Here is a 53,197-nt window from a genome sequence, read left to right as displayed (position 1 = left end):
GGTGTGGGCATTGCGTTCGAGCAGCCGGTAGTCGATGAGTTCACGCCGCAGCAGGGCGAAGTCCGGATGGAAATCACTGAGGATGGCATTGAGCCGTTTCTCGTCGTAGACCCGATCCGGTTCAAGGGCGGCGAGGACTTCGAGGAGGACGAGCACGAGGGCGCGGCGTTTCGTCGGAACGGCAACGAGGCGGCCGTCGGGCATGAACGTTCTCAGTGTCTTCGCTCGAAACCGCGCGATCTCCGGGTCGATGACGGATTCGGTGCGGGAACCTCTGTCGGATCCTGGCCCCTGGTTCGCGGCGACCAGCGCGGTGCGGGCCGTGGTGTAATTCTCACCGGTTTCGGTCATCCGCGTGCGAACGAGCTTCTTGAAATCCTTGTCCTTGGTCATGGTGTCACTTCCTGTGGCGACCAAGTCTCCCCCAGCACGAAACCTGGTCAGGAAATCACCGTGCCGGTTTCGTCCGAGGATTCTCTCCCCTTCGCCATGCGGTCGGTGTGCTGGGAACACGACCTCGGCTGGGCGTTGGATGCGCCGAACACCAGTATAGACACAGTGGTCGGTGGTCGAAGCGGATGCCGGTTGTCAGCTCTCGAGCGCTTCGACGTACATCCACCGTCCGGCTCGGCGGACGAAGGAGGAGTTCTCTTCGAGGACATGATCGCCGAGGTGGTCCCGGAATCGCGCACGGAAGTGCACGGTGCCGGTGGCATCATCGATTCCCCCACCCGTCGTGGACATGATTTCGAGGCCGAGCCATGTGGTCGCGTCATCGACGCCGACATCGTCGGGTCGGTTTTTGGCGTGCCAGGTGCGGAAGAGGTGGTCTTCGTTGCCGCGGACGAAGGCGGTGTAGCGGGAGCGCATGAGCGCCTCGGCGGTGGTGGGCCACGTTTCGCCGTCGAGGGCTGGTCGGCAGCAGTCGTCGTAGTCGGTACCCGGAGGCATTCCGGAGCAGGGGCAGGTCATCTGTCGATGATATCGGGCGTGGACAGCAGGGGCAGGCGTGCGAAGATGGGGGCATGACTTCACTGTTCCTGTCTGGAGACCCGAAGGCCGATGCGCTGTTGGCCGAAGACCGCTTCGCCCTGCTCGTCGGAATGCTGCTTGATCAGCAGGTGACCATGGAGAGTGCCTTCGCGGGTCCGGCCAAGCTCGCTGAACGACTGGGCAAGCTCGACATCGACGAGATCGCCGAGATGAACCCGGATGACTTCCTCGACATCTTCGCCCAGACTCCCGCAGTCCACCGGTTCCCGAAGTCGATGGCCGGACGTGTGCAGAAGCTCGCGGCAGCCATCATCGACGACTACGACGGGAATCCCGAGGCGATCTGGACTGAGGGTGATCCCAGCGGCGCTGAGGTGCTCAAACGTCTGAAGAAGCTGCCCGGTTTCGGTGATCAGAAGGCCAAGATCTTCCTGGCCCTGCTCGGCAAGCAGTTCGAACTTCAGGCCGAAGGCTGGCAGAAAGCCGCTGGTGACTACGGCGACGCAGATGCCCGCCGTTCGATCGCCGATGTCCGCGATGACGTCACTCTGCAAGAGGTGCGCGCCTTCAAGAAGCAGCAGAAGACTGCGGCCAAGGCCGCAAAGGCTGCAAACAAATAGCGTTGGTCGCCCAGAGTCGCGTACTTCCACGCACTCGGACGTGAGTTATCCACAGATTCGACTTCGCCTGTTCTAAAAAGCGTGCCTGTCGAATAATGTAGGGAATCCGGGCGTCGACCGACCGGGTCGCGCCGCAGTTACAGACCACAGAGGCGTGGAATGAGAACTGGATCGTCCCAACCGTATCGTCGACCTGCCCAAGTATTCGTTGCCGTATTCTGCGCGCTGAGTTTGGTCTCGGTCGTCGGCTGCTCCGATAATTCCCCGGTAGCCGCACCGACGTCGACTCTGCCCGCTCAGCAGCCGGACGGAGCGTCGACTGATGACGCCGCCGAGGTGGCCATCCCCGACTACGAAACCGACCTCGACCTCAATAAAGATGAGAAGAAGGCCGTCGAGGGCGCGTTGGTGGCGTTCGATGATTTCATTCAAGCTATCAACGAAGCATATTCAGGGAAGTCCGGGGCAGCGGACAATTTTCCCCAGTTCGCGTCAGGTGAAGCCTTGAAATCAATTCAGTCTGAAGCCAAAACTGTAACGTCGGATGAGGCTACGTTTGAAGGCCAAATAGCGCCGTTGAAGGTCGAAATATTTGAAGTCGCCAGATCAGAGGATTCAGCGGAACCAGCAACGGTGAAAGTGAATTTTTGTGTTGACACGTCGAAATGGAGGATGACCCCTGCAGGGCAGTCACCGACTTCGAACCCCGACGGAAAAGTGACGATGCAACACACGATTCAGCAGAAGGATGGGAGCTGGAAAGTCAACCAGCAAAATCTCTGGGAACGACGTTGCTAGCCAAAGTAGCTTCCCACTCTGTTCTTATTTTTGCGTTCATCGCTATCTGCTTGCTCACGATTCCGAACGCGGCAGTGGCAGCACCGGCTTGCACCATTGGAGACACAAGTGGCTGCGAGGCAGTCAAGCCGCCTGCACCCCAACCTCCTCCCGGCGGGGGCGGCTCTGGCGGTGGCGGAGGCTCCGGGGGTGGAGGCTCTGGCGGAGGCGGCAATGGCGGCGGCGGCTCCGGAGGCGGAGCCGGCGGAGGTGGACTGCCTGACTGTCCGACGGAAGAGGTCGGCTATCTGTGCGTGAGCGAACCCGGCCCCGGCGGTGGAGGCGGTGGCGGAGGTGCTCCGGCTCGGCCCGATCCACCGACTCACATCCCGGAATCGCAGTTTCAGAACTTCGACATTCCGGCACCCACAATCTACGCCTGGCCAAAGGATTGGGCCGTCGTCGGCAAACCGGCCGCCTTCTGGACGGACACCGATGTCAGCTATATCGACATGACACTGCTGACCTATGCCGTCAAAGTCAAAGTCACCCCAGAGCGCTTCAACTGGGACTTCGGAGATGGATCGGGCACGACGACCACCGCGAAGGGTGCGAAGCCGTTGCCTGGCAACGCCCCACAGATCGGACACGAATACCAAGAATCGGGCAAAGTGTCGGCTTCGATGACTGCAACATTCAGCGGAGAATTCTCCGTCGACGGTGGCCCCTGGCTTCCTATCGACGGATTCGCTCACGTCGCCAGCAACGACATCGCCATCGAGGTCTACCGTTATCACCGCTACCTCGTCGACGAAGACTGCTATTCCAATCCTCGCGGGCCAGACTGCGCCAGATCTGCTCGATGATGCCCTGAGAACGTCGGCCGGAATTGATCAGAACATCGAATACGTGTGGGCAGTGAGACCTCGACGACAGTAACCTGGAACAATGGTCACATGGTGTGCCGAATCAACGAGCTCCTGATCGATTCTCATTGGCCGATCGTCATCATCGGCGCGGGTCAAGCCGGGCTGTCCGCAGCACATTATCTCTGGCGCGACGGCCTCGCACCGGGCAAAGACTTCATCATCCTCGATGCCGGAGACGGACCTGGTGGAGCCTGGCGCGAACGGTGGGACTCCCTGACCTTGGGCACCACCAACCACATCTCCGACCTGCCCGGATTCCCTCTCGGACGTCCCGACCCGAACGTCCCCGCCTCGGAGATCGTCTCCGACTACTACTCCCGCTTCGAACGCGAGCTCGAACTCTGTGTCATCCGCCCGGCTGAAGTTGAGACTGTGCTGTCCGAAGAACCCGGAGAGGGACGGTTCACCATCGTTGCCACCATCGACGGCGGACAGGTGACGCTCTCCACCGACTTTCTCATCAACGCGACCGGCACCTGGACCCAACCATACGTCCCCTTCGTCCCTGGCATCGCCGAGTTCGAGGGCCACCAGCTGCATACCGTGAACTTCCGAGACGTCGAAGACTTTCGGGGACTGCGCACACTCGTCGTCGGCGGCGGGATCTCCGCCACTCAGTTTCTTCTCGAACTCGCCGAGGTGACCGACACTCTCTGGGCCACACGCCGTCCCCCGAACTTCACGTCCAGAGAATTCGACGGCCAGTGGGGCCTCGAAGTCGAACGAGCCGTCCGGGAGCGAACACTGTCCGGTATGGCGCCTGCCAGCGTCGTCCGAACCACAGGTCTGCCGATCCGCCGCGAATTCCGAGACGGAATCGACTCGGGAATTCTGGTCTCTCGCGGCATGTTCGACCGCATCCTTCCGCACGGTGTCCACTTCCCCGGAATCGGCGACTCCGAACTTCCGACCTCGGCGGAGGGTCTCGGTCCTTCAGCCAGCGACCATCTGGCAGTGCCCGAGTCATGGGCTCCATTCGACGAACCACGAGACGAAGAGGTCGACGTGATCTTCTGGAGTACAGGGTTCCGGGCGGCGCTCAAACACCTTGCACCGCTGCGTCTTCGCACACCGGATGGCGGGATCTCCATGGACACCGAGGTCGCGGTCAAAGACGATCCGCGGCTGTTTCTCGTCGGCTACGGATCGGCCAGTTCCACGCTCGGAGCTACCAGAGCGGGAAGGATAGCGGCCCGGGAACTGCTCAAACGCATGTCCGACGGTCGGCAGCCTCAAGGCAGGTCTGGGGCTGCGAGCACCTGATCGTCGAGGCGAACTGTCGGCAGCACCTGTCGGAACTGGTCCTGCGCCTCGGTGTCATCGGCTTGCGCGAGCATGTCGACGCTGACCTTGAAAAGCCGACCCTCGACGGATATTCCGGCAACGGTACCGAAGATCACTGAATCTTCCTTGTCGACTGCTCGCATATCGTCGGGAGCCAGCGTGCCATGAAAGACCCAGTATTCTCCCCCGATGAGTGAACCGGTGGACTCGCTGCCCATGGATGATCCCGAAGTGCTGAACATCCGCTCTCGTGCCTTGTCCACCAATGCTTGTGGTGTCGACTCGTCATCATCGAGACAGTTGACCGTGATGATCGCTCCGGAATCGGTTTCATAGAGTCGATATCCGTCGTATCCGGACCCGTCAGCCCAGTCAGCGCTCAAGGCCAAGCTGACTTCGACGGGACACTGTCCACCCAGTTCGACAGTGGTCGCACTCATGCCATCGGGAATCGTCGGACCGGTTGCTGTCGGCGAAGGAGACTGACCGTCACCGATCCCCACGTTTGCCGGCTTGGATCCCGCATCGTCCGAGCTGCTGACCCGGAACGCCGAACACCCGCTGAGAACCAGCCCCAGGACCAGCGTCACCGCTACGAGTGGTCTGTTCATCTTCGTCTGCCTTCACTCGATCCGTGGGTCATCCATATCGTACCCAATCGCCGACCCGTCCCCGCTCTCTAGCGCAACTGCGAGCTGCCGCCTAGCCTGGAATCATGAATGAGATCCCGCTTTTCGATGACTCTGATATCAACCGAGTGCTCTGCGTGGTAGCGCACCCCGACGATATGGAATACGGCGGTTCCGCGGCAGTGGCAAAATGGACCGATGAGGGCAAGGAGGTCGCCTATCTCCTGCTCACCCGCGGGGAGGCGGGGATCCGGAACATGCCCCCTGAGGAGGTGGCACCGCTGCGCGCGGAGGAGCAGCGTCGGGCGTGCAATATCGTCGGCGTCGACGATCTGGAGATCCTCGACTTCCAGGATGGACTGCTGGAACCCACGCACGAACTGCGAAAGGCGATAGCGCGGAAAATTCGTGAGTTCCGACCGAACGCGGTCGTCGTGACAACCTTCGACCTCAAGGTTCAGTGGGGACTCAATCATGTCGACCATCGCCATGCCGGCGTCGCCACCGTCGATGCGATCCGCGATGCCGACAATCCCTGGGTCTTCACCGATCTCAAGGACGAGGGACTCGAAGCGTGGAAGGCGGATCGACTGCTCATCAACGGAGCACAGCCCACACACGCCGTGGCACTCAGGGCCGAGCACGTCAGTCATGGTGTGCGCTCCCTCGAGGCGCACAGGGTGTATTTGAACGCACTCAGCGACCATCCGGCACCGGACGACATGATTCCCGGAATCACCACGAGCGGTGGAGAACTCGCCGGCGTCGACTATGCCCTTCCGATCACCGTCATCGACATGTGAGCACGTCGGCATGTGCCAGCTATTGGCATGCGCTGCATGTTCGCAAACGAGGCAACGACTCGTATCGGCACACGTTGCTGACAGAAGACGAACCGGGCGGGGCACGAGTGAGTCCCGCCCGGTTCACTATTCGCAGGTCGAAGTTCCGACCCGCGAAGAGGAGATCAGGCTCCCAGAGCCGCGATTGCCGAATCGTAGTCGGGTTCGGTCGTGATCTCGTCGACGAGCTGCGTGTACGTTACGGTGCCCTTCTCATCGAGGACGACGACGGACCGTGCGAGCAGACCAGCGAGCGGACCATCGACCATGGTCACGCCGAAGTCCTTGCCGAACGAGCTGCGGAATCCCGATGCCGTGACGACGTTCTCAATGCCCTCGGCGCCGCAGAAGCGAGCCTGGGCGAATGGAAGGTCGTTGGACACGCAGAGAACGGTGGTGTTCTCCAGACCCGCGGCGAGTTCGTTGAATTTGCGCACCGAGGCGGCGCAGACGCCAGTATCGAGGCTGGGGAAGATGTTGAGCACGACGCGCTTGCCCGAGCGATCCTGGGAGTTCACATCGCCGAGGTCGTTGCCGACGAGGGTGAATGCCGGGGCCTGTTCGCCCTTGGCGGGCAGGTCGCCGACGGTCTTGACCGGAGATCCCTGAAATGCTGTGTTGGCCATGCTTGACTCTCTCCTTCTTCGAAGCTGACTGCTGTCACTCTCACTCTACGTGAGTTGCCGCCGAGGCGAACCCGATCAACATGGACCGGAGGCTCGACCTCCCTTCGACCAGCTGAGTGCCGGTTTACCGATGCTCACGCCACGGAGGAATCGGCGTCGCCGGCCTCATCCTTCGATGATGCAGATTTCGCCTCGACGACGATGAGGATGACGACAACAGCCGCGCCGAGGACGGCGAGCAGAATCGGGCCGAGAACCGGGTCGACGGGAGCCAGCAGTCCACCCGCCCCGTGCTCTTCGCCGTCGGCGCCCACCTCGGCAGATGACTGCCAGGGCCAGAGTGCGCGCAGGGACCCGAACATCAGTCCTGCCATGACGATGAGTGTCCACCACCGGTGATTGTGCAGGAAGTATTTGAGGAGATTGACGAAGACCGCCAGGCCGAGGACTGCGCCGAGCAGGAAGATTCCGAGGTATCCGAAATCACGTGAGTCCACGGCGCGCAGTGTGGTCGAGTACATGCCGACTGCCAGCAGCAAGAATGATCCGGACACTCCTGGCACCACGAGTGCGCAGATGGCGATCGAAGCGACGAAGAAGACAGCGATGAGCGGTGGGTTCTCCACGTCTGCCCCGCCGGCCAGACCCGTCATCAAGAATGCGAGAGCGGCAGCGACGATGAAGGCCAGAACGCCGAGGAGCGCCGGTTGCCGCGAGGAGCGTGCCGGCAGCATGCGCAACGGCACCGCAATGCTGGCGGCGACGAGGCCGAAGAACAGTCCGCGGGAGAGTTCGGGATTGCCGGTCACGAAGGATTCCAGGACACCGGCGATGGTGAATACGGCCACGGCCATCCCCAACAGAACCGGGACGACGAGGAACCAGTCGGTGCGCCGCAGTTCTGCCAGTGCTCCGCTGACACGCTTGGGGCCGGTCACCAAGGTCTTCGCCGCGGCAACGACGTGCGCTGCGGAATCGATCAGCTGGTCGTAGACTCCGGTGACCAAGGCAATGGTTCCGCCGGAGACCCCGGGGACGAGTTCGGCGCTGCCGATAAGGAATCCGCGGAGCAGGTCGAGCGGCAGGAGTGCTTTGGACCGTTTCGGCGCAGTGTCGGTTCCGGTCGATGGGATGTTCGTCATACCTCCCAGCCTATTTGATCCGCCCTCTGCTCAGTGCCCACGACTCAGTCGCCGATCTCACCATCGATGTCCTCGCGCAAGATGTCCGCATGGCCCGCGTGCCGGGCATACCCTTCGATCCCTCATCGTTCATTCGGGGCATTGCTCGGATCGGTCAACGGCAGGGACATGCTGAACCTCTCTGATCATGCAGACGGCCTGATGCTCGAACCAGGCGGGTGAGGCTCACTCTAGTTTTCGCCGGCCGATGTCGAAGAGGTTTCCTTCGGGATCTCTCAAGGTCGTCCATTCGATCCCATATTCGTCGAAAGACGCGAGCTTAAGTGCGCCCAAGGAGACCGCACGGTCGACGTCCGCCGGATAGTGAGGATCGTCGAGGTCGATGTGCAGCGGGTTCTTCCCCTCTGCCCGTTCGTCGACCTTGAGGAAGAGCATTCCCGGGGTCGGTGACTCGCTGGTGTGGACTCCCCCGATGCTCGCAACGAATTCGTTGGCACCGGGGTGGATGTCTGCGCCGAGGAGGTCCGCCCAGAAGATCGATTGAGCTTCCACATCGAGGCAGTCGAAGGTGATGCTCAAAGATGCCAGCGACGCCATGAGCGCGGTCCTTTCGCAGTCGGATCGGTGTTGACCCGACTCTAGAACACCCCACCGACATGGCACATCGAAGGCGTCATCATCGGTTGTCCGCCGTCATCGTCACGTCAACCGCGGGGCTGGCGCGCCAACTGCCGCGACTGAGCGACGAGGCGACCGGCCGAGTCCCACAGTTCGCAGTCCTCTTCGAACATGCCGCCGGCGATGTTCCGAGTGGACAGCCGTGCGCTGATCCAGCCAGGAGCGGGCAGGGCGCGGACGTGTGCGGTCAGTTCCATCGTCGGCGCCCAGTTGAAGCGACCGAGGTCGAACATCACCGGCGGAAACGAATCGAGGAACGTCAACAGGGACAGAGGATCCGGGTCGGTACCGTCGATGAACCGAATCCAGCCTTGCAGCACTCCGCGCCCGCTGGGTCTGCCGACCGCGAAGCCTGCGGTGGCCGGGTCGAGGCGCATATCGAACCGTTGGATGAGCGGCGCCGCCTTCTTGAAGTCCTCGCTGGCTTCGGCGACACCGACGCATTCTTCCGGTGGGGGCAGCTGGGGCGGCGCGGCTGTCGTGCCGACATCGTCGGGAAGCTCGCCGAGGTTGCCCATGGTGGCCATCGCAGAGATCGTCGGTGCCCCGTTCTGGGAGAGTTCGATGCCGTAACTCGCCGTCGATCGGCCTTCGCGCAGTGTGCGTGTGGTGATGTCGACCGGACCTTCTCTGCTCGGTCCGAGATAGAAGGTGGAGATGACGAGGGGGTCCGGGGTACTCGGGTGGACGGCCCGCAGTGCTTGTCCGGCGACTCCGAGGAGGTAGCCTCCGTTGACGGCTCCGGCGACTTTCCAGCCGGCGTCGAGCTCGGCGGTGAAGCTGTGGTCGCCTTGACGGGTGACTGCGGTGGCCTGTGAGAACTCACTGACGGTCGATTGACTCATATCACATACAGTACCAACAACTGAACGAACGTCCAGCCAGATTCAATTCCGACAATATTGTCGTTCATTGCCGTGGCGATAGTTACCTGTCGCCTGTGCCAACAGCTATTGGTCAGTATCGTCATCTCGGCCGAGTCTGGGGATGAGCGCGGCAGCGTTCCTTCCGCCGAGCTCCATGACGGTGCGGCCGCCTCGGCGAATGAGGAAGATGCCGGATTTGGCGACCTGGTAGTCGAATAAATCGTCTTCAAGGCTCATGTCTGGAGCCCTTCGTCAGTTGGTTCGGGACTAACCAACTTCGACTCTGATTCAAGTACAGCAATGGTGCCCCTGACCAGCTGGTCAGGGGCACCATTGCTCTTTCAGTCAACGAGTGACTGTCAGAGTGTGTTTCAGTTGTTCTTCTTGCGACGCATGGTCAGAACGACTGCGGCTCCACCGACGAGGAGCAGTCCGGCTCCGGCAGCGAGGCCGGTCAGCTCGGCACCGGTGCGAGGCAGATCAGATCCACCGCCGTCGCCGTTTCCATCATCGTTGCCGCCGCCGTTGCCGTCTTCATCGGCAACGACCTGGAAGGAGCCGGTGAGGACTTCTTCGTCTTCGGTGTCATTGGCGCCGGTGACCTCGAGGTCGTACTTACCGAGGTAGGCCTCAGGGTTCGAGGAGCTGGTGCCGTAGATCGAGAATCCGACGACTCCGTCAGCGTTAGCGGTTTCTTCCATCGAGAAGTCGTCGATACCCTCAGGCGCACCGGTAACCTTGAGAGTAACCTTTTCGCCCTCTTCGAAGCCTTCAGCGGTGATCTGAACGCCCTTGTCCTTCTTCACGAAGTCCGAAGCTGCGATCTCCTTCGGCTCGACGGTCAGCTTGCGCTCGGCCGGGGCTTCTTCAGCCTCGACGGTCACCATAAAGTTGGTGGCATCCGAGGTCTGCCCGTTAGCGGTGACCGTGGCGGAGTAGGCGTAGTCGCCAGCCTCAGCCGGAGCTTCGGCGGAGAAGTTTCCGTCAGCATCGGTCTTGACCGTAACGCTGCCCTCAGCCGGTGCGGCCTGAGCCTGAGCGGAACCTGCCTGGGCATCGCCGACAGGCTTCCAGGTCAGATTCACTTCGGCGTTCAGAGCAGCCTTGCCGGTGATCTTTCCACCTTCGACAACTGTCTGGTCTCCGACCTTCGGGGCCTCAGGCTTCTTGTCACCGTCTGCGTCGGAATCGGCTTCGTCATCCTTGCCGTCTGCGGCAGCGGAAGAGTCGGCGTCGTCACCGTCGGCGGCAGCGGAGGCGTCTGCATCCTTACCGTCGGCGTCTGCTTCAGCGTTCGAATCGTCACCGTCGGCGGCAGCACCGGCATCGGAATCATCCGATGCCTTGACAGTCACAGTGAAGGAAGCGGCCTCCGAGGTCTGACCGTCGACAGTAGCAACGGCCTTCGCATCGTAGTCACCTTCTGCTTCGGGACCTTCGAGAGTGAAGTTTCCGCTGTCATCGGCTTTCGCGGTGGCTTCGCCTTCCGCAGCACCAGTCCAAGTGACCTTCACGTCAGCACCGGCCGCAGCCTTGCCAGTGATCGCACCCTTGGGCTCGATGGTCTGGTCCTCGACCGTCGGGGCTGAGGGAGCCTCCGGCTCTTCACTCGGGCCGTCGAGCGTGAACGACTCACCGGATTTGGCCAACGAGTTCTCGAGGTCAGCCACCCACGACCACTGACCGTATTCGGGACTGTCATCACGGGGTCCGCCCGAGATCACTCCCACTGCGGTGCTTCCCTGGTAGACAGCGCCGCCGGAATCACCAGGAGCAGAGAAGGGCTCTTCCCCGGAGGTGACCTCGAACCCGTGGACTGCCCTACCACCGATGTTCTGATAATCAAATGCGTTGGGGTCGTCGAGAACGGTGCCTTCGGTATGGCCGGTAGTCCGCCCCGATTTCTCGATGGAATCGCCTGGAACAGCCGCTCCGACATTCGTGACGTCCACCGTGCTAGCAGAGAGGTCGTTCTCTCCCGCCGAAGTCCAATCGGTTACCTCAGCTTTGGTAGTGAAACCATCGGCAACCTTGATCACGGCGAAGTCGATTGCCTTGTCTTCATCTGCAACCGTGCCATTGTCGTTGATGTCGGATCCATACTGATTGAATCCCCAATGGCCAATCGACCCGACGCCCGCTGGCTTGAAGCCTTCGCCGTCTGCCGCATCTGCTGAAGACGGAAGCTCCATATCAAGAATTTCGTTCTGAGCACCGTTGGTGGAGTCAACTGCGCAATGTCCCGCAGTCAGGACCACTTGGTTGCCCTGAGCGTCCCAACCAGCAAATCCGGTTGAGCACCCGGAGATCATCTGTGAGTCGGAGGGAACCGATACCAGATAGCCGGCACCGCCGACCAGATCGGTATCGGCCTGTGGCTCAGCTTCAACGTATTTCGGGTTAACTACAACCTTGACGTTGTCGTAGCTGGATGAGAAAGCCTTGACCTTTTCAGTCTCCTTCGAGACCCCAACCACGAGTTGGTCACCATCGACCCCGAAACGTCCGAGCTCGGGAGCCAATTCACCGTTCTTGTCGGAGAGGTTCTTATAGACGGCAGTCTGCACAGCATTCTCGCTGGAGACTTTCACCTCTGGCTGATCAGCCGCCGCTGGCCCTGCGACGAATGCGCCGCCGAGTCCCAGTGCCGCAGCCGCCGCCATGGCCAGCGAACTCTGCACGAGTTTCTTCTGCATAAGTTGTTGTCTCTCTGTTCTGAGGGATCAATGTCACAAGTTGATGACCTAAGTCACGATAAGGTTACGGGCCACACTCAGGTACTACCAAAAAAGTACGTTCAAAACTGTGAACTTAATGTACGAAACTTCAGGAGATGTACACGGCCCCTGGCTGTTATCTCCACCGAGACTCCCCCATGAATCGACGATGCCCCCGGTCAGAAGACCGGGGGCACCGTCAGTGAGTGTTCAGCAGACCGTCAGACGTTCAGCGGCACTGCACTCAGTTGTTGTTCCTGCGACGCATCGTCAGAACGACTGCGGTTCCGCCCACAAGGAGCAGTCCGGCTCCGGCAGCGAGGCCGGTCAGCTCGGCACCGGTGCGAGGCAGGTCAGAACCGCCGTCACCGTTTCCGTCATCGTCATTTCCGTCGCCGGCTCCACCGTCGTCGTTGTTGCCGCCGTCGTCGCCGCCGGATCCGCCACCGGATCCGTCTTCGTCAGCGACAGCCTCGAAGGAACCGGTCAGCGCCGACTCATCCTCGGTGTCGTTGGCGCCGGTGACCTCGACGTCGTACTTACCGAGGTAAGCCTCGGCGTTCTCGGCGCTGGTGCCGTAGATCGAGAATGCGGCAGCACCGTTCTCGTTGGCAGTCTCTTTCAGCTCGATGCCTTCGACGCCTTCGGGTCCGCTGGCAACTTCGAGGTTGACCTTCTCGCCCTCATCGAAGCCCTTGACGGTGATGGTCACGCCTTCGTCTTCCTGCACAAAGTCAGAAGCGGCGATCTCCTTGGGATCGATGCTGATCTCACGCTCGACAGGAGCGGGAGTCTCGGACTCGTCCTTCTCAACGGTCACGTCGAATTCGGTCGTCTTGGACTCCTGTCCATCGAGGATCGCAGTCGCAGTGAAGTTGTAGTCGCCTTCAGCCTTGGGGCCTTCGACGGAGAAGTTTCCGTCCTTGTCGGCCTTGACGGTCTCGGAGCCGTTCTCGGCCGCCTGGGCGCCTTCAGCTGCTTCCCACTTGACCTCGACCTCAGCACCGGCCTCGGCCTTGCCCTTGGCCTCGCCGTTGGGCTCGATGGTCTGGTCTTCGGCCTTCGGCGCAGCAGGTGCTTCAGGGGTCTCCTCGCCGGGCTTCTCGAGATTGAAGTCCGTACCGGACTCCTCGAGCGAGTGATCAAGGTCGGCAACCCAGGTGAACGAAGTGTTCGCATCGAGGTCGCCGCCGCCGGAGATGACACCCACAGCGGTGTTTCCCTGGTAGACGCCACCGCCGGAATCGCCCGGCCGCGAGAAGGGCTTGTCGATCGGAGCGGTGACACCGAAACCGTGGACCCAACGACCGCCGACATTCTGGTAGTCGTAGTCGTACTCCGAGCGGGGCAGAACTTCACCATCGGTCTTACCCGTGGTACGACCGGACTTGCTGATGGCACCTTCCTTGTGCGCGCCCACCTCGGTGATCTCAGTGGTCGACTTGGCCAGGTCGTCCGAATCAGCAGTCGTCCAGTCGGTGATGCCGTTCTTGACGTTGTAGTTCGACTCGTCGACATTGATCACGGCGAAGTCGATGTCGGACTCGCTGGGGTCGGGCCACTGGTCCTCATCGGCGCCTTCGAGCAGGTCGCCGCCGAAGTTATGGAAGCCCCACTTGCCGATGACGCCGTCGCCGGAGGCCTGGAAGCCTTCTCCGCCGTTGGCCTGGGCGATCGAGGGCTTCTCGGTCTGGTCAACCGTCGTATCGCCATCGAACTCGTTGGTCTGCTCGTTGATGATCTTCGAGCAGTGTCCGGCGGTGAGGACGACGGGCTTGCCGTCTCCGTCCCAGCCGGAGAAGCCGGTCGAGCAAGCTCCGCCGCTCTCGCCGGCCTTGACGAGGTAACCGGCTCCGCCGACGAGGTCGTTCTTCGCGTAGGGCTTCAGTTCCTTGACGCCCTCGGTGACCTTGATGTTCTGGTACTTCTTTTCGAGCTTCTTGATCTCGTCGGTCTTCTCGGCAACGCCGATGCTGAGCTCGCCGCCGTCGGTGCCGTAGGCGTTGACGCCTTCGATACTGGACAGTGCCTTCTGAACGTGGGCTTCACTCTGGAGGTCCAGCTTCTGCGGTGCGTTGTCAGCCATCGCCGGCGAGGCGACGAGCGCGCCGCTCAGCCCCAGCGCCGCGGCGGCGCTGATGGCCAGCGAACTCTGCACGAGTTTCTTCTGCATAAGGTTGATTCCCTTGATCGTTGTCGATGCTTCGATTGCCCGACCCCGTCAACAGGCTTCGCCGCGACTCGACGGTTCAAGTTTCCGGTGTCAGATTTCCAACCGCGTGAAAGATTACGGTTTGGTCACGACGTCGTGCAAGAACCATCAATGTCGCAGGTGAACACAACTTACAGAAGTCGGACTACACAAGCTGTCCTGTGTTCTTCCAGGTCGCTCGAAAGCGGTGCCGTTATGATCAGGGACATGCCGAACCACACAAAGCTTCGTCCCCTGGCCGCCGTAAGACCCGCTTCGAGGCTCGCGCTCGGACTTACCGCACTTGCTCTCACTTTGCCCCTGGCAGCGTGCGACACCGGCAACGACCCACGAAATCCCGATTCCTCCTCCCCCACTGAAATCAGCGAAACTGCGTCGCCCGGCGAAGAGGCCTCTGACCTCGATCCCACCGGCAAGTGGACCTCACCGGAGAAGGGCGACCCCTTCCTCGAATTCGCCGAAGACGGCTCGCTCGAAGGATCAGACGGATGCAATGCGATCGCCACGAGCTGGAAGATCGAAGGCGACGAGATCACCATCGCATCCTTCATGTCGACCCAGAAAGCGTGCGCCGGCGTCGACACCTGGCTGAGCAAGGCCTCAACTGCGACCATCGAAGGCGACGTCATGAAGATCATGGACAGCAACGGCAAAGTCATCGGCGGACTGGAGAAAGAAAACAAATGACACAGGAACTCATCGGCCGCTGGGTGGCTGAGTCGAACGACCGGGCCTTCCTCGAGTTCTGCGAGGACGGTTCGCTGCGCGGCAGCGACGGCGCCAACGCTCTCGTCACTTCCTGGTCTACGGAAGCTGAAGGCTTCATCATCAAGCCCTCGATGATGACGCTCAAGGCCGCTCCCGGAATGCTCACCTGGGTGCCCAAAGCCAGGAGGGTCGAACCCGACGGCGACCGCCTGCGGCTCTTCGATGCAGCGGACAACCACCTCGGCGACCTTCACCGTCAGCCGCCCGGCCCAACTCACAAGCTCGGCGGTCGTTAGATGGCCGGGGGTCTGATCGCACTTCTCGACGACGTCGCCGCGCTCGTCAAACTCTCGGCCGCCAGCCTCGACGATGTCGCCGCGGGGGCATCACGCGCCGGTGCGAAGGCCGCGGGCGTCGTCGTCGATGATGCGGCGGTGACGCCGAAGTTCGTCGAAGGAGTCGACCCGAAACGCGAGCTTCCGATCATCCAGCGCATCGCTGTGGGATCGCTGTTCAACAAGCTCGTCATCATCCTCCCGATCATTCTGCTGCTCAGCCAGTTCCTGCCGTGGCTCCTCACCCCGCTGCTCATGGTCGGCGGCACCTATCTCTGCTATGAGGGCGCCGAGAAGATCTTCGAGAAACTCGGCTGGATCGCCCACCATGAGAAGGAGACCCCGGCCGCTGAACAGTCGACCGATGGCAAGGCGGCAGAGAAGAAGGTCGTGCGGTCGGCCATCACCACCGATTTCGTCCTCAGCTGCGAGATCATGGTCATCGCCCTCAACGAGGTGGCCGCCGAGTCCCTGACCAGCCGTGCGGTCATCCTCGCCGTCGTCGGCGTTGCGATCACCGTCGGCGTCTACGGTGCCGTCGCGCTCATTGTGAAGATGGATGACATCGGTCTGCATATGGCGAAGAAGGACTCCCCCGGGCAGCAGAAGTTCGGTCGGTTCCTCGTCGGGGCGATGCCGAAGCTGCTCGCTCTGCTCTCCGTCGTGGGCACCTTCGCCATGCTGTGGGTCGGCGGCCACATCATCCTCGTCGGCACCGATGAGCTCGGGTTCCACGTCCTCTACGGCTTCGTCCACCACCTCGAAGTGCCCGTCGCCGCGATCGCGGCCATCGGCGGCTTCCTTGGCTGGTTGGTCAACACGTTCTTCTCCCTCATCCTCGGTGCACTCTGGGGAGGCGTCGTCGTCGGCGTGATCTTCGGAGTCAAAGCGCTCTTCAAAGGCAAGAGCACTTCGGGTAGGGCCTCACAAGCCCGCCGAGGCGAGGCCGCACTCGGATCAGACCCGCACGTAGTCGTCCGGACGACTCCGGCTCAGCGCTGAGCGAAGGTCTTCTTCGGTGCTCCTGCCACGATCATCGGGGCACCGGTGACCGGATCGTCGATGACTGTGCAGTCGATGCCGAAGACCTCGTGGACGAGTTCGGAGGTGATGATCGTCTCCGGAGCCCCTTGAGCGACGATCGAACCGTTCTTCATGGCGATGATCTCGTCGGCGTAGCGACAGGCTTGGTTGAGGTCGTGGAGCACGGCGACCAGCGTGTGCCCGTATTCGTGATTGAGCTGCGAGAACAGGTCGAGCAGCTCGATCTGGTAGGCGACGTCGAGGAAGGTCGTCGGTTCGTCGAGCAGCAGGAGGGAAGTCTCCTGGGCGAGCACCATGGCCACCCAGACGCGCTGGCGCTGACCGCCGGAGAGCTCATCGACGAGCCGTGAGGACAGCTCTTCGGTGTTCGTTGCGCGCAGCGCCGACAGCACAGCTGCTTCATCGGCGTCGGTCCATTGGCGCAGGAACGACTGGTGTGGGTGGCGCCCACGGGAGACGAGCTCGGCGACCGTGATCCCGTCCGGGGCGATGGATGACTGCGGGAGAAGACCCAACCGCTGGGCGATCTTCTTCGTCTTCATCTTCTCGATGTTGTTCCCATCGAGAAGCACAGTGCCCTTCGCCGGCGGCAGCAGTCGCGCGAGAGCCCGCAGCAGAGTTGATTTGCCGCACGCGTTGGGGCCGACGATGATCGAGAACTTACCGTCGGCAATGCTCACGTCGAGATCGCTGACGATCTGGCGCTGGTCATAGGCCAGGTCGAGGTTCTCGGCGATCAGCGGGAAGGCTGCGCCTGCGGGGTTGGGATTGCTCATGATGCCTTCCGAGCTTCTTGGATGAGGAGCCAGATGAGGTAGATGCCGCCGATGCTCACGGTGATCACGCCGACGGGCAGTTGGATGTCGCCGAACGCATGTTGGGCGATGAGGTCGGCGGCGACGAGGAGCAGCGCTCCGACAGCCGCCGACGTCAGCAGGCTGGTGCCCTGCGCCCGCGCGATCCGCCGCCCGATCTGCGGTGCGGCCAACGCGACGAAGGCGATCGGACCGGCCGCGGCCGTGACCACGGCGACAAGGGCGACGGCGATGACGATGAGAACGGCACGGATGGGCTCATTGCGTACGCCCAGCGCCTTCGCCGTATCGTCGCCGAGTTCCAGGGTGCCGAGATCACGGGAGAAGAGTCCGCAGGCCAGACCGAGGACGATGGTGGCCACAGCCGCCGGTGTGATCGTCGACCAGCCCATTCCATTCAGGGTTCCGGCACCCCAGGTGGCAGCGGCCATGGCGAGCTCGAGATCGGCGCGCATGATCAGCCAGGTGTTGAAGGCGTTGAGCATCGCCGTGAGTGCGATACCCACGATGATGAGCCGGAAGCCCTGCACCCCGCCTTTCCAGGTGAGCAGGTAGACGACCACGGCGGTGAGGAGTCCGCCGATGATCGCACCGGCTGCAGTGGAGACGAAGCTCGTGCCGAAGACGATGATCGTGACGATGCCTCCGGTGTAGGCCCCTGTGGAGAAGCCGATGATGTCCGGAGAGCCGAGAGGGTTGCGCGTCAGCGATTGGAACACGGCTCCGGAGACTCCGAGTCCGGCGCCCAGGACGATTCCGGCGATGATGCGCGGCGCCCGCCATTCTCCGACGACGGTGTTGACGATGCGCTTGTCTGCTGCCCCGAACAGCCCTTGGAAGACTTCGGTCGGAGTCACCGAGAACTTGCCGAGCATGAGACCGGCGAAACCGCAGGCCAGAGCGAGAAGCGTGATGATTCCGGCGGTGATGACGACCCGCAGGTCGATGCGGAATCCGAAGACGCGCAGCATGGGCCGACCGAAGTCGACCCTCTCCCCCGGCAGTGCGTTCGGATGCGCGGTGAGGGTGCGTTCGGGAACCGCGAGGTTGGTAGTCTTCACAGGCCGCTCGCCTTCTTTCGACGGACAAGGGCGATGAGCACCGGAGCACCGACGAACGCGGTGACGACTCCCACTTGGAGTTCGCCGGGCTTCATCACGACTCTGCCGATGACGTCCGAGGCCAGGAGCAGAATGGGTGCCAGGACGAGTGAGTAGCCGAGGATCCAGCGCTGGTCGGGACCGACGATCCACCGCGCGATGTGCGGAATCATCAGACCGATGAATCCGATCGGCCCGGCCGCGGCCGTGGCCGCTCCGGCCAGGAGGGTCACGGCGATGATGGAGAGCACTCGGGTACGGTTGACCGAGGTGCCGAGGCTGGCGGCCAGATCATCGCCGAGGGCCACGGCGTTGAGTGAGTGGGACAGTGCCAGAGCCAGCACGGTGCCGATGCCGATGAACGGCAGAATGGCGGTGATCGTATCGAAATCACGGCCGGCGATCGCACCGACATCCCAGGATCGGAACGCATCGAAGGCGCGTTCGTTGGTCAGCAGGATCGCTTTGGTCATTCCGGTGAGGACCGCGGCGACGGCGACTCCGGCCAGAGTCAGGCGGATCGGATCGACCGTGCGGCTGCGGCCCGCGGACCCGATGACATAGACCCCGACGGTGGCGACGAGGGCACCGGCGAAGGCGAACCAGATGTATCCGGTGATCGAGGAGATCCCGAAGAACGCGACCCCGATCGTGATCGCCAGGGACGCTCCGGCATTGACGCCGAGGATGCCAGGATCGGCCAGCGGGTTGCGCGTGAGAGCTTGGATGAGTCCGCCGGCCAAGCCCAATCCCATTCCGACGAGGATGCCGAGCACGGTCCGCGGCAGGCGCAGTTCGAGGACGACGAGCTGATCGTCGCTGCCGGTGGGTGCGAAGAAGGCTCGGAGGACCTCCGAGATCGGCATGTCCCTGGCGCCGATGGCCAAGGAGGCTGCGATCACGACGATGAGCGCGATGATCGCTGCGACCAGGCCCAGCACTCGTCTGATCCGCAGGCTCCCACCGGTCGGATGACTGGTGTCGGTATGCGGTTTCGCCTCGGCGGAGGTGGCGGAACCGGTCATCGAGCTGGTCCTTTGAGTGAGGTGGCGGTCAGGTGACTAAGGGCAGGCTAACCACACTGTAACCCACTGGACCACCTCAGCCAAGCGAGAGAGGTCTCACTCGGCTGTGATCTTGCCGATCCTCTCGGACACCTGCCGCTGGATCCGCGAGAGCATTCCGCTCATTCCGCGCAGCCTCAGCGGGCTGACGATCTCCGACATCGACAGCCGCAGAGGCAGGTCGGCTGGAACCGACAGGATCGCCTCGGCGGTGGCTCCGTCGAGCCCTTCGTGCAGGATCCCGGCGAAGCCCCGCGTGGTCGGGGCCTCAGGAGGTGCGGAGAAGTGCAGGCGCACTTCCGCCCGCTCCCCCGCCTCGGGGTCGGCCACCTCAGTGACGAGGAAGATCGGTGACTGGCATTCGGGCACCGGCTCGAGCAGTTCAGGGTGGTCCGTGTACTTCTCCGGAAGGTCGGGAAGGTCCGTCGCAAACTCCAGCAGCACCTGGAGGCGGTCGTCGGCCGGGGTTTCGGCGAAGTCCGTGACGATCTCCGCCAGCGCCTCCGGCAGGTCGTCGGTCTTGGGTGTCGTCGTCTCGCTCATCAGCGTCCGGCCACCTCTCCGGGTTCGGCTCCGGTGACGATAGGCACGCCGACGACATTGCCCCATTCGGTCCAGGAGCCGTCGTAGTTGCGCACGTTCTCGTACCCGAGGAGGTGCTTGAGGACGAACCAGGTGTGGCTGGAGCGCTCGCCGATCCGGCAGTAAGCGATGACCTCGTCGCTGGCGCCCAGCCCTGCCTGTTCGGTGTAGAGCTCCTTAAGTTCGGCGGCGGACTTGAAGGTGCCGTCTTCGTTGGCCGCCTTGCCCCAGGGCATCGACTTCGCGCCGGGGATATGACCCCCGCGCAGTGCGCCCTCCTCCGGATAGGCAGGCATGTGGGTGCGTTCGCCGGTGTATTCTTCCGGGCTGCGCACATCGATGAGCGGCACATCGCCGAGGCTGTTGCGAACCTCGGGCAGGAAGGCCCGGATGACCGAGTCGTCGCGTTCGACGACAGGGTATTCGGTGGGTTCGGGGCGCGGCTTGTCCGTGGTCATCTCGCGGCCTTCGGCCTGCCATTTCGAGCGACCGCCGTCCATGAGGCGAACATCTTCGTGGCCGAACAGAGTGAAGACCCACAGCGCGTAGGCGGCCCACCAGTTGGACTTGTCGCCGTAGACGACGATGGTGTCATCGCGGGAGATGCCCTTGGAGGACATGAGTGCGGCGAATCCTTCGCCGTCGACGTAGTCACGGGTGACCGTGTCGTTGAGTTCCGTGTGCCAATCGACCTTGACCGCTCCGGGAATATGCCCCGTCTCGTAGAGCAGCACGTCTTCGTCGCTTTCGACGATGACGAGTCCGGGATCGCCTGCATGCTCAGCCACCCAATCGGTGCTGACCAGTCGGGTTCCGTCCGCGTATTCGGCGAACTTCTCTGCGGGATCGGCCGGGATCGAAGTGCTCACGCATTCCTCCTGAGAGATTGAGTCCAATTGTGCCCGCTGTGGCAACGTCGAGCGCGTTCAGCATATTCCTTTTCAGGGGCGGCTGAGGAATGCCGTCAGTGCTGAGACGAACTCCCGCGGCTTCTCCGAATGCACCCAATGCCCCGAACCCTTGACGGTGAGAAGGGTGGTGCGGGGAAACAGACGGCGCATCTGCGGAAGGTCGTCACGGTCGACGTAGTCCGATTTCTCACCGGCGACCCAGAGGACCGGATGGTCGAAGACGGCACCGCCCATGTCCGGGAAGTCCCCGATGACGTCGAGGCTCGAATGCAGCAACGCGAGGTTGGGCTGCCAGGAATACCCCGCTGAGGTGGGGCGCAGGTTCTGCAGCAGGAATCCCCTGATCGCCGCCTCGGGGATCGGGTCCCGCAGCGCCTCATCCGCGTCGGTTCGCGATTCGATCCGGTCGAGGTCGAGGGCGGCGAGGCTGGAGAGCAGACGGTCGAAGACTCCGGTGGACCCGCCGGCATTGGGACCGATGTCGACGACGACGAGGCGGTCGATGAGTTCCGGGTGGCGCAGGGCGAGCACCATGGCGACCTTGCCGCCCAGGGAATGCCCGACCAAGTGCACGGGCTGGTCGTCGGGGTCGACCGCCTCGGCGATATGGGCCGCCACGGCATCGGCGAGCTCGACATAGTCGAAGGTCTCGGTCCATTCGGACTCACCGTGGTTGGGCAGGTCGACGAGGAGACTGGAGAATTCGGGCTCGATGTCCTTCGCGATGCGGGTGAAGTTCTTGCCTCGGCCGAACAGGCCGTGGAGGAAGACGACCAGGCGCCCGGATTCGCCGATTCGAGTGCTGTTGATGGTGGTCACGATCCCAGCCTATCGCTCAGGTGAGTTTCCGCCAGTGCGACCCAACGACTCCGGTCTCGTCGGCATCGGCTGACAGCGCGGGTAGGGTGAGGTCATGCACTTCTCCGAATATGACACCCGACTTGCCGGTTATGCGGTCATCGTCAATGACGACGACGAAATCCTCCTCAGCTGGTTCAACGGCGGAAAGGACCGACTGCACGCGATCTGGACGCTGCCCGGCGGCGGAATCGAGTTCGACGAGAGCATCGAAGCCGGCACGGTCCGGGAGATCAAGGAGGAGACCGGGTTCGACGCTGAGATCGTCCGCCCTCTGACCACGCATTCCTTCACGGAAGCACGTCGCAATCCGATCTTCCGCGATTCGACGGATCGTCCCTTCAAAGGCGTACGGGTCGTCTACGAGGCGCGGATCACCGGCGGCACATTGGGCACGCTCGAGGTCGATGGGACGACGGATCGGGCGGAATGGCTGCCGATCGATTCGCTTCAGAAAGTGCGGCACGCCCGCATCATCGACATCGGGCTGGAAGCGTGGCGCGCCGCTGTGTGAGTTCCGCGCGACTGCGCAGAAAAGCACGACCTCCCGTTACTTCACCTTGTCGGCGATGAGTCGCGGGAGCTCCTCCGCGGTGTACTTGGCCGAGAGGATCGAGTTGAGTGAGAATGCCTTGCGGATGTCGTCATTATCGCTGGTCAGGACGAGGTCGTGCCCGTCCTTGACGGCAGGAATGCGTTTGTAGGCAGCATCCTCGGTGACGTCCTTGTCCTCGATGTAGATCGGGAACGTCAGGAGCAGGTCCGCGTCGAGCTGGTCGAGGTTCTCCTCGGAGATCGGTACGGAGAAGCCGTCCGCTTTCATTTCGGCGATCGTCTCGGACTGCTTGAAGCCGAGTTGCTTCATGACCTGCACGCGACCTGATTCCTCGACGTAGGCACCCCAGCCCTCGGAGGTCTTCGCTGCCACTGTCACGGACTTGTCCTTGAACTCCGGATGAGCTTCGCGCGCAACGGCGTAGGTCTTGTCGAGGTCGTCGAGCAGCTTCTTCCCGTCGTTGTCCTTGCCGAGCGCCTGGGAGACGAGTTCGACCTGCTGGTCCATCGTCGTCAGGTAGTTGTCGCCGCCTTCTGGCACTCCGACCGTGGGAGCGATCTCGGAGAGGCGGTCGTAGCGCTCTTTCTCTCCGGAGCTGTTCGTGTCGAGGATGACATCGGGCTCGAGCGCGGCGATGGCCTCATACTCGGGTTCCATCGTCGCGATGATCTCCGGCGCCTCATCATAGAGGTCCTCGGCCCACGGACCGACTCCCTTGCCGCCGAATTCGACCCAGTCGGAGGCACCGATGGGCTGGACTCCGAGCGCCAGGGTGGTCTCGGCGTCTCCCCACCCGAGAGCCACGACCTTCTGTGGGTCGGCGGGCACCTCGACGGCACCGAATTTCGTGTCAACGGTGGGCCCGGAGGCCTCCTCGGCTGAATCTGCTCCTCCGCCGCAGCCGGCGAGGACGAGAGCTGAGGCGATCACGGGGGCGAGAATACGGCGCATGGAATCCTTCTTGGGTAGTTAGGCGAGCCTAGCTTAACTCATTTTCCGGATGTCGTGATCGTCCCCGCGCGGCCGCCTCGGCGAGGGATCGATCAAGGGATCAGGAAGCCTTGATCTCGAGCCCCTCGACATCCATCTCATCGAGGGCGACCATGCGTGAGCACCGACCGGTGACGATGCGGTGGGTGAGCCACAGAAGCAGGAACGCCGGAAGCCCGGCATAGGCGCTGCCGACCTGGAGCAGCTGCCCATTGACGATCGCCTGCACGTTCTGGCCGATGATGACGACGAGGAGCATGATCAGCGCGATGATCGGGCCGATCGGGAACAGCGGCGCCCGGTACGGCAGGTCCGCGACGGCATGGCCCTGTCGCACATAGGCCCTGCGGAACCGGAAGTGGCACCAGGCGATGCCGACCCAGACGATGAAGCCGGAGAGCCCGGAGACGTTGATCAGCCAGGTGTAGGCCCCACCGTCGCCCATGATCTCGGTGAGGAATCCGAAGAGTCCGATCATGGCGGTGGCCAGAAGTGCCATGACGGGGACTCCGCGTTCGCTGAGGCGGGCGAACAGCCTCGGCGCGGTTCCCTCTTTCGCCATGGCGTAGAGCATGCGGGTGGAGGCGTAGAGGCCGGAGTTGCCAGCGGAGAGGATGGCGGTGAGGATGACGGCATTCATCATTCCGGCGGCCACGGCGATGCCGGCGCGTTCGAAGACGAGGGTGAACGGTGAGGCCGTGATGTCCTCATTGTTCGCCGAGGCCAGCAGGGAGGGGTCGGTATAGGGCAGGAGGAAGCCGATGACGGCGATGGCGCCGATGTAGAAGAGCATGATGCGCCAGAACACGGTGCGGATGGCGCGCGGCATGTCCTTGCGCGGGTTCTCCGACTCCCCCGCGGTGACGCCGACGAGTTCGGTGCCCTGGAAGGAGAACCCGGCGATCATGAAGACGCTGATGACCGACACCCATCCGCCGACGAACGGAGCCTCTCCCGTCGTCCAGTTGCTCACCCCGGGTGCGGTTCCGCCGAGGATGCCGGCGATCATGAGCACACCGAGGACGAGGAAGGCGAGCACGGCGGTGACCTTGATGGCCGCGAACCAGAATTCGCCTTCGCCGAAGGCCTTTGCGGACAGGAAGTTCAGTCCGGCCAGCAGGATGAGGAAGACCGCCGCCCAGATCCATGACGGCACGTCGGGGAACCAGAAGGACATGATGACGCCGGCGGCGACGAGTTCGGCGGCCAGGGTGATCGCCCAGTTGAACCAGTAGTTCCAGCCCATGGCGAAGCCGAATGAGGGACTGACGTATTTGGTGCCGTAGGTGTGGAACGATCCGGCCACCGGCAGATGGGTTGACATCTCACCGAGGGACTGCATGACGAAGAGGACCATGATGCCGATCGCGGCGTAGGCCAGCAGGGCGCCGCCGGGGCCGGCCTGTGAGATCGTGCCGCCGGAGCCGAGGAAGAGTCCGGTGCCGATTGCGCCGCCGATGGCGATCATCTGCAGGTGGCGAGACTTCAGTCCCCGTCGGAGTCGGCGTTCGTCGTTCGCCGAGGCGGCTGGCATTCCCATGGTCATCCTCGTTCGTGGTTCGGCAGGTCCGCGCACGAGGACCCTGGCCATTCCTACCACAATCGGGGTCGGCCCCGGCCGCCGCAGGCGCCGGGTGGGAGGAGGGTCACATCCGCCGAGGCGGGGATTCGAGCAGCTGCAGTATCGGCTTGAGCGCCGACCGGATGCTGATGACGCGAAACGCCTGGTCGCGGACGAACGCGAAGAGCCGGGACCGGCCGAACATCAGCCGGGCCAGGGACCGCGAGTTGTCGTGAGCAGCCTCGACACGTGGCCGCTGGCGGGCTTCGAAGCGTTCGAGTGCGGCGGCTGCGCTCGTCCCAACCGCTGAGGCGGAGAGTTCGTCGGCGAGCACCCCGGCCGATTCCATCGCCATACCGGCGCCGATTCCGGCAGTCGGAAGGAACCCTGCGGCCGCATCGCCGAGCAGAACGGTGCGACCATGGCTCCACTTCAATGCCCGGGAATCCCGCAGCGGCCAGAAGAACGGCGCTTCGGCCTCCTCGACCGCGGTGAGGCAGGCGTCGATCCGCGGAGTCAGCACCGACAGCCGCCTGCGAACCTCGGCTGCGAGTCGCCGGGGGCCGAGCGGCTGCCGGGTGTCGGGACAACCGAGGAAGACTCCGACGGCTCCCTTGACCGGGTACATGCCGAGGAAGAATCCATCGCCCCAGATCTCATCGACGGCGCTCTGATCACCATCGGCCTCGGCCCAGCAGACCCATCCGCCCCAGGTCGTGTCCACTGACGACTCCGGGGAGGTCTCGCCGGAGACGGCAGCGGCAGTGCTGCCTGATTCGCTCGTGGCGGTTGCGGCAGGCCCACCGGTCAGGAGTCTGCGGGTGCGGGAGTTCATGCCGTCGGCGATGACGACGGCATCGAATGCGAGTGCTGCCTCCTGACCCAGGTTCCGCTGCCGTCGCCCACGGTGCTGTTCGGATCGGCTGTCCTGGACCAGATTCACAGTGGCACCGTCGTCGGACAGTCCGGTCACTGTGGTGCCGAAGGCGATCGGGCAGTCGTCGTCGGTGAGCACGTCGAGCAATGCGGAGCGGGAGATTCCGCGATAGTCGCCGAAGTCGGCCAGCAGATCACCGAGGTGGTCCTGTCGGAGGACTTTTCCGTTGTGCGCATGGGCGATATAGCGATCGATGCCGACGCTGGCCCCGAGGTAAGCCTCCCGGCACTCGAGTTCGTCGATGATGGGATCGACCATGGGCATGAGTGCGAGCATGTATCCGGCCCGGTTGTCACCGATCATCCGACGGGAATCCGGCGACCGGTCGATGAGGACCGGGTGCATCCCGCGGGCCCGCAGGAGCTGAGCCAGGGTGATGCCGGCGATTCCGGCTCCGACGATGAGAATACGCGGCTCTTCCGGGCTCACGTGCTTCAGCTGGTCGTCGACCATTGCCGCGATGATCATGCGTGGTCTCCTTCGTCGGGCCGTTCCAGTGTGCCGACCCAAGTGGACCGGCTGGTCCACACACGGTATCACCGAGTGGACCGCATGGTCCACAATCGTGTCGAGCATTGCTACACTGACGGCGTGTCCGAGACTGCGTTGGCGCGTATGCGCCCCGAGAAGCGCGCCGCGCTCATCGATGCCGCCGCGCGAGAATTCGCTTCGCGGACGTTCGAGGAGGCGTCGCTCAATCGCATCATCTCCACCTGCGGGATGAGCAAGAGCTCCTTCTACCATGTCGTCGACTCGAAGGACGACCTCTTCGCCCTCGTCGTCACCGATCTCGCTGCGGCTGCCCGCGGGTTCTGGACTCCGCCTGCTCCGGACAGCTTTTCGGACGGGTTCTGGGACCGTGCGCGCTCGGTCTGGGACGACATTGCGCGAACATGGCCCGGCAGCCCTGAGCTCACGCTCCTGTGGCACATCGTCTATGCGAATACGGACAGTCCGGCTGTGCGACGCCTTGCCGACCGCGTCGAAGAATGGGTGCGCGCCGTGCTCATCGCCGGACGTGAAGCCGCAACGATCGATGTCGAGTGTCCGCTCGAGCTCCAGACTCTGGCGGTGTTCTCACTGCTGCGGACGTTCGACGAATGGGCTCTGCACCTGACGGAAAGCGATAGCCCAACCGTCGGCCCTGAGGAGATCTCAGTCCATCAGTTCAGGCTGCTCACGCGTCTGCTGAGTGCCTGAGACGGGCTCACACAGAGTCGACGACCGGCAGCTCCCGGTCCGAGACCGGTGACTGAGGCAGGCCGCGGACGAGGTCGGGGCCCAGATCGGAGATGCTCCGGGCGCCCATGAGCCCCATGGCGGTGAGGATCTCCTGCTGGATGAGGGCGATCGCCCTCTCGACGCCTCGTTGGCCGCCGGCCATGAGCCCGTACAGGTACGCCCGGCCGATGAGTACGAAGTCGGCTCCGGCGCACAGCGCGGCGACGACATCGGTGCCGGACATGATGCCGGAGTCGAAGATGAGCTCCATCTCCGGTCCGACCTCCGCACGGACTTCGGCCAGGGAGGTCAGCGAATCGGGGGCCCGATCGAGCTGGCGGCCGCCGTGGTTGGAGACGACGAGTCCATCGGCTCCGACGGATCGGGCGCGCCGGGCATCCTCGGCGGTGAGGATCCCCTTGACGAACAGGCGTCCGTTCCATTGGTCGCGGATCCACCGCAGGTCATCGAGGTCGAGGGTCGGGTCGAACATCGTCTTCGTCATCTCCGCCAGGGACTGGGAGGTGTTCGACAGCGACGCGTATTTCGGCGGTTCGGTGGTGAGGAAGTTGAACCACCAGCCGGGACGATAGGAGGCGTCGAGGATCGTTCCCAGTGTCAGACGGGGCGGGATCGTCAGCCCGTTGCGGTGATCGCGCAGACGCTGACCGGTGATCGGGGTGTCGACGGTGACCAGCAGGGTCTCGTATCCGCTGGCGGCGGCCCGCTGGATCAGGTCGAGGCTGCGCTGCCGGTCCTTCCACAGGTAGAGCTGGAACCACCGGGTGGAATCCGGTGCCGCCTGCGCGACGTCTTCGACCGAGGTCGTGCCCATCGTCGACAGCGAGAACGGAATTCCGGCCTTCGCCGCCGCTCGGACTCCGGCGACCTCGCCTGCGGAGTGCATCATACGCGTGTAGCCGGTCGGGGCGATGCCGAAGGGCAGCCGGGCTCGGGCGCCGGCGATCGTCGTCGACGTATCCGGCGCATCGACGCCGTGGAGGATGCGGGGAAGGAGCTCGACGGTGCCGAGCGCCTCACGGTTCTTCGCCAGGGTCCGCTCATCCAGAGCCGCACCGTCGACATAGTCGAACGGTGCGGTCGGTGTCACGCGCTTGGCGATGCGGCGAAGGTCCCAGATGTCCGCGGCCGACTCCAATCTGGCTGCAACCCGGTCGAGTCGGGGCAGGTCGAACTGCAGCAAGGGGGCGAGTTCTCTCAGATCGGGCAGTCGGCGCTTCATTTCTCTCCTCGTTCTCGGTTGAGGTAGGCGAGCACTGCCGCGACACGTCGGCTCATGGTCTCCCCTGCCTGGAGGCCGAGTTTATCGAAGATGGAGCTGATCGCCTTTTCGACGGAGCTGACCGAGACGAAGAGCCGTTCGCCGCCTCAGTCGCAGCGGAGGCGAACGCAGCCGACGCGCCGGACGCGGCGGATGCCGATCCGACGAACTCCGAGCCCGAGATGTCATGATGGAGGGGATGTCTCAAACACATGTGTGGTACGTCAGCTACGGATCGAACATGGCTCGCGATCGGCTCGCCTGCTATCTGCAGGGCGGGCGACCGCCCGGCGCTAAGGTGACCTACCCGGGCGCCAGAGACGGCACACTTCCCCGCGCCGAAGCCGGGATCGAACTGCCCGGAACGATCTACTTCGCCGGCGAATCGACGGTGTGGGGCGGCGGCATGGCCTTCTATGATCATTCCGCCCCCGGACCGACCCCGGCCAAGGCCTACCTCATCACGGCCGAACAGTTCGCCGATGTGGCCGCCCAGGAGATGAACCGTCCGCCCGAGCCCGACAGTCCGCTCGAACGCCTCGTCTTCGACCTGCCGGCAGGCAGCTCCCATTCTCTGGGTCCGGGCGGCTACGAAACGCTGCTCGCCCTCGATGATGCCGACGACGTCCCCATGGTCACATTCACCGCCGCCCACAGTTCGACCGACATCGAACACACTCAGCCGCAGGAGCCGTATCTGGCGATGCTGCGCACGGGCACGGCCGAGGTCAGAGCCGCTTCTGGGCTTCCCCGGCCCGCAGCTGCACAAGCGTGAGGTCGAGCAGCGGAGTCGCGACTCCTAACTCCTCTGCCTTGGCCGACAGATCGCCGAGGATGTGCTCCGTTTCGCTCGGCAGCCCTGCCGTCACATCCCGGTAGAGGGATGAGGTGAAGGCCGAACCGTCCGCGGTGAGCATCTGCAGCGTCATGTCGTGGGAGGCCTCCGACACCGGGTGTCCGGCCGCGGTCGCCACGGCTTCGAGTTCGTCGATGATGGCATGCACGTGCGATCTGCCGCCGGCCGCCATGATCGCCCCGACGGGAGCGCGGAACAGGCATGTGACGACTCCCGCCGCGGCGATGAAGGTCCACTTCTCCCACAGCCCGTCGATAATTCCGTCGACGATCTGGAGCTTGAATCCGGGGACGTCGAGAGCCGCGGAGATTCGCGTGGGTACGGCCGCGGCGTGAAGGTCGCCGATGGTCATCACCGCAAGGTCGGTGAGCTGGACGACGGCTCCGTCCCTGATGGTGCCGACGATCTTGACGAACCCTCCGAGCACCTGCCCGGGGTACCTGTACTGCAGCTTCTCTATCTGGGCCATACCGTTGAGGAACGGGATGATCGTCGTCTGCTCGCCCACAGCCGGTCCGATATCGGCGATGACCGAGTCGAGGCCGCCTGCTTTGACCGCGACGATGACGAGGTCGAAGGTCTGTGGTGCGGCTGCGAGCTCCTCAGCGGTGATGACATCGACCTGATTCGTCCGATCATCACCGGGCGCAGTGAAGCGCAGTCCCTCCGTGCGGACCCTCGCGGCCCGTGCCTGCCGGAGCAGGAATGTGACATCGCGTCCGGCTTCCTGCAGATAGGTGCCGAACGCCCCACCGGTGGCCCCTGCCCCGGCGATGAGGATCGACAGGTCGGCACCTGCACCGGTTGTGTCGGATGCGCTGTCAGCTGCTGGGGTCATTCCAACTCCTCTTTGAGCTCCCGTGCGGCCGCAGCGGGGTCGTCTGCCGAGGTTATCGCACGGACGACGACGGCACGGTTCGCGCCCGCCTGCCGGATCGCGTCCAGCCTCTCCCCTGCCGCGATGCCGCCGATCGCGAACCACGGTTTGCTCGCCTCGGCGGCGGCGGCGGTCAGCAGTGCCGTCCCCACAGCGGCACGGCCGGGTTTCGTCGGGGTCTCCCAGACCGGTCCGACACAGAAATAGTCGGTCTCCGGGTCCGCCTCGGCGGCGAGCGCCTGCTCGAGGGAATGAGTGGAGCGTCCGAGGATGACGTCGGGCCCGAGCACGGCCCGGGCCTGACTGCTGGTGAGATCTCCCTGACCGACGTGGAAGACATCTGCGTCGGTCAGCAGCGCGACATCGGCGCGGTCGTTGACGGAGAAGAGTTTGCCGTGGCGTGCGGCGACATCCCTGAGGACTTCCAATGCTGCGATCTCGGCGCGGGCCTCGAGGCTCTTGTCCCTCAGCTGGATGATGTCGACTCCCCCACGGTAGGCGGCGTCGAGGAACTCGGCGAGGTCGCCTTGAGCGGTCCGGGCATCGGTGCACAGGTAGAGCGACGCTTCGGCCAAACGGGCCTGCCTCCAGGCTCTCTTCGTCTGCCGCGCTGCGGTGCGCGGTGGCATCTGTGTGGTCATGGTCATAGAGTAGAGGAGTTCGCGGGAGCCTCCCAACGAGGCTGAGAGGGCGTAAGGCCGACCGTCAGACCTGATGCGGATCATGCCGCCGGAGGGAGAAGCTGTGAGAGTCATCGTCGTCGGCGCCGGGATCATCGGCCTGTCCACGGCCTGGTATCTGCGCCGTCTCGGTGCCGAAGTCACCATCATCGATCCTGCCCCCGCCCAGGGGGCGAGCCATGCCGCCGCGGGGATGATCGCTCCCGCCGCCGAGGTGGTCTGGGGACAGACTCCCCTGTATCCGCTGATGCGGACCTCGGCTCAGATGTTTCCGGAATTCGCCGCCGAGGTGGCGAGCGCCGCCGGCACCGATCTCGGTTTCACAGATGCCGGGACCTTGGTGTGTGCGGGTGACCGGGCTGATCTGCAGGCTCTGCGGGAACTGCGCGAAGCACAATCGCGATCGGGTTTCGCCACCGAGCTCATCACCGGCAGTGCTGCCCGCCATATCGAACCGTCGCTGTCGCCTGCCGTGGCCGGGGCTGTGAACATTCCCGGTGATCACTCGATCGATCCGCGTCGTGTATCGGCGGGACTGCTGTCTGCGCTTGCGGCTGGTTCAGAGTCGCTGCTCATCCGGCAGCGAGTGGCCGAGCTGCTGGGGGATGGTGCGGCGACAACCGGCGTCACACTGGGAGACGGACGCCGGTTGGAAGCCGATCAGGTGGTCGTCTGCGCCGGCAGCGCCACCACCGAGATCGCCGGTGCCCCGCCGCTGCCGATCCGGGAAGTCTGGGGTGATGTGCTGCGCTTGCGTGCCCCCGCCGAGGCGACTCCCCTGCTGAATCGGACCATCCGCGGGTTGGTCAACGGTCGCCCCGTCTACCTGGTCCCACGCCCCGACGGTGAGATCGTGCTCGGTGCCAGTTCCCGTGAGGACGGGCTCTCCGGCACCCCTGCCGGGGCGATCCACCGGCTGCTCTCTGACGGGCAGCGATTGGTCCCGGGCATCCTCGACGCGGAGATCACCGACATCACCACCCGAGCCCGGCCCGGCTCGCCCGACGACCTGCCGATGATCGGGCGCATCGATCCCGGCTGCGTCGTGAGCACCGGCTACTTCCGCCATGGCATCCTCTTGGCCCCGTTCGGCGGCCGGCTCGGCGCCGAGCTCGCCCTGGGTGCTGCCTCCGACTGGCCTCCTGACGGGACGCTCGAGTCCGTGTCCCCACTCCGCTTCACCACAGACCACACCACCGCCTACCCGATGAGGAGCAACTCATGACCGATCGCGACCACCCACCGACCATCGTCCTCAACGGCGACAATCATGAGCTGCCGGGTGCCACCTCGGCGCTCGACCTCATCGCCGAGGTCACCGGACGGGAGCTGAATCCCGATGGGACACCGGCCGACGGCGGACGCTTAGGGCTGGCCCTGGCCGTCGACGGCGAGGTCATCCGTCGCGGTGCCTGGTCCGGGTTCGCCCTGGCCGACGGGCACACCGTCGACATCGTCACCGCAGTGCAGGGAGGCTGAGATGAGCTGGATGGTCGATGACGTGGAGATGTCGTCTCGCCTCGTGATGGGCACGGGTGGGGCGAGTTCCCTGAGCATCCTCGAAGACGCCCTCGTGGCCTCGGGAACCGAGCTGACCACGGTGGCGATGCGCCGCTTCGACGCCGAGTCCCGGGACTCGGTGTTCACCATGCTGCAGCGTCTGGGAATCCGGGTGCTGCCGAACACCGCCGGCTGCTATACGGCCCGTGATGCCGTGCTCACCGCCCGACTGGCCAGGGAGGCCCTGGAGACGAACTGGGTGAAGCTCGAGGTCATCGCCGATGAGGACACCCTGCTCCCGGACCCCGTCGAGCTCTTCACCGCCGCCGAGGAGCTCGTCCTCGACGGGTTCACGGTCTTCGCCTATACGAACGATGATCCGGCTCTGGCGAAACGTCTGGAGGATGCCGGGGTGGCCGTGGTGATGCCGGCAGGTGCTCCGATCGGCAGTGGGCTGGGCATCCTCAACCCTCACAACATCGAGACCATCGTCTCCCGCGCGCAGGTGCCCGTCATCCTCGACGCCGGTGTCGGAACCGCTTCGGACGCCGCCTTGGCGATGGAGCTCGGGTGCACCGCGGTTCTCCTGGCTTCTGCCGTCACTCGCGCTCACGACGCCCACGCCATGGCCCGGGCGATGGCTTTGGCCGTCGACGCCGGACATCTGGCGGCCGGAGCCGGGAGGATCCCCAAACGACCGTTGGCAGTGGCATCATCGCCGTTCGACGGAATGGTCGCAGCACAATGACCACCGCTGCCGCCACTCCTCCGTCGCTGCCGCCTCTCGTCGACCCCGTGGAATCTCTGTCCCGGACGGAGCTGGAACGCTACTCCAGGCACCTGAGCCTGCCGGGATTCGGACTTCAGGGACAACGGCGTCTGCGGGCCGCCTCGGTGCTGGTCATCGGCGCTGGCGGACTCGGTTCACCGGTGCTCAGCTATCTCGCGGCCGCCGGGGTCGGACAACTGACCATCATCGATGACGATGTGGTCGAGTCGTCGAACCTGCAGCGCCAGATCATCCACCGGGATGACGATGTGGGCCGACCGAAGGTCACCTCTGCCGCCGATGCCGTGCACCGGCTCGATCCGAACCTCGAGGTGCGCACGATCGAGGGACGGCTGAGCCCGGAGAATGCGCTCGGTCTCTTCGGTGAACACGATGTCGTCATCGACGGGGCGGACAACTTCGCCACCCGGTATCTGTCCAATGATGCCTCCGAACTCACCGGCACCCCGCTGGTGTGGGGCACGATCTTCCGCTTCGCCGGTCAGGTGAGCACGTTCGTTCCCGGTCACGGGCCGATGTTGCGCGACCTGTTCCCGGATATCCCGGCACCCGATTCGGTGCTCAACTGCGCCGAGGGCGGGGTCCTCGGCGTACTGTGCGGAACCGTGGGCTCGGCGATGGCGACCGAGGCGATCAAACTCATCTGCGGCATCGGTGCCCCTTTCATCGGTCGGCTGCTGCGTTATGAGGCGTTGTCCGGGGAGTACTCGACCCTGCGGTTCTCCCCCGATCCCGACCGTCCCCCGGTCACTGATCTCACCGAGGTGGCTGCCGCCTGTGCTGCGGACCTTGACGGCGGCGGCATGGCAGAGCCTGCGGCGGATGAGATCGACGTCGCCGAATTCCTGTCCGTCGAAGACGATGTGCTTGTCGTCGATGTGCGGGAGGACTGGGAACGTGAACTGGCGGTCATCCCCGGCTCGGTGCACCTGCCCCTCGGCGGCCTCCGAGACGGCGGGTGGCAGGCCCTGGAGTCGGCGCTCGGTGACTCCGGTCGAGCAGGGTCACCGGTCAATATCGTCATCCACTGCAAGTCCGGGGCCCGGTCGGCCGAAGCCGCCCAGATTCTGTCCGGTTCGGTGCCGGCCGGAGTCCGTCTGCGCTCCCTTGCCGGCGGCATCGATGCGTGGGAGGACGTCACTCGGGCCTCGGCAGAACAGAGGGACCAGCAACCGGCAGCTTCAGCGGCTCAGCGACCGCTTAGCTCAGGAGCCGGATTGGTCGGCCAGTCGTGATCGCAGTCCCCGTTCGCCGGCTCTCATCACTGCTCCGTGCATGAGTCCGGACAGCGGTCGCATCGCTCTGATGATCGTTGTGCCCGTCGTCACACACCACAGAGAATCGATTGTCGTCACGCCCGCCGAGGCGGTCAGAGTCCATCGGCCTTCGCCACGCAGATCACCATTCGCCCGGAAGCGGATGTGATGGGGCGCGTCGACCTCGTCGACTTCGATGGAGAAGCGCAGGGACCACCCGATCGGGGCGTGGACCAGAAGGCGGGCTCGGCTGCCTGGGGTCACCGGCAGATCGGCGGCGTCAACGTCAGCCTGTGCTGCTCCGACCTTTTCGGCTGCTGTCAGTCCCGGCCACCACCCCGGCCACTGGTCGACCCGTTCGAGAACAGCCCACACCGATTCGATTCCGGCGTCGACGATCCACCTGTCCTCGAAATGGAAGGGTGCGGACTCTCCGGGTCGTGGGGTCACATGATCGTGGCTCATGGTGCGACGGTAGTGTGAAAGGTGTGAGTGAGCACAACTTCGTCAGCAATCGTCGGCCATCGCCTCTGGGCGGTCGCAAACCGACCAAGAATGACCTTGCGGATTTCGCGACGGATGATCCGAACGCGATCGACGATATTCTGCCGAGCGATTCCTCAGGGCTGAAGCTGCTCATCGTCGGCATCAACCCGGGGCTGTGGACGGCTGCGGTGAATGCGCCGTTCGCGCGTCCCGGCAATCGGTTCTGGCCGTCTCTGCATCAGGCGGGCCTGACCGACCACCAGGTCGATGCCTCTCATGGGCTCGAGCCTGCGGATGAACAGCAGCTGCTTCGTCGCGGCATCGGCCTGACCAACCTCATCGGGCGAGCCACTGTCCGGGCCGACGAACTCTCTCGGCAGGAGCTGCGTGAGGGGGCGGCCCACCTCATCGGTCGTCTTTCCGATGTCCGCCCCCGTGCCGTGGCGATCGCCGGGATCACCGCGTTCAGGACTGGTTTCGCACAGCCGAAGGCTCAGCTCGGTCAGCAGGATACGACGCTGATCGAAGGGTGGCCCGATGAGGTGGCTCTGCATGTGGTGCCGCAGCCCAGCGGGCTCAACGCCCACTACCAGGTCGCCGACCTCGCCCGGATATGGCGCGAGGTGTGGGAGAGCATCGACGACTGACACGGAGACCCGTTGTCGAGGATGGGGGGCACGTTCATTCGTCTTTGGACTTCCGCCCAGCAGAATTGTGGAAAGAATAGCTGAATGCAGGTTGGCTGCCACCATGGCCTCCAGCCGCTGCCTCGGCTCGCCGGGTTCCGACATGCTCCCGGATGCCGGTGAGCAGCAGCTCCTCGACCGGGCTCAGCTGCTCGAAGTCCCCGTCGTAGACATCAACGCTGATGGTGGTGCTGCCGATTCTCAGCGGTGGCGGCTGCTCAGCCCGGCGAATGAACCGCCACGGCAGGAAGATCCGCCGCTGCTGGTCGTCGGGACCTTCGTCAGCACCCTTTGACCTCTCCTGATGCAGGCGCTTCGCCGGATGCAGACGACTCGCCCGACGCAGGCGCACCAGAACCGGGTGCGGTGTCTGCGGCTACAGGACCTGCAGCTGTGCTGTCTTCGACCGTGGCGGCCGGTGGTGTTGGTCCGCCCTCAACAGTTGGTGGGTCGGAATCGACTGCCGGGTTCGGCGGACCGGTTCCTGCGAGGATACCCGGCGGAGCAGTCGTCTCGGCGACGCTCTCGCCGCCGACCAGGCCCGGGTCGGGCTCGCTGATCGGTTTGGTGCGCGAGCGGTAGCGGTGGCCCGTGGGCGTGACCACTTCGAGCGCATCCGGCGTTGCCCTGTGCCGCCACCCCGCGAGTTCCTTCGCATAATTGCAGGCCGCGCACAGGCCGGAGGAGTTCTCCCATTCGGTGTCTCCGCCGGTGGCGAAGGAGACCGCGTGATCGGCCTGCTTGATCGGCGCGTCGCACCAGGGCGAGCGGCACACATCATCACGCATAACAATCATGCGCCGGAGCAGTCCGGCAAACTCCCTGCGGCGAGAATCCATCCGCACAAGCTGTCCGTCCTCCGGCCGCGTGTACAGGCGACGTAGGAACACCGCAGCATCGTTCTCGGCCACGAAATCCCTGGCAACCTCGGCCGGGATCGGTCCGACTCCGGGGAACCATGCCGATTCCTCCCCCGGTGCGAACAGACTGCTCGCCTGCATGATCAGGTGCACCTCCGTCGGCACGGCCTTGGCCGATTCCTGCCCGGTCAGGCGTTCGACCAGCAGGTCTGCCGCGATCTGACTCTGCGAGCGACCGTCGGCTTCACCCGTGGCGATGACAGACTGTGCCGATTTCGTCAGGTTCGCAAAAGCGGCAACCGCCTGCGGCATCGGCAGCAGCGCGGTCAGGTAGGCCATGTTCCCCGGAGCCGGACGCACACTCACCGAACGCTCTTCGATGCAGCGTTCCAAGTGGTCGACCGCGGCCTGCTGGTCGAGCTTCTGCGCAAGCGCTCGCACCTCGTTGCCGAGTCGCCTGACACCCACCTCGGAAAGGCGTTCGGCCATGCACTCATCAAGCTCATGCTTCTTCTCCCTCGGCAGCCAGTCGGACTCCTTGGCAACAATCCGCGCTTTCTCTTCCGAGATGTCTCCGCCCTTCATCGCCGCAAACGTCCTCGGCAGGTCCATGAGCAGAGTCCGGGAGAACTTCAACAGTGCGTCTCCGCGGGAGCGCGAGACCTTCCTCGCCAGGGCCACCTCGGCTCCGAGGCCACGTCCCTGCTTCTTGCTGGCGACACCGTCTTCGGCTTCGCGATTGCGGCGGAGCATGTCGAACGTCAGGGTCTCACGGGCCTGCGCGGCCGCACTCGCCGACGCGAGTTCCTCGAGTGCAGTGATGCGATCGATGGCTTCTTCCTCGGTCTTCGCCGGGGGAAGTTCGGACAGACTGACACGCCACCGACGGATCTCGGTGAGAACGTCTGGAACCTGCTCTGCTTCCATGACCAAAACACTATCGGTCGCCACTGACATGAGAATCCTGACCGACGTTCTCCCATGTCAGAAGCAACACCCCACCGGCAAAGGCGAGAGTCCTGTCACCGGCTATGTCTGAGAACTGCTGACGACTGACGTTGCGGCACGACCTCGATTGAAGTGTTCGCGGCAGCGGGCGACATAGGCGTCGAGGCCCCCGACGTGGCTGGCATCGATGGCGGTGGCGGCAGGACTCGGTGGGTCCTCATCCGAGGCCGCTTCCGATGCCTCCGCAGCACCCGATCCGCGCTGCGCGTCTTTGAGCCGTTGGTGGAAGGCGGCGTCGCGGCCGCAGATCGTGCAGACTGCGGTGAGCCTGAGCACTTCTTCGGCCTCGGCCATGAGACTCGGCAGCGGCTCGAATGGCTCTCCGTCGAACGTCACGCACAGCCCCTCGACGATGACGTCGATCCCGTCGCGAAGGAGCCCCTCGACAACTGGGATGAGCTCGGGTCCGAAGAACTGCGCCTCATCGATGGCGACGAGATCATAGTCAGCGGAGCGGGCCGCCTCGGCGAGGGAGTCCACGTCCGACAGCGGCACCGCGGGGATGTGAGCTCCGATATGTGAGGTGATCGTCGAGATCGGCGAGCGGCTGTCGAGCGAATGGGACACCACGAGGACGGCGACGCCGGCGATGGTCGCCCTCCTCACCCGGCGCATGAGCTCCTCGGACTTGCCGGAGAACATGGGCCCGGCGATGACGGTGAGGCGACCGGTGTCAGTCATCGTCGACGGTCATCGGGTCGTTGAGGTCGATGGGCTCTTCTCTATCGTCGGTAGAATCCTGCTCGTGTTCGACGATCTGTCCGGAGTCGGCGTCGATCTCGACGTCGTGGTCGGTGGCGCCGTCGAGAATCGAGACGTCGTACTGCCAGGCCCCGTCTTTCTCGTCCCAGTCGAGTTCGATGCCGTAGACGATTCCGTCTCCGACTTCCTTCTTCGCCGTCTCGATCGCGTCGTCGGCACTGACCGCTGGCGTATCCTTGCTCAGATCGGCATCGGCGGGGAGTCCTCGTCCGGACGAGTCGTGCGTCGAGTCCTGCTCGCCGTCGTCGCCGGCATTCTGATCCTTGTCGACCGTGGCCTCATCGGCGTTGCCTGACGACGAGTCGGCGGCGGGAGTGTCTTGAGTGTCATCACCGCCGTTCCCGGAGCCGCTTCCGGTACACCCGGCCAAACCGAGAGAAAGAGCCGCGAGTCCTGCCGCTGTGCTCAATGCCATGCGATTCGTCTTCATGGGGCTCACGCTAGCAGCGAACGTGTCGGGCCGCGGAGCTTCGGAGAAAAGTCTCATCTGCGCGAACGCCGGTTCTCCATCGAGCTCGGAGCACGCCGCGTCCAGGCGCCGGCGTTCGATGAGTTCGGGTCCTCAGTCAAGGCAGAACTCGTTGCCCTCGGGATCGGCCATGATGATGAAGCCCTGCTCCATCGGCGGATCGGGAGCGACACGTCTGAGCCGATGTCCTCCGAGCTCTGACAGGCGCACGCATTCGGCTTCCAGTGCCTCCATCCGTTCCTCGCCTTCGAGGCCCGGTGCCCAGAACCTTGCCGTCTTCACCGGGTCATGGCAGTCGAAAGTGACTTGGACTCTTCTGCGCATCTCAGTCTCTCCTCGCTGAGTACGGGTCGCGCGCCGACCAGCGGTGTCATCACCGACCAGTCACCGGTTTTCGGACCGTACAGGTCCCATCATCCTCCCTGTTCGTCAGAACGACCAGCACCGGATCAGACAGCCAACGGCTCGTCGAGGGAGAACAGACTCGGGATCTCGTGCCTGATCGTCTCCCCGAAGGTGGGCGCCCCGCCGAAGAGTCCTTCGACCGCATCGACGGTGCGCAGCACTCGATCACGTGAGATCGGGGGCATGAGATCGCCGTCCTTGAGATAGCGCTTGAGTGAGCCGGTCGCCGCTGCCCTCAGCCCGAGGCGACCGGCGATGGACCATGTGATGCATTCGGTTTCGAAACGCACCTGGGCCCTGACGATCCCGGGCTCCGTGCCGCTGACGCCGAGCTTCGGCCGGTCGCCACGGTGACCTGCGAAGACGAGGGCCAACTCCTCGATCAGGTGCACGAGCATAACTGTGGGGCTGCGGGTCGTCGGCAGCGTCTCGGGCAGCAGATCCTTTCCCCGCAGGGCGGCGATGACAATGTTGAGGCCGTCCCACGTCGGGGCGCGGTTCGCGGTGTCGGAGCCGGCCGCCTCGGCGGACGCCGTCGATCCCGCAGCGAGAGGGACTGACGGTTCCGCAGCGGAAGGGACTGACGCTTCCGGACAGGATCGGGAGACTACCGCCGCATCGAGTGCTGTGAGCTGGGGAGACCGGCGGACAGCACAGAGCAGCTCGTCCCACGACAGGAGTGAGCTGCGCTCGCGTGGCTCGCTGTAGAGGGCGTCGAATGAGTGCGGGTTTACGTCCATACGCTCAATCTAGGACTCGACACTGACGTGAGATTCGGCGAACCTCGGACCTGCACGACATGCCGGTCGGCCAGTAGGCTCGCACTGCATGGAAAGTGGCAGGGCTCCGCCGAGATCCCAGGAATAAGGGACTGAGGAACTGAGCAGGGCGGAGTGCCGGCGACGGAAGAGGAGAGTCACATGGCTGAGAACAACGGCGACATTCACCTGCATATCGGGCCCGAAGAGCTTGTCATCCGCCAGCGCTACCAGGTCATCAGCATCGCCAATGATGTGCTCATCGGCGTGTGGTTCCTCATCGGCAGCTTCATGTTCTTCTCCGACGCTCTGATGACCACCGGCACCTGGCTGTTCGTCATCGGCAGCATCGAGATGCTCATCCGCCCGGTCATCCGACTCGTCCGGCACCTGCATCTGCAGAGGTTCCGCGGATCCAGCGGCGTCACCGCTGACTCGGGATACGACTTCTGAGCAGGGACGACCAGTCGATCCTGACGAGGACGTGGGCGGCCAACGCCACCGCGCCCATCGTCGGTGCACCGCGGGCCCAGTCGCCGGCGGTCAGCGGTCTGCCGAGTGCGGCGAGTTCCCGCCGGGCATAAGCGGCGCCCGGCCACATGATCGGCAGAACCGTGATCACTCCTGCGGTGTATCGTCGAGCTGCAACTGCCGAGAGCAGGTGGGTGAACACGTGAGCTTCGAGGCCTGCGACCGACGCCCGATAGAAGCGTGAGGCTCCCCCTGTCCGAACCCCTCGGATACTGGCAGCGGCGAGCCCGGCCCCGACCACGACGATCGCGGCCACGCTCTGCTTCGTCGACATCCGCACAGCGTCGATTCCAGTGAGATCGGCGATGTAGTCGGCCGTCGCGGGGAAAGTCAGTGCCTCCTCCGCGTCGTGGAGAGCCCAAGCGGCGAACAGCATGATCGGTCCGCGCATTGCGTTCCCTTCAGACGACAGAACTCACAGACTCATTGCACCACACAATCGCTTCGGAGGTCCGTTGTCGCAGGGGCCGTGCCGCTTCAGGACAGGTTCACTCGTCCATCAGCGAGGTGAAATCGACGGTGAGAGGATTCCTGGGCCCACCGGTGGTCATGGGTTGTTGCGAGCACGGCGCCGCCTCGGGCCAGGAAGCCATCGATGATCACGCTCAACCGGTCCATTCCCGTCCGGTCGCGACCGATCGTGGGTTCGTCGAGAAGCAGGACTTCTGCGCCTGTGACAAGGGCCGAGGCGATGACGAGGTCGTTGCGCCGCGGCGTGTCGAGGTCAAATGGATGCTCCTCACACACGGCAGCCAGATCGGCCTCGTCCAACGCCGTGTCGACGATGCTGCGACGCTGTTCGATCATCTCCGGCCGATCGCGCCGCCGGTGGCGCGGCAGCGGAGCCGCACGCATGAGTTCGGATCGCACGGTCGCTGCCGAGAGCTGAACGCCGGGATCCTGTCCGACCCATCCCAGATGAGCGCTGCGGACGTGGGCGGGCAGGTCCAGCAGATTCGTCCTTTCGCCGAGGCGGCTCGCCGTGACCGTGCCCGCGCAGTCAGCCGACCGATCGAGGAGTCCGATGAGCCCGCGCAGCAGAGTCGACTTCCCCGCTCCGTTGGTGCCGGTGAGGGTGATCAGCTCACCGGGGTGAAGGTCGAAGTCGACGCCCTTGAGCACAACTGTGCCTGCGCGGTCCACGCCGAAGTCCCTCACCTTAAGCATGGGTTCCGTTCTCACGGGTGTGGTCGGAATGACCGGTCCGGGCGGGTCAACGGGACGGGTGTCCCAGACTCCCTGCCGCAGTGCGGAACGGCCCAGCTCGTCACCTGTACCTGCGTCAGCGTCAGCGTCGGTGTCGGTGTCGGTGTCGACCCCGGAATCCCCGGGCACGACGCGCGTCGGCCTCAGCCTGCCCGCGTCGAGGAAGCGCAGTTCGTGGCAGACGAGAGCGAGCTCGTCGATCTGGTGTCCGGTGATGAGCACCGACCGCCCACGATCACAGGTCTGCCGCAGGGCCGCCGCCAGACATCGACGCATATCGGGGTCGAGTGACTGCGAGGGCTGGTCCAGAATGAGCAGATCAGGGTCGAGTGCGGTGATCCTCGACAACGCCACCATTTGGCGCTGACCGCCGGAGAGCGTATCGAGACGGCGAGCCCACAGGTCGTCGATCCCCAACCGTGCCAGCGCCGCCCGCGCCCGCTGCGCTGACTCGACTCCCTCAATGCCGCGCAGTCTGCACGCCAACTGGACCTCATCCTCGACGTGGCTGGTCATTCCGCTCAGCTGGGCTTCCGGATCATCGCCGAGGAGGCCGACCGTCCCAGCGGCATCGACGTGCCCCGTCGATGTTCCTCTGGTCCCGAGCAGACCGGCCAACGCCCGAGCCAGGGTCGATGTGCCCGATCCGACGGGAGCGAGAACGGCGGTCATCGATCCTGCCGGCAGCGACAGATCGACATCGGCCACAGCCTGGGTGTCTTCACCGGCGTAGGTGAATCCGAAACCTGTCGTCGCCGTCACCTCAGCGGACACCGATCAGTTGAGAGGAGTTCGGCAGCGGCAGCACACCGGCCACCGAGGCGGCGACAAGACCGACCGCGAGGACAGCGATGGTGAGACGCAGCAGTCCCTGTCCGCGACCGGCGTGGTGGTCGTGCAGTTCGACACGGCGACTGTTCGCTCCAAGGCCGCTCTGTTCGAGCACCTCGTGGCGCTGTTCGACCTCGATGAGCACCGAGGTGAACAGGCCCGTGACGATGCCCGGCAGCAGCCACATCCGCACGCGCCAGCGCTGCGTCGCCCAGCCTCGGGCCTTGCGGGCTTCGATGACGTGGCGGGTTCGGGCGCCGATGAGAGGGATGAGTCCGATTGCGGAGGCGCACACATAGGCGATGCTGTCGGGCAGTCGGAGCATGCGCAGACCATCGAAGAGTCGAGCCGAATCGGTGCCGAGGCCGAAGAGGGCACACAGGCCGATGAGTGCGGTCACGCGCAGCCAGATCTGGATTGCGATGCTCAGTCCTTCGACGCTGAGATGCGCCGGTGCTGCCTGCCAGAGGACATGCACCTCGGCGCCCGGGTAGAAGAATCCCTGCACGATGACGAGCACGAGCAGCGTCGGCAGGCACAGCACGGCGACACCGATGGCCCACGACCGCAGACGCAGCGCCGGTGAGACGACGGCTGTGAGCACGGTGGCGACGATGACGGCCATGGGCACCACGGGTGAGGGCACCCCGAAGACGAGCAGGAGGCTGCTGAAGAGGATGACGATCTCGGTCGCCGGATGCAGCCGGCGACCGAGGTCAGTGCGACCGTCGTCTGGAGATACGGCGGCGCCTCCTGTGCCGCGGGTCTCAGGACCGGAGCCGATCATTCCGCCGCGGGCGCCGACTCGACTGTCGCTCCGGCAGGCGTTGTGCTGTTAGTCGACGCTGTCTTCGGGCGGCTGTGCCGGGCGAAGGGGTAGCGACCGATGATGCGTTTGGGCAGCGACCGGATGACGACATAGGCGAGGGTGAAGATGAGCGCCTTATCGACGATGTCGGAGACCATGCTCTGAGTGAAGGTGGCGTTGAACATCTCGAGGCCCGCGGCTTGAAAGATGGCCACGACTCCCCCGGTTCCGGCTCCGAGTCCGCCGCCGAAGACGTAGGCGGCTACGGGTGCTCCGATGGCACCGGCGGGAACACCGGCGACGGCGCCGACGATGACCGCCGTCCAGGGTGTGCGGAAGACCCCGAGTCGTGCTGCCCAGCCGGCGGCAGCTCCGATGAAGGCGGCCCCGGAGCTGAAGGCGATGACGCTGGGGCTCAGGGTCACGCCCCAGATGAGGTTCGAGATGATTCCCGTGAAGGCACCTGCGGCGGGCCCTGCCAGGACGCCGATGAGCACCGTTCCGATGGAGTCGAGGTAGAGGGGTACGGGGGTGTAGTTGCCGATGACCTGCCCGATGACGATGTTGAGGGCGATGGCGACCGGGATGAGGGCGAGAACGCTTCGGGGAATCAGCGGGAGAGTGCCGGCGGCGAGCAGAATGCCTCCGACCAGATAGCCGAGCATGACCCACAGAGTGGTATGGCCGAGGTCGACACCGAGGTTGGCCGGTTGGGTCAGCAGCACGTTGACGTAGGTGCCGATGACGATGAGGGTGCCGAGCAGAGTGAGGGCGAGAGGTAGGGTGCGGTTGCGGTTTTGTCCGGGACCGACCGTGGTGGTCGGCCCCTGCCCAGACTGTCTGGAGTGTGCGGTCATGCTGGTGGTCCTTTCATCAGGGTGGTGCTGAGGTGGTCGAGGAAGGCAGGAGCGTCGATGGTGCGGATGATCTCTGCATTCACGGGGCGGCTCCACCGTCCCAGCCAATCGGCGACGGTTTCGCCTCGTGTGAGTGTACCCGTGAGTTCGATATCGACCGGTGCCCACAGTGTCGACGCCCACGGCAGCTCCCCCGCAGATCCCCACACGGGCACCGATGCGGCCGCCTCAGAGGCATTGGTGTTCGGGCCTTTGGGCGCTGTCCCGAGCGACGCAACGGTGTTCTGGCGTGCCCAGGACAGGGCGCAGGCGAGGACGAAGGGGTCGTGGATGTGGGCGAGATATCCGAGTCCGTCGGATTCGTGGAACTCGAAGTAGAAGCGCAGAGCTTCGGAGAGCTGTTCGAGGACCGACTGCCAGCGGTCGTCGGCACCGTTGGCAGAGGCTCCGTCGAGGATCGTGGTGAGGCGCTCAGGTGTCATCTCAACGGCTTCGGTCGCTTCGATGGGGGCGATGACCGGCAGGTGTCCGAGGTGACCGTTCGCATGCGCTGTGCCGAATGCCTCGAACACTCGGGCCGTGGACTCGGGATCGAAGGTGACGTTCCATTCCGTCGTCGGGTGAGTGTTGCCGCGGTAGTTGAATGCTCCGCCCATGATGAAGAGGCGCTTGAACAGACGCGGCAGATCCGGGTCGATCTCGAGGGCCAAGGCGAGATTCGTGGCCGGACCGATGACGACGCCGAGGAGCTGTCCGGGATGGGCGTGGGCAGCATCGACCCACGCTTGAGCAGCCGATACCGAACTCACCGGGGCGCTCGGGTCCGGCAGCCGCGCATATCCGCGCCCGGTCTCGCCATGGGTGAGGTCGGCGTATTCCAGGACTTCGCCCGTTGCCGTCTCCGTTGCCTGCGGATCAAGCTGAAGGGCCTGCCGTGCCAGCGGAAGACTGTGGCCGGCGTGCACGGGAATGTCGCCGCGCCCGGCAAGCGTCAGCCAACCGCGGGTATTCTCGACGACTTGGGCGGTGGCGACGTTGCCTCCAGAGGCCGCGATACCGACGACGTCGACATCGTCGTGGCAGCACAGGTAAGCCAGCGCAATAGCATCGTCGATTCCGGGGTCGCAGTCGAGGAAGAGCGGCAGAGTGGAAGACATGGTCCCATTCTGCCGGACACGTGCACTCACCATCGTCGGATGCGCGCCCAGTTTCCGCAGGCTTGCGTGGACCCCCTTCTCACCAACCGACAGCAGAGGTAGATCTTGGTCGCGGGAGGTTCGTCGATTCCGAACCTCTCTCTCATATCGATGGCTTCCTCGCTGCCGAAGGGAGTGCCGATGAGCTCGCCGAACGGCATACTGGTGATCCACGGTTTGGCGGCGAAGGTGAAGGCGTTGAGGAACATCTCACAGTCGCAGCAACAGGCACCCATGCTGCTCAGCCGCGCGAGCAGCGCCGTGGCACGTGGAGCCGTACGGTCGCGGAAGCCTTCTGCGAACCGGTGAGTGCCGTTGCAGCCGAATTCCCCAAGCTGGCGGAACACATAGCAGGCCAGGCATTCGCCGGGGCGCGGTGCGAAGACGCGGGCGGTTTCCTCATCGATGATCGTTCTGACGTCGTTGTCAATGGTGTTCTTGTCCATGACCACACAGTTGCAGACGGCACTGACATAAAATGAAGTCGATTCGTGTCAATCACCGATTTTTGTCCTATTTTTGCTGGTCACGGCTGTGGAAAGATTTTCAGCTTAGAATCGTGTCCATGAGCATTCTCGTCATCGGCGAAGCCCTCATCGACATCGTCAGTTCGCCCGGTGCTCCCGACCGCTATGCACCGGGTGGAGCGCCGGCCAATGTCGCTCTCGGTTTGGGCCGCCTCGGCGACGAGGTCCAGTTCCTCACCGATGTCGGTGATGACTTCCACGGCGGATTCCTTCTCGCTCACCTGCGGGAGTCCCAGGTTGACGTGCTCGCCACCCCTCGAGGCGGCACCTCCACAGCGCTGGCCCGCCTGGCCGATGACGGTTCGGCCGAGTACGAGTTCCGGCTGCGGTGGGATCCCGATTCGTCGCTGCTCGGAAGCAGCGCCCATTCGGCCCTGCATTTCGCGTCGATCGCAGCTTTCCTCGGGCCGGGCTCCGCCGTGATCGACCGACTCCTCGACGCTGTCCCGGAACAGTCAGACCCGCAGACGGCAGGCCTGCAGAGAGCAGGGACGCTCATCTCCTTCGACCCGAACATCCGGCCGTCGATCGTCGGTCCCCACGAGGATGTGCTGCCACGATTCGAGGAGTTGGCGCGTCGGGTCGACATCCTCAAACTCAGCGATGTCGATGCTGAGTGGCTCTATCCCGATCTCGCTGAAGACGCTCAGGTCGATCGTCTGCTCGATCTTGGTCCGGGTCTGGTGGCGATGACTCGCGGCGGTGACGGAGCGATCTTGGCGACCGCCTCGGCGCGGGTGACGGTGGATTCGGCTCGGGTCGACGTGGCGGATACGATCGGAGCCGGGGACACGTTCATCGTCTCCCTCATCCACGATCTGCATGCCTCGACATCACCGGTGGCCTCCCTCGGTGCGGCAGAGCTCATGGCCCTGGGAGATCGCGCATCTGCGCTGGCCGGGATCACCGTCGGCCGCAGCGGTGCAGATCTTCCGTGGGCCGCGGATCTCACGAACTGAGGAACTCGCCGAGCTGTCGCAGGCAGATGTCGTGGCCGTTGCGGTGCCCGTCGATCATCCCCTCACCGACGAAGGACACGACTTGATCGACGAGCTCGACCCGGGTGCCTGTCGGGATGGCGGTGAAGGTCCAGGTGATGATGGCCGTCGAGAGGATCTCATCGTCTCTCGTGAGGGTCTCTGTGGTCACGATGTGACGCTCCAGCGCAAGTGAGCAGTACAGACCGGTGGAAACGAACTCCAGCACTCCTGGTGATCCGCAACGGGCGCGGATCGCTCCGCCCGGACGGAACTCGTCGATATCGCAGACCATCTCCTCGCCTTCGGGGGCTCCCCACTGCACGCGCTGCCCGGTATCGGCGAAGGCGTTCCACATCGCCGAGATCGGGTGCTCGAAATCAGCGCCGAGGCGGATCGTCGCGGTCACCGGCGCATTCTGGTCGGACTCTGTTTCACTCACCGAAGAACACCTCCCCGTGTCCGCTTGAGGCAGCGATCTCCGTCTCATACGCCGCCTGCAGACTCTGCGAGGCGCGCGGAGCCTCCGGATCGGGACGCGGCACGCCGAGGTGGGTCTCCCGGAGTTCATCCATGAGGCCATCCACGAGCTGTGGATCGTCAGCCATGAGGCGGGACCGGATCGTCAATTCCGGGGAGGTCTCCCGGTGGGTCATCCCCCACGTTCCGAGGGCTACCACGACCGGCAGGGTCTGGATACCCGCCTCGGTGAGGGAGTATTGGGCTCGCTGCCCGCGCGTGGCTTCCGCCTTTGTCAGCAGCCCTTCGTCGACGAGCTTCTTCAGCCGGCTGGCGAGCATATTCGACGCGATGCCCTCGTCATTGCGGGTGAGCAGCTCACGGAAGTGGCGGCGATCGCCGAAGATGATGTCGCGCAGGACGATGAGCGACCAGTTGTCCCCGAGCACCTCGACCGCGGCATTGATGGCACATCCCGAGCGCGGCGGTGCTGACATCATTCCACCTCCAGTGATTGCATTCTGAAACTACTTAATCTTACACTAATCCACTTCCCCGGAACCGACGCCATCCGTCGGGCTGACGACATCCGCCGAACCATCACATTGGAGTGCGCATGGCCAAAGCGTGTGTCAACAACCTCTTCGTCTCCCTCGACGGATTCGCTGCCGGCGAGTTCGCCACCTTCGATCAGCCGATCGGCGAAGCCCAAGCACTGTTCTCCTCCTTCAACGGCCGCGGCATCGAGGGAGTGGACAAGGTCGTCGCACCGGTGACCGCAGACCGCGCTCTGTTCGCCATGTGGGGGCAGGGCATCGGAGCCGAGATCATGGGCCGGAAGAAGTTCGGTCCGCAGACGGGGCCATGGCCTGACGACGGCTGGCGTGGCTGGTGGGGTGAGGAGCCGCCGTTCAAGACGCCGTGCTTCGTTCTCACTCATCATCCGCGAGAGCAGATGGAGTTCGACAACGGCACGAGCTTTCATTTCGTCAATGCCTCGCCCACCGAGGCTCTCGCCGAGGCTGATCTGCCCGAGGACTCAGGGGTCCGGTCCCTGCCGGTGCGACAATGCCGATGGCCCGCCGTTGCCTATCGGAACGGCGGGCCATCGGGTCAGTGGGCCGCTCGGACCCGGGTGACGGCTCGGAGCGGTCGGACTCAGGTCAGCGGATCGCCTCGGCGATGGGGGTCTGCCTGTCATAGAAGTTCACGGTCTCGCGCACCGCAGCGGACTCAGCGAGGACGTGGGTGATGACGTCGGCGACGAGGTCGCGTGAGGTCACCCGCACATCGTCGGCCGGCGTCTGCCCATCGACGTCACCGGCCGCATCGGCGATGAGAACCTTGCCGCTGGAGGGCTCGAGGGTCAGACCGCCGGGCCCGAGGATCGTGAAGTCCAACGAGCTGGCTCGCAGGTGCTCATCGGCACCGCTCTTGGCCTGCACGTAGGGGTAGAAGGAGCTCTCCGGGTCGACGCGATCGCGGTCGACGCTCGCACTGGCATAGGAGACCATGACGAAGCGCTTGACGCCGGCCTGTTCGGCGGCGTCGATGGATCGCTTGGCCGCCTCGAGGTCGACGGCCTTCGTCCGCTCCGGGCTGCCGCCGCCGGCTCCGGCGGAGAACACGACAGCCTGGGCTCCTGCGAACAGGTCGGCGAGCGCCTGGGTGTCGGCGGTTTCGATGTCGAGGACGACCGGGTTGGCCCCAGCGGCTTCGACATCGGATGACTGGTCAGGGTTGCGGATCACCGAGTCGACGGCGAAGCCTGCAGCCTTGAGCTTGGGCGCGGCCAGAAGTGCGATCTTTCCATGGCCGCCGAGAATGACGACACGAGCTGAATCAGACATATCTACCTCCGTTGTCGGTGATGATTGGTGCTCGGTACAGCGTTACCTCGGCGGTGAATATTCCCTGCACGCGGCGAGGCGGCCAAGGCACTGGGGGTCAGCGACCGAAGAGACGTGAGAAGAGCCCTCTCTTCGCCGGTGCAGAGACGGCGGGTCCTCCCACTCGTGGTACCGCCTCAGCGGCACCGCTCCCGGAGGCGCGCGCGAAGGCTTGTCCGGTGAGTGTGATGATGTCGGTGTCGGCGGCCAATGGAAGCGATCGTGTTCGAAAAGACGGTCCGCCGTGGCCGGAAACTCGCTGCGTATATCCTCACCGAGGAGGCGACCCATCGACGGCCCGGGCACGGGCACAATCCGCGGCTGCCCGTCAAGAATGGTCGTGTGCTCAGTCCTCGTCGGCTCTTCTCGGTGTTGAAAGCCGCACACGCCCATTTCGCACGACACGTTCATGGGCTCCGATAGACCAGCACGTGCGTGCGTTGCCTTACTGTTGAGATCATGATCCGACGCCTCCTCGCCCGCGCCTTCTGGACCTCCAGCAAGTGGAAGCTCGTCACCGAGCCGGCCCCGAGCCGTCCGACTGTCCTCATCGGAGCTCCGCACACCTCGAACTGGGACTTCATCGTCATGCTCGCGATCGCGTGGCGCATGCGCGTCGACGTCCATTGGCTGGGCAAGCATTCCCTGTTCGCCGGCTGGCGGGGGCCGATCATGCGGGGACTCGGAGGGATTCCCGTCGATCGGTCGGATCCGAGCAAGATCGTCACCGAGGTGGTCGACCGGATGCGTGACGGTGAGGTCTTCGCGCTCGTCGTCACCCCGGACGGCACCCGCGGCGGACACACTCATTGGAAATCCGGGTTCCATCGCATCGCGATGGCTACTGGTATGCCCGTAACGCTGGGCTACCTGGATACCGCGACCCGTTCGACGGGGCTGGGCCCGACCTTGGAAATGACCGGCGACATCCCCGCGGACATGGATCGGATCCGCGAATTCTACGCCGACAAGCGTGGAATCCGCCCGCACCTGCAGATCACGCCGAGGCTGCGCGAAGAAGACTCCGCTGGTGACGATCGCGAAGGCGAAGCGGAGCCGAACTGAGATGGACGGTGATCTGCGCGTCCCCGCTGGACCCGGAATCCCAGCCGGGCTGGTCATCCCCGCATCCGACCTGTCCGAACAGTTCTCCCGGTCATCCGGCCCGGGTGGCCAGCACGTCAATACCTCCGATTCACGGGTGCAGCTGAGCCTCGACCTGGCCTCTATAAGTTTCCTCACCGAGGTTCAACGCGAGCGAGTGCTCAGTCGATTGGCACCACGTCTGTCGGGAACCGTGGTCACTGTGACTTCGGAAAAGCAGCGGTCGCAGCTGAAGAATCGTCAAGACGCACGCATGCGGCTGGCGCAGCTGCTGCGGGAGGCGTTGGCTCCTCCGGTGCAGAGGCGAGCAACGAAGCCGTCCCGCAATTCCCGTCGTCGCCGAGTCCGGACCGAAAAGCGGCGCTCGGAGATCAAACGAAACCGTCGCAGGCCCCGTCTCGATTGAGCCCGGTGGTGACAGCGGTTGCCGTGAAGAGCAGAATGGGCGACATGAACAGCATCGACATTCTCACCGACCTGTCCCAGCGTCCCCTCCAGGCGGCTCAAGCCCTGCCTGATCTCTCCCCCGAACAGCTCAACAGCCATCTGGGCGGTCATCCGAATTCCGTCGCCTGGCTGCTGTGGCACAGCGGCCGCGAGATCGATGTGCAGCTTTCGGACCTCACCGGCCGTCCTCAGCGGTGGGAGGACTTCCGGGATCGATTCGGACTCGGGGATGCCGGCGACGGCTTCGGTCTCGGCCACACCCCGGAACAGGCAGCCGAGATCCGCGTGGACGATCAGCAGCTCCTCGTCGACTATCTTCACGACACATTGAACGCGTTCACTGACTACGTGGGGACGCTGTCCGAGGGAGATTTCGATGAGATCGTCGACGAGAACTGGACCCCTGCAGTCACTCGCGGCGTTCGCATGGTCTCGATCATCGATGATGCGATCCAACATGTCGCGCAGGCGGCGTTCATCGCGGGTGCGACTGCTTGAAGCGGTTCAGGGTCGACAGAAGTCTCTGACCTCGCCGAGGATGCTCATCCCAGCCTCACGGTAGGCGGCGACGGCGGCGGTGTTCGATGACGCCGGGGCGCCCGGGGCCCGCCGACCATACGGTTGTGGCACCGGTTGGAGCGCCGTCGGCGGTAAAACCGACGATGCATCCGGCCAGCTTGTAAGCGTGACCGTCGGCCATGGAACGCCAACGGTCCGCGGTCAATGAGGACCCCGGAAAAGCCGAGGATTCGACCGCGATACGGTACCCCTCCCCGACAGGGCGGCCGAGATCAACAACAGACGTGTGGCTAACGAAGCTGCTCGGACAAGTAGGCTTCTGCGATGCTCAGGTGCCCCTGGCTGCCGATTGAGTTCTTCGCCTTCTGCGTGTATGCATGATTGGCGAGGGGAACTTTCACGGTCCTGACGTCGACTCCGCGGCTTCGGGCCGATTCGGCCCATTCGAGCTGGTCTGTTGGGGTGATGACGTCATCGCGCATCGCAGTCATCATGAGCACCGGCGGTGCGGGTGCTTTCAGATGCGTGCCGGAATCGGCCACTGAGTAGCGTTCCGGGTACTCCTCTGGAGTGCCACCCGTATAGCTTGTGGCAAACAGACGTGTGCCGGATCCCGCACCGGGCCCGATGGATGCGTTCTCATAGAGGCCCGTCACGTCGAACGCGGGGTAGTCGGCAATGACCGCTTCCGGAACCGGAACCGTCCCACCGCAGGACGATTCGGCCTCGCCTTGAGCTGCGGCACCGGCGGTATTGGCGACCAAGTTGCTGCCCGAACTCTCGCCCCAGAATGCAAGACGATCAGTATCTGCACCGATCGTGTCTGCGTGGGTCTGAATCCAGCTTGCCGCGCAGGCGACCTGAGACGGTGCGCTCTGCCAGGTTGCGTTATCCAGGGTGGCGAGTTCGTATTCGACCGATACGACCAGGTAGCCGTGATCAGCGAGTTCACGGAGTTCTGAACTCGCTGCGTTCGGTTCGCCTGCGATCCAACCGCCTCCGTGGACGTACATGATCGTCGGGGCTGAACCCTTCGCTCTCTCAGGTTCGTAGATCGATACGGAGAGTTCATCGCCTGAGCTGGATTTGTCGTACACTTCCTTGCGATCAGGCGATGCCGAGTCGATCGCCGAGAGCCCGAACGTCGCAGTGAACAAGTTCACCGAACCACCGGCCGAGGTGATGGCAACGAGGAGCACAATGACAACCGCCAGATTCGCGATCGTGCCCACCACTCCGAATCCTGTCATTGCAGCTCCGGTCCATCGACGGCCTCGGCGCAGCCAAACGATTCCGAACCCGAGCACAATCGCTCCGATCACAGTCACTATCGGCGCAAGCGTCGGCGCAAACCGAGCCGCAGCGGAACTGACTGGGCCAAGCCCGGGAATGAGCGATGCCAGGCCGATGACCGTAGCGATCGCACCGAGCACGAGCGCGAGGATGAGGACCGTTGCCCGAACTGTCTTGGCGACGCGCAGTTGCGCCGAAGAGCGTGACGAACTCTTGCAGGCTGTCATCTTCGGTCCTCGCCTTCCGATCTTTCGGGTTGAGATTCCCTCTGCAGCAGAGCTCATGGTGGCGGTCACCTGCAGAGGTCAGGGGTCACTCTATCGCAGGCAGATTCTCGCGGCCTTGATGAGTCGGCCTGATGCCACGGCCATCAACTTGACGATCTCAGACAAGGATCTCACCGGACCTCACGTTGACGAAGGGTCGTGAACGAATCGTTCGAAACGAACGGCGACGGTTCAGGTCGGCGGCCGGCGAGGGCGCATCTCATCGAGAACCCGGTTTGCCAGGAGTCCTGCCGAAGTCGCGCGCTGCAAGAGTGCCGCTGTGGTGGCTCGGTCTGCAGCCTGCATCCGGTCAGCGGGATCGACGACGGCAGAGACGGTCTGCATGAGTCCGAACAGACGAACTGACGGCCTTCGCGGATCGAGGGAACCGCCTCGGCGCTATCCGCGGTCAGGGCTGATCGAGCAGCGCAATGCCGAAACCGCCGACGACGGCCCGAACTTCGTCAAGGTAGCGTTGCGCCTGTTCGGTCAGAGGGATCCCCGAATGATCGATCCAGCCGATCTCGATGCGTTCCTCTACCTCGAGTGGAATCGCGACGATGGCCGGATCGAGATCGTCGCTGATGATGCCCGTCGAGATGGTGTAGCCGTCGA

Annotated in this window: 62 protein-coding genes, 1 pseudogene and 1 riboswitch (1 of these 64 cut by a window edge); of the genes and pseudogenes, 23 read left to right on the top strand and 40 right to left on the bottom strand. The window is 64.1% G+C overall.

The annotated features are described in order from the left end of the window. Window positions 1-393: the 5' portion of a DUF2087 domain-containing protein gene (locus tag ACTIIH_RS01030; protein WP_441450097.1), read on the bottom strand. 87 nt of this gene lie to the left of the window's left edge; only the first 393 of its 480 coding nucleotides appear in the window; it begins with the start codon at window positions 391-393; its stop codon lies off the left edge, out of view. 195 nt (window positions 394-588) lie between these two features. Beyond that, window positions 589-972, bottom strand: a complete 384-nt coding sequence (locus ACTIIH_RS01025) for a YchJ family protein (RefSeq protein WP_441450096.1) — start codon at window positions 970-972, stop codon at window positions 589-591. 53 nt (window positions 973-1,025) lie between these two features. Between ACTIIH_RS01025 and ACTIIH_RS01020 the strand changes: the two genes are divergently transcribed. From ACTIIH_RS01020 to ACTIIH_RS01005, 4 genes are all read left to right on the top strand, one after another. Further along, window positions 1,026-1,613 carry an HhH-GPD-type base excision DNA repair protein gene (locus ACTIIH_RS01020; RefSeq protein ID WP_441450095.1) on the top strand — a complete coding sequence of 196 codons (588 nt, stop codon included), beginning with the start codon at window positions 1,026-1,028 and terminating at the stop codon, window positions 1,611-1,613. Window positions 1,614-1,949: 336 nt separating this feature from the next. Next, window positions 1,950-2,411, top strand: a complete 462-nt coding sequence (locus tag ACTIIH_RS01015; RefSeq protein ID WP_441450094.1) for a hypothetical protein — start codon at window positions 1,950-1,952, stop codon at window positions 2,409-2,411. A 293-nt stretch (window positions 2,412-2,704) separates the two neighbouring features. After that, entirely contained in the window at window positions 2,705-3,256 is a 552-nt protein-coding gene (locus ACTIIH_RS01010; RefSeq protein WP_441450093.1) for a hypothetical protein, read from the top strand. A 90-nt stretch (window positions 3,257-3,346) separates the two neighbouring features. Continuing rightward, entirely contained in the window at window positions 3,347-4,582 is a 1,236-nt protein-coding gene (locus tag ACTIIH_RS01005; protein ID WP_441450092.1) for an FAD-dependent oxidoreductase, read from the top strand. Here ACTIIH_RS01005 and ACTIIH_RS01000 read toward each other — a convergent pair. Beyond that, window positions 4,552-5,043: a hypothetical protein gene (locus ACTIIH_RS01000; RefSeq protein WP_441450091.1), complete on the bottom strand. Its 492-nt coding sequence runs from the start codon at window positions 5,041-5,043 to the stop codon at window positions 4,552-4,554. The two genes, ACTIIH_RS01005 and ACTIIH_RS01000, sit on opposite strands and share 31 nt — an antisense overlap. Window positions 5,044-5,318: 275 nt before the next feature. Between ACTIIH_RS01000 and ACTIIH_RS00995 the strand changes: the two genes are divergently transcribed. Then, a complete protein-coding gene (locus ACTIIH_RS00995) occupies window positions 5,319-6,035 on the top strand; it encodes a PIG-L deacetylase family protein (protein ID WP_441450090.1) in 717 nt (238 codons plus the stop codon). Between the two features lie 164 nt (window positions 6,036-6,199). Here the strand turns inward: ACTIIH_RS00995 and tpx are convergent, their stop codons facing one another. The 8 genes from tpx to ACTIIH_RS00955 all read right to left on the bottom strand — a co-directional run bounded on the left by tpx (window position 6,200) and on the right by ACTIIH_RS00955 (window position 14,276). Beyond that, entirely contained in the window at window positions 6,200-6,700 is a 501-nt protein-coding gene (tpx, locus tag ACTIIH_RS00990) for a thiol peroxidase (RefSeq protein WP_441450089.1), read from the bottom strand. 134 nt (window positions 6,701-6,834) lie between these two features. Further along, window positions 6,835-7,842 (bottom strand): DUF368 domain-containing protein, encoded by a 1,008-nt coding sequence (locus ACTIIH_RS00985; protein ID WP_441450088.1) that lies wholly within the window; start codon window positions 7,840-7,842, stop codon window positions 6,835-6,837. A gap of 44 nt (window positions 7,843-7,886) precedes the next feature. Further along, window positions 7,887-7,961: a mycothiol transferase gene (locus ACTIIH_RS00980; RefSeq protein WP_441450155.1), complete on the bottom strand. Its 75-nt coding sequence runs from the start codon at window positions 7,959-7,961 to the stop codon at window positions 7,887-7,889. Window positions 7,962-8,067: 106 nt separating this feature from the next. Further along, a complete protein-coding gene (locus ACTIIH_RS00975; RefSeq protein WP_441450087.1) occupies window positions 8,068-8,439 on the bottom strand; it encodes a VOC family protein in 372 nt (123 codons plus the stop codon). A gap of 107 nt (window positions 8,440-8,546) precedes the next feature. Beyond that, on the bottom strand, window positions 8,547-9,365 hold the full coding sequence (locus ACTIIH_RS00970) for a thioesterase family protein (protein ID WP_441450086.1): 819 nt from the start codon (window positions 9,363-9,365) through the stop codon (window positions 8,547-8,549). Window positions 9,366-9,470: 105 nt separating this feature from the next. After that, complete coding sequence (locus ACTIIH_RS00965) at window positions 9,471-9,623, bottom strand: hypothetical protein (protein WP_441450085.1); 153 nt, start codon at window positions 9,621-9,623, stop codon at window positions 9,471-9,473. A 134-nt stretch (window positions 9,624-9,757) separates the two neighbouring features. Then, window positions 9,758-12,082, bottom strand: coding sequence for an LPXTG cell wall anchor domain-containing protein (locus tag ACTIIH_RS00960; protein WP_441450084.1), 2,325 nt, complete (start codon window positions 12,080-12,082; stop codon window positions 9,758-9,760). A gap of 265 nt (window positions 12,083-12,347) precedes the next feature. Then, window positions 12,348-14,276 (bottom strand): LPXTG cell wall anchor domain-containing protein, encoded by a 1,929-nt coding sequence (locus tag ACTIIH_RS00955; protein WP_441450083.1) that lies wholly within the window; start codon window positions 14,274-14,276, stop codon window positions 12,348-12,350. A gap of 246 nt (window positions 14,277-14,522) precedes the next feature. On the opposite strand from ACTIIH_RS00955, the gene ACTIIH_RS00950 reads away from it, so the two are divergent. Genes ACTIIH_RS00950 through ACTIIH_RS00940 form a run of 3 tightly spaced genes read left to right on the top strand, consistent with a single transcriptional unit; the run spans window position 14,523 to window position 16,360 of the window. Continuing rightward, window positions 14,523-15,002, top strand: a complete 480-nt coding sequence (locus tag ACTIIH_RS00950; RefSeq protein WP_441450082.1) for an META domain-containing protein — start codon at window positions 14,523-14,525, stop codon at window positions 15,000-15,002. Continuing rightward, on the top strand, window positions 14,999-15,319 hold the full coding sequence (locus ACTIIH_RS00945) for an META domain-containing protein (protein WP_441450081.1): 321 nt from the start codon (window positions 14,999-15,001) through the stop codon (window positions 15,317-15,319). The genes ACTIIH_RS00950 and ACTIIH_RS00945 overlap by 4 nt, the downstream gene beginning before the upstream one ends. Continuing rightward, complete coding sequence (locus ACTIIH_RS00940) at window positions 15,320-16,360, top strand: DUF808 domain-containing protein (RefSeq protein ID WP_441450080.1); 1,041 nt, start codon at window positions 15,320-15,322, stop codon at window positions 16,358-16,360. It abuts the gene before it with no gap. Here the strand turns inward: ACTIIH_RS00940 and ACTIIH_RS00935 are convergent. The 6 genes from ACTIIH_RS00935 to ACTIIH_RS00910 all read right to left on the bottom strand — a co-directional run bounded on the left by ACTIIH_RS00935 (window position 16,351) and on the right by ACTIIH_RS00910 (window position 21,693). Then, the gene (locus ACTIIH_RS00935; protein WP_441090504.1) at window positions 16,351-17,178 is read right to left on the bottom strand and encodes an ABC transporter ATP-binding protein; all 828 of its coding nucleotides are present in this window, start codon (window positions 17,176-17,178) and stop codon (window positions 16,351-16,353) included. The two genes, ACTIIH_RS00940 and ACTIIH_RS00935, sit on opposite strands and share 10 nt — an antisense overlap. Then, complete coding sequence (locus ACTIIH_RS00930; RefSeq protein WP_441450154.1) at window positions 17,175-18,188, bottom strand: FecCD family ABC transporter permease; 1,014 nt, start codon at window positions 18,186-18,188, stop codon at window positions 17,175-17,177. Before ACTIIH_RS00930 ends, ACTIIH_RS00935 begins: the two co-directional genes overlap by 4 nt. Window positions 18,189-18,274: 86 nt before the next feature. After that, window positions 18,275-19,342 (bottom strand): iron chelate uptake ABC transporter family permease subunit, encoded by a 1,068-nt coding sequence (locus tag ACTIIH_RS00925; protein ID WP_441450079.1) that lies wholly within the window; start codon window positions 19,340-19,342, stop codon window positions 18,275-18,277. A 96-nt stretch (window positions 19,343-19,438) separates the two neighbouring features. Next, window positions 19,439-19,924: a SufE family protein gene (locus ACTIIH_RS00920; protein WP_441450078.1), complete on the bottom strand. Its 486-nt coding sequence runs from the start codon at window positions 19,922-19,924 to the stop codon at window positions 19,439-19,441. Further along, window positions 19,924-20,832: a sulfurtransferase gene (locus ACTIIH_RS00915; protein ID WP_441450077.1), complete on the bottom strand. Its 909-nt coding sequence runs from the start codon at window positions 20,830-20,832 to the stop codon at window positions 19,924-19,926. The genes ACTIIH_RS00920 and ACTIIH_RS00915 overlap by 1 nt, the downstream gene beginning before the upstream one ends. A 72-nt stretch (window positions 20,833-20,904) precedes the next feature. Then, complete coding sequence (locus ACTIIH_RS00910) at window positions 20,905-21,693, bottom strand: alpha/beta fold hydrolase (protein WP_441450076.1); 789 nt, start codon at window positions 21,691-21,693, stop codon at window positions 20,905-20,907. Between the two features lie 94 nt (window positions 21,694-21,787). On the opposite strand from ACTIIH_RS00910, the gene ACTIIH_RS00905 reads away from it, so the two are divergent. After that, complete coding sequence (locus ACTIIH_RS00905) at window positions 21,788-22,246, top strand: NUDIX hydrolase (protein ID WP_441450075.1); 459 nt, start codon at window positions 21,788-21,790, stop codon at window positions 22,244-22,246. Between the two features lie 36 nt (window positions 22,247-22,282). Here ACTIIH_RS00905 and ACTIIH_RS00900 read toward each other — a convergent pair whose 3' ends face one another. The 3 genes from ACTIIH_RS00900 to ACTIIH_RS00890 form a co-directional block, all read right to left on the bottom strand. Continuing rightward, complete coding sequence (locus ACTIIH_RS00900) at window positions 22,283-23,239, bottom strand: ABC transporter substrate-binding protein (protein ID WP_441450074.1); 957 nt, start codon at window positions 23,237-23,239, stop codon at window positions 22,283-22,285. 100 nt (window positions 23,240-23,339) lie between these two features. After that, complete coding sequence (locus ACTIIH_RS00895; protein WP_441450073.1) at window positions 23,340-24,818, bottom strand: amino acid permease; 1,479 nt, start codon at window positions 24,816-24,818, stop codon at window positions 23,340-23,342. Window positions 24,819-24,924: 106 nt separating this feature from the next. Continuing rightward, window positions 24,925-26,244 (bottom strand): FAD-dependent oxidoreductase, encoded by a 1,320-nt coding sequence (locus ACTIIH_RS00890; RefSeq protein ID WP_441450072.1) that lies wholly within the window; start codon window positions 26,242-26,244, stop codon window positions 24,925-24,927. Window positions 26,245-26,367: 123 nt separating this feature from the next. On the opposite strand from ACTIIH_RS00890, the gene ACTIIH_RS00885 reads away from it, so the two are divergent. Beyond that, window positions 26,368-26,976 (top strand): TetR/AcrR family transcriptional regulator, encoded by a 609-nt coding sequence (locus ACTIIH_RS00885; RefSeq protein WP_441450071.1) that lies wholly within the window; start codon window positions 26,368-26,370, stop codon window positions 26,974-26,976. Window positions 26,977-26,983: 7 nt separating this feature from the next. Here the strand turns inward: ACTIIH_RS00885 and ACTIIH_RS00880 are convergent, their stop codons facing one another. Next, entirely contained in the window at window positions 26,984-28,240 is a 1,257-nt protein-coding gene (locus tag ACTIIH_RS00880) for an alpha-hydroxy acid oxidase (RefSeq protein WP_101553846.1), read from the bottom strand. Window positions 28,241-28,478: 238 nt separating this feature from the next. On the opposite strand from ACTIIH_RS00880, the gene ACTIIH_RS00875 reads away from it, so the two are divergent. Continuing rightward, window positions 28,479-29,054: a histone deacetylase gene (locus ACTIIH_RS00875; protein WP_101553845.1), complete on the top strand. Its 576-nt coding sequence runs from the start codon at window positions 28,479-28,481 to the stop codon at window positions 29,052-29,054. Here the strand turns inward: ACTIIH_RS00875 and ACTIIH_RS00870 are convergent. Then, complete coding sequence (locus tag ACTIIH_RS00870) at window positions 29,008-29,973, bottom strand: ketopantoate reductase family protein (protein WP_441450070.1); 966 nt, start codon at window positions 29,971-29,973, stop codon at window positions 29,008-29,010. The two genes, ACTIIH_RS00875 and ACTIIH_RS00870, sit on opposite strands and share 47 nt — an antisense overlap. Beyond that, window positions 29,970-30,653, bottom strand: coding sequence for a thiamine phosphate synthase (thiE, locus tag ACTIIH_RS00865; RefSeq protein WP_441450069.1), 684 nt, complete (start codon window positions 30,651-30,653; stop codon window positions 29,970-29,972). Before thiE ends, ACTIIH_RS00870 begins: the two co-directional genes overlap by 4 nt. A gap of 11 nt (window positions 30,654-30,664) precedes the next feature. Further along, window positions 30,665-30,767: riboswitch (TPP riboswitch) on the top strand. Between thiE and thiO the strand changes: the two genes are divergently transcribed. The 4 genes from thiO to moeB all read left to right on the top strand — a co-directional run bounded on the left by thiO (window position 30,757) and on the right by moeB (window position 34,217). Next, a complete protein-coding gene (thiO, locus tag ACTIIH_RS00860) occupies window positions 30,757-31,917 on the top strand; it encodes a glycine oxidase ThiO (protein ID WP_441450068.1) in 1,161 nt (386 codons plus the stop codon). It overlaps the preceding riboswitch by 11 nt. Continuing rightward, window positions 31,914-32,171, top strand: coding sequence for a sulfur carrier protein ThiS (gene thiS / locus ACTIIH_RS00855; RefSeq protein WP_441450067.1), 258 nt, complete (start codon window positions 31,914-31,916; stop codon window positions 32,169-32,171). Before thiO ends, thiS begins: the two co-directional genes overlap by 4 nt. Window position 32,172: 1 nt before the next feature. Continuing rightward, on the top strand, window positions 32,173-32,940 hold the full coding sequence (locus tag ACTIIH_RS00850; protein WP_441450066.1) for a thiazole synthase: 768 nt from the start codon (window positions 32,173-32,175) through the stop codon (window positions 32,938-32,940). Beyond that, entirely contained in the window at window positions 32,937-34,217 is a 1,281-nt protein-coding gene (gene moeB / locus ACTIIH_RS00845) for a molybdopterin-synthase adenylyltransferase MoeB (RefSeq protein ID WP_441450065.1), read from the top strand. Before ACTIIH_RS00850 ends, moeB begins: the two co-directional genes overlap by 4 nt. Here moeB and ACTIIH_RS00840 read toward each other — a convergent pair. After that, window positions 34,188-34,703, bottom strand: a complete 516-nt coding sequence (locus ACTIIH_RS00840; protein ID WP_441450064.1) for an SRPBCC family protein — start codon at window positions 34,701-34,703, stop codon at window positions 34,188-34,190. The genes moeB and ACTIIH_RS00840 overlap by 30 nt on opposite strands. Window positions 34,704-34,726: 23 nt before the next feature. Between ACTIIH_RS00840 and ACTIIH_RS00835 the strand changes: the two genes are divergently transcribed. Continuing rightward, complete coding sequence (locus tag ACTIIH_RS00835; RefSeq protein ID WP_441450063.1) at window positions 34,727-35,371, top strand: mismatch-specific DNA-glycosylase; 645 nt, start codon at window positions 34,727-34,729, stop codon at window positions 35,369-35,371. 103 nt (window positions 35,372-35,474) lie between these two features. After that, complete coding sequence (locus ACTIIH_RS00830; RefSeq protein WP_441450062.1) at window positions 35,475-35,705, top strand: hypothetical protein; 231 nt, start codon at window positions 35,475-35,477, stop codon at window positions 35,703-35,705. On the opposite strand, the gene ACTIIH_RS00825 is transcribed toward ACTIIH_RS00830, so the two are convergent. The 5 genes from ACTIIH_RS00825 to ACTIIH_RS00805 all read right to left on the bottom strand — a co-directional run bounded on the left by ACTIIH_RS00825 (window position 35,692) and on the right by ACTIIH_RS00805 (window position 39,654). Beyond that, complete coding sequence (locus tag ACTIIH_RS00825) at window positions 35,692-37,197, bottom strand: DUF222 domain-containing protein (protein ID WP_441450061.1); 1,506 nt, start codon at window positions 37,195-37,197, stop codon at window positions 35,692-35,694. The two genes, ACTIIH_RS00830 and ACTIIH_RS00825, sit on opposite strands and share 14 nt — an antisense overlap. Window positions 37,198-37,299: 102 nt before the next feature. After that, window positions 37,300-37,959 carry a thymidine kinase gene (locus ACTIIH_RS00820; RefSeq protein WP_441450060.1) on the bottom strand — a complete coding sequence of 220 codons (660 nt, stop codon included), beginning with the start codon at window positions 37,957-37,959 and terminating at the stop codon, window positions 37,300-37,302. After that, window positions 37,952-38,470, bottom strand: coding sequence for a PepSY domain-containing protein (locus tag ACTIIH_RS00815; protein ID WP_441450059.1), 519 nt, complete (start codon window positions 38,468-38,470; stop codon window positions 37,952-37,954). Before ACTIIH_RS00815 ends, ACTIIH_RS00820 begins: the two co-directional genes overlap by 8 nt. A gap of 132 nt (window positions 38,471-38,602) precedes the next feature. Continuing rightward, the gene (locus ACTIIH_RS00810; RefSeq protein WP_441450058.1) at window positions 38,603-38,833 is read right to left on the bottom strand and encodes a VOC family protein; all 231 of its coding nucleotides are present in this window, start codon (window positions 38,831-38,833) and stop codon (window positions 38,603-38,605) included. Window positions 38,834-38,958: 125 nt separating this feature from the next. Then, a complete protein-coding gene (locus ACTIIH_RS00805) occupies window positions 38,959-39,654 on the bottom strand; it encodes a hypothetical protein (protein ID WP_441450057.1) in 696 nt (231 codons plus the stop codon). A gap of 180 nt (window positions 39,655-39,834) precedes the next feature. Here ACTIIH_RS00805 and ACTIIH_RS00800 point away from each other — a divergent pair, with 180 nt between their 5' ends. After that, window positions 39,835-40,125 (top strand): YrhK family protein, encoded by a 291-nt coding sequence (locus ACTIIH_RS00800; protein WP_441450056.1) that lies wholly within the window; start codon window positions 39,835-39,837, stop codon window positions 40,123-40,125. Here the strand turns inward: ACTIIH_RS00800 and ACTIIH_RS00795 are convergent. The 6 genes from ACTIIH_RS00795 to ACTIIH_RS00770 form a co-directional block, all read right to left on the bottom strand. Beyond that, on the bottom strand, window positions 40,097-40,594 hold the full coding sequence (locus ACTIIH_RS00795; RefSeq protein ID WP_441450055.1) for an HXXEE domain-containing protein: 498 nt from the start codon (window positions 40,592-40,594) through the stop codon (window positions 40,097-40,099). The genes ACTIIH_RS00800 and ACTIIH_RS00795 overlap by 29 nt on opposite strands. 86 nt (window positions 40,595-40,680) lie before the next feature. After that, entirely contained in the window at window positions 40,681-42,171 is a 1,491-nt protein-coding gene (locus ACTIIH_RS00790) for an ATP-binding cassette domain-containing protein (protein ID WP_441450054.1), read from the bottom strand. 1 nt (window position 42,172) lies between these two features. Beyond that, window positions 42,173-43,027 (bottom strand): energy-coupling factor transporter transmembrane component T family protein, encoded by an 855-nt coding sequence (locus ACTIIH_RS00785; RefSeq protein ID WP_441450053.1) that lies wholly within the window; start codon window positions 43,025-43,027, stop codon window positions 42,173-42,175. Continuing rightward, complete coding sequence (locus ACTIIH_RS00780; protein ID WP_441450052.1) at window positions 43,024-43,905, bottom strand: histidine kinase; 882 nt, start codon at window positions 43,903-43,905, stop codon at window positions 43,024-43,026. The genes ACTIIH_RS00785 and ACTIIH_RS00780 overlap by 4 nt, the downstream gene beginning before the upstream one ends. Further along, window positions 43,902-45,062, bottom strand: a complete 1,161-nt coding sequence (locus ACTIIH_RS00775; protein ID WP_441450051.1) for a nucleoside hydrolase — start codon at window positions 45,060-45,062, stop codon at window positions 43,902-43,904. The genes ACTIIH_RS00780 and ACTIIH_RS00775 overlap by 4 nt, the downstream gene beginning before the upstream one ends. Window positions 45,063-45,088: 26 nt before the next feature. Continuing rightward, window positions 45,089-45,547: a DUF2695 domain-containing protein gene (locus ACTIIH_RS00770; RefSeq protein WP_441450050.1), complete on the bottom strand. Its 459-nt coding sequence runs from the start codon at window positions 45,545-45,547 to the stop codon at window positions 45,089-45,091. Window positions 45,548-45,666: 119 nt separating this feature from the next. On the opposite strand from ACTIIH_RS00770, the gene ACTIIH_RS00765 reads away from it, so the two are divergent. Beyond that, on the top strand, window positions 45,667-46,587 hold the full coding sequence (locus tag ACTIIH_RS00765; RefSeq protein WP_441450049.1) for a carbohydrate kinase family protein: 921 nt from the start codon (window positions 45,667-45,669) through the stop codon (window positions 46,585-46,587). Here ACTIIH_RS00765 and ACTIIH_RS00760 read toward each other — a convergent pair. Both ACTIIH_RS00760 and ACTIIH_RS00755 read right to left on the bottom strand, forming a co-directional pair. Then, window positions 46,577-47,047, bottom strand: coding sequence for an SRPBCC domain-containing protein (locus ACTIIH_RS00760; RefSeq protein ID WP_441450048.1), 471 nt, complete (start codon window positions 47,045-47,047; stop codon window positions 46,577-46,579). The two genes, ACTIIH_RS00765 and ACTIIH_RS00760, sit on opposite strands and share 11 nt — an antisense overlap. Then, on the bottom strand, window positions 47,040-47,561 hold the full coding sequence (locus ACTIIH_RS00755) for a winged helix-turn-helix transcriptional regulator (protein ID WP_441450047.1): 522 nt from the start codon (window positions 47,559-47,561) through the stop codon (window positions 47,040-47,042). Before ACTIIH_RS00755 ends, ACTIIH_RS00760 begins: the two co-directional genes overlap by 8 nt. A 119-nt stretch (window positions 47,562-47,680) precedes the next feature. Between ACTIIH_RS00755 and ACTIIH_RS00750 the strand changes: the two genes are divergently transcribed. Next, window positions 47,681-48,316: a hypothetical protein gene (locus ACTIIH_RS00750; protein WP_441450046.1), complete on the top strand. Its 636-nt coding sequence runs from the start codon at window positions 47,681-47,683 to the stop codon at window positions 48,314-48,316. Here ACTIIH_RS00750 and ACTIIH_RS00745 read toward each other — a convergent pair. Next, complete coding sequence (locus ACTIIH_RS00745; protein WP_441450045.1) at window positions 48,228-48,914, bottom strand: SDR family oxidoreductase; 687 nt, start codon at window positions 48,912-48,914, stop codon at window positions 48,228-48,230. The genes ACTIIH_RS00750 and ACTIIH_RS00745 overlap by 89 nt on opposite strands. A gap of 498 nt (window positions 48,915-49,412) precedes the next feature. On the opposite strand from ACTIIH_RS00745, the gene ACTIIH_RS00740 reads away from it, so the two are divergent. The 3 genes from ACTIIH_RS00740 to ACTIIH_RS00730 are packed head-to-tail and all read left to right on the top strand — an operon-like array spanning window position 49,413 to window position 51,002. Continuing rightward, window positions 49,413-50,018 carry a 1-acyl-sn-glycerol-3-phosphate acyltransferase gene (locus tag ACTIIH_RS00740; protein ID WP_441450044.1) on the top strand — a complete coding sequence of 202 codons (606 nt, stop codon included), beginning with the start codon at window positions 49,413-49,415 and terminating at the stop codon, window positions 50,016-50,018. Window position 50,019: 1 nt separating this feature from the next. Then, window positions 50,020-50,463: an alternative ribosome rescue aminoacyl-tRNA hydrolase ArfB gene (arfB, locus tag ACTIIH_RS00735; RefSeq protein ID WP_441450153.1), complete on the top strand. Its 444-nt coding sequence runs from the start codon at window positions 50,020-50,022 to the stop codon at window positions 50,461-50,463. Window positions 50,464-50,507: 44 nt separating this feature from the next. Further along, entirely contained in the window at window positions 50,508-51,002 is a 495-nt protein-coding gene (locus ACTIIH_RS00730) for a mycothiol transferase (RefSeq protein WP_441450043.1), read from the top strand. A 311-nt stretch (window positions 51,003-51,313) separates the two neighbouring features. Here the strand turns inward: ACTIIH_RS00730 and ACTIIH_RS00725 are convergent, their stop codons facing one another. Both ACTIIH_RS00725 and ACTIIH_RS00720 read right to left on the bottom strand, forming a co-directional pair. Beyond that, entirely contained in the window at window positions 51,314-52,273 is a 960-nt protein-coding gene (locus ACTIIH_RS00725; protein ID WP_441450042.1) for an alpha/beta hydrolase, read from the bottom strand. A gap of 718 nt (window positions 52,274-52,991) precedes the next feature. Beyond that, window positions 52,992-53,197 (bottom strand): annotated as a pseudogene (locus ACTIIH_RS00720) (LysR family transcriptional regulator); the annotation flags it as partial.

It is taken from the genome of Brevibacterium sp. (genome assembly GCF_052105255.1).
In the GTDB taxonomy this organism is placed as follows: domain Bacteria; phylum Actinomycetota; class Actinomycetes; order Actinomycetales; family Brevibacteriaceae; genus Brevibacterium; species Brevibacterium linens_B.
Note: the sequence above shows the minus strand (reverse complement) of the source record. Positions and strands in the feature narration are given on the sequence as shown.

What these genes read in the sequence shown, in the direction of transcription:
- ACTIIH_RS01025 (WP_441450096.1), bottom strand. Translation starts at nt 972, where the DNA reads ATGACCTGCCCCTGCTCCGGAATGCCTCCGGGTACCGACTACGACGAC.
- ACTIIH_RS01020 (WP_441450095.1), top strand. Translation starts at nt 1,026, where the DNA reads ATGACTTCACTGTTCCTGTCTGGAGACCCGAAGGCCGATGCGCTGTTG.
- ACTIIH_RS01005 (WP_441450092.1), top strand. Translation starts at nt 3,347, where the DNA reads ATGGTGTGCCGAATCAACGAGCTCCTGATCGATTCTCATTGGCCGATC.
- ACTIIH_RS01000 (WP_441450091.1), bottom strand. Translation starts at nt 5,043, where the DNA reads ATGAGTGCGACCACTGTCGAACTGGGTGGACAGTGTCCCGTCGAAGTC.
- ACTIIH_RS00995 (WP_441450090.1), top strand. Translation starts at nt 5,319, where the DNA reads ATGAATGAGATCCCGCTTTTCGATGACTCTGATATCAACCGAGTGCTC.
- tpx (WP_441450089.1), bottom strand. Translation starts at nt 6,700, where the DNA reads ATGGCCAACACAGCATTTCAGGGATCTCCGGTCAAGACCGTCGGCGAC.
- ACTIIH_RS00985 (WP_441450088.1), bottom strand. Translation starts at nt 7,842, where the DNA reads ATGACGAACATCCCATCGACCGGAACCGACACTGCGCCGAAACGGTCC.
- ACTIIH_RS00975 (WP_441450087.1), bottom strand. Translation starts at nt 8,439, where the DNA reads ATGGCGTCGCTGGCATCTTTGAGCATCACCTTCGACTGCCTCGATGTG.
- ACTIIH_RS00970 (WP_441450086.1), bottom strand. Translation starts at nt 9,365, where the DNA reads ATGAGTCAATCGACCGTCAGTGAGTTCTCACAGGCCACCGCAGTCACC.
- ACTIIH_RS00965 (WP_441450085.1), bottom strand. Translation starts at nt 9,623, where the DNA reads ATGAGCCTTGAAGACGATTTATTCGACTACCAGGTCGCCAAATCCGGC.
- ACTIIH_RS00960 (WP_441450084.1), bottom strand. Translation starts at nt 12,082, where the DNA reads ATGCAGAAGAAACTCGTGCAGAGTTCGCTGGCCATGGCGGCGGCTGCG.
- ACTIIH_RS00955 (WP_441450083.1), bottom strand. Translation starts at nt 14,276, where the DNA reads ATGCAGAAGAAACTCGTGCAGAGTTCGCTGGCCATCAGCGCCGCCGCG.
- ACTIIH_RS00950 (WP_441450082.1), top strand. Translation starts at nt 14,523, where the DNA reads ATGCCGAACCACACAAAGCTTCGTCCCCTGGCCGCCGTAAGACCCGCT.
- ACTIIH_RS00945 (WP_441450081.1), top strand. Translation starts at nt 14,999, where the DNA reads ATGACACAGGAACTCATCGGCCGCTGGGTGGCTGAGTCGAACGACCGG.
- ACTIIH_RS00940 (WP_441450080.1), top strand. Translation starts at nt 15,320, where the DNA reads ATGGCCGGGGGTCTGATCGCACTTCTCGACGACGTCGCCGCGCTCGTC.
- ACTIIH_RS00935 (WP_441090504.1), bottom strand. Translation starts at nt 17,178, where the DNA reads ATGAGCAATCCCAACCCCGCAGGCGCAGCCTTCCCGCTGATCGCCGAG.
- ACTIIH_RS00930 (WP_441450154.1), bottom strand. Translation starts at nt 18,188, where the DNA reads ATGCTGCGCGTCTTCGGATTCCGCATCGACCTGCGGGTCGTCATCACC.
- ACTIIH_RS00925 (WP_441450079.1), bottom strand. Translation starts at nt 19,342, where the DNA reads ATGACCGGTTCCGCCACCTCCGCCGAGGCGAAACCGCATACCGACACC.
- ACTIIH_RS00920 (WP_441450078.1), bottom strand. Translation starts at nt 19,924, where the DNA reads ATGAGCGAGACGACGACACCCAAGACCGACGACCTGCCGGAGGCGCTG.
- ACTIIH_RS00905 (WP_441450075.1), top strand. Translation starts at nt 21,788, where the DNA reads ATGCACTTCTCCGAATATGACACCCGACTTGCCGGTTATGCGGTCATC.
- ACTIIH_RS00900 (WP_441450074.1), bottom strand. Translation starts at nt 23,239, where the DNA reads ATGCGCCGTATTCTCGCCCCCGTGATCGCCTCAGCTCTCGTCCTCGCC.
- ACTIIH_RS00895 (WP_441450073.1), bottom strand. Translation starts at nt 24,818, where the DNA reads ATGGGAATGCCAGCCGCCTCGGCGAACGACGAACGCCGACTCCGACGG.
- ACTIIH_RS00890 (WP_441450072.1), bottom strand. Translation starts at nt 26,244, where the DNA reads ATGATCATCGCGGCAATGGTCGACGACCAGCTGAAGCACGTGAGCCCG.
- ACTIIH_RS00880 (WP_101553846.1), bottom strand. Translation starts at nt 28,240, where the DNA reads ATGAAGCGCCGACTGCCCGATCTGAGAGAACTCGCCCCCTTGCTGCAG.
- ACTIIH_RS00875 (WP_101553845.1), top strand. Translation starts at nt 28,479, where the DNA reads ATGTCTCAAACACATGTGTGGTACGTCAGCTACGGATCGAACATGGCT.
- ACTIIH_RS00870 (WP_441450070.1), bottom strand. Translation starts at nt 29,973, where the DNA reads ATGACCCCAGCAGCTGACAGCGCATCCGACACAACCGGTGCAGGTGCC.
- thiE (WP_441450069.1), bottom strand. Translation starts at nt 30,653, where the DNA reads ATGACCACACAGATGCCACCGCGCACCGCAGCGCGGCAGACGAAGAGA.
- thiS (WP_441450067.1), top strand. Translation starts at nt 31,914, where the DNA reads ATGACCGATCGCGACCACCCACCGACCATCGTCCTCAACGGCGACAAT.
- ACTIIH_RS00850 (WP_441450066.1), top strand. Translation starts at nt 32,173, where the DNA reads ATGAGCTGGATGGTCGATGACGTGGAGATGTCGTCTCGCCTCGTGATG.
- moeB (WP_441450065.1), top strand. Translation starts at nt 32,937, where the DNA reads ATGACCACCGCTGCCGCCACTCCTCCGTCGCTGCCGCCTCTCGTCGAC.
- ACTIIH_RS00840 (WP_441450064.1), bottom strand. Translation starts at nt 34,703, where the DNA reads ATGAGCCACGATCATGTGACCCCACGACCCGGAGAGTCCGCACCCTTC.
- ACTIIH_RS00830 (WP_441450062.1), top strand. Translation starts at nt 35,475, where the DNA reads ATGGCCTCCAGCCGCTGCCTCGGCTCGCCGGGTTCCGACATGCTCCCG.
- ACTIIH_RS00825 (WP_441450061.1), bottom strand. Translation starts at nt 37,197, where the DNA reads ATGGAAGCAGAGCAGGTTCCAGACGTTCTCACCGAGATCCGTCGGTGG.
- ACTIIH_RS00820 (WP_441450060.1), bottom strand. Translation starts at nt 37,959, where the DNA reads ATGACTGACACCGGTCGCCTCACCGTCATCGCCGGGCCCATGTTCTCC.
- ACTIIH_RS00815 (WP_441450059.1), bottom strand. Translation starts at nt 38,470, where the DNA reads ATGAAGACGAATCGCATGGCATTGAGCACAGCGGCAGGACTCGCGGCT.
- ACTIIH_RS00810 (WP_441450058.1), bottom strand. Translation starts at nt 38,833, where the DNA reads ATGCGCAGAAGAGTCCAAGTCACTTTCGACTGCCATGACCCGGTGAAG.
- ACTIIH_RS00805 (WP_441450057.1), bottom strand. Translation starts at nt 39,654, where the DNA reads ATGGACGTAAACCCGCACTCATTCGACGCCCTCTACAGCGAGCCACGC.
- ACTIIH_RS00800 (WP_441450056.1), top strand. Translation starts at nt 39,835, where the DNA reads ATGGCTGAGAACAACGGCGACATTCACCTGCATATCGGGCCCGAAGAG.
- ACTIIH_RS00795 (WP_441450055.1), bottom strand. Translation starts at nt 40,594, where the DNA reads ATGCGCGGACCGATCATGCTGTTCGCCGCTTGGGCTCTCCACGACGCG.
- ACTIIH_RS00785 (WP_441450053.1), bottom strand. Translation starts at nt 43,027, where the DNA reads ATGATCGGCTCCGGTCCTGAGACCCGCGGCACAGGAGGCGCCGCCGTA.
- ACTIIH_RS00780 (WP_441450052.1), bottom strand. Translation starts at nt 43,905, where the DNA reads ATGACCGCACACTCCAGACAGTCTGGGCAGGGGCCGACCACCACGGTC.
- ACTIIH_RS00775 (WP_441450051.1), bottom strand. Translation starts at nt 45,062, where the DNA reads ATGTCTTCCACTCTGCCGCTCTTCCTCGACTGCGACCCCGGAATCGAC.
- ACTIIH_RS00770 (WP_441450050.1), bottom strand. Translation starts at nt 45,547, where the DNA reads ATGGACAAGAACACCATTGACAACGACGTCAGAACGATCATCGATGAG.
- ACTIIH_RS00765 (WP_441450049.1), top strand. Translation starts at nt 45,667, where the DNA reads ATGAGCATTCTCGTCATCGGCGAAGCCCTCATCGACATCGTCAGTTCG.
- ACTIIH_RS00755 (WP_441450047.1), bottom strand. Translation starts at nt 47,561, where the DNA reads ATGTCAGCACCGCCGCGCTCGGGATGTGCCATCAATGCCGCGGTCGAG.
- ACTIIH_RS00750 (WP_441450046.1), top strand. Translation starts at nt 47,681, where the DNA reads ATGGCCAAAGCGTGTGTCAACAACCTCTTCGTCTCCCTCGACGGATTC.
- ACTIIH_RS00745 (WP_441450045.1), bottom strand. Translation starts at nt 48,914, where the DNA reads ATGTCTGATTCAGCTCGTGTCGTCATTCTCGGCGGCCATGGAAAGATC.
- ACTIIH_RS00740 (WP_441450044.1), top strand. Translation starts at nt 49,413, where the DNA reads ATGATCCGACGCCTCCTCGCCCGCGCCTTCTGGACCTCCAGCAAGTGG.
- arfB (WP_441450153.1), top strand. Translation starts at nt 50,020, where the DNA reads ATGGACGGTGATCTGCGCGTCCCCGCTGGACCCGGAATCCCAGCCGGG.
- ACTIIH_RS00730 (WP_441450043.1), top strand. Translation starts at nt 50,508, where the DNA reads ATGAACAGCATCGACATTCTCACCGACCTGTCCCAGCGTCCCCTCCAG.
- ACTIIH_RS00725 (WP_441450042.1), bottom strand. Translation starts at nt 52,273, where the DNA reads ATGACAGGATTCGGAGTGGTGGGCACGATCGCGAATCTGGCGGTTGTC.